The organism is Companilactobacillus mishanensis (assembly GCF_003946505.1).
Taxonomy (GTDB): domain Bacteria; phylum Bacillota; class Bacilli; order Lactobacillales; family Lactobacillaceae; genus Companilactobacillus; species Companilactobacillus mishanensis.
In genome coordinates this window covers 346,029-399,756 of sequence record NZ_RHON01000002.1, presented here as the reverse complement: position 1 = coordinate 399,756, position 53,728 = coordinate 346,029, and the positions used below count along the sequence as shown (strand labels likewise).

54 protein-coding genes, 1 other RNA gene and 1 other annotated feature (1 of these 56 running past the window's edge) are annotated in these 53,728 nt (G+C 35.9%); of the genes, 6 read left to right on the top strand and 49 right to left on the bottom strand.

Features of this window, described 5'->3' with window-relative positions:
• Positions 1-158: 158 nt before the first annotated feature.
• Both EKM63_RS04500 and EKM63_RS04495 read right to left on the bottom strand, forming a co-directional pair.
• Positions 159-1,499: a glucose-6-phosphate isomerase gene (locus tag EKM63_RS04500; RefSeq protein ID WP_125704130.1), complete on the bottom strand. Its 1,341-nt coding sequence runs from the start codon at positions 1,497-1,499 to the stop codon at positions 159-161.
• Between the two features lie 44 nt (positions 1,500-1,543).
• On the bottom strand, positions 1,544-2,182 hold the full coding sequence (locus tag EKM63_RS04495) for a VanZ family protein (protein ID WP_225418255.1): 639 nt from the start codon (positions 2,180-2,182) through the stop codon (positions 1,544-1,546).
• A gap of 105 nt (positions 2,183-2,287) precedes the next feature.
• Between EKM63_RS04495 and EKM63_RS04490 the strand changes: the two genes are divergently transcribed.
• The gene (locus tag EKM63_RS04490; protein WP_125704128.1) at positions 2,288-4,432 is read left to right on the top strand and encodes an LTA synthase family protein; all 2,145 of its coding nucleotides are present in this window, start codon (positions 2,288-2,290) and stop codon (positions 4,430-4,432) included.
• Between the two features lie 8 nt (positions 4,433-4,440).
• On the opposite strand, the gene EKM63_RS04485 is transcribed toward EKM63_RS04490, so the two are convergent.
• The 3 genes from EKM63_RS04485 to EKM63_RS04475 all read right to left on the bottom strand — a co-directional run bounded on the left by EKM63_RS04485 (position 4,441) and on the right by EKM63_RS04475 (position 8,197).
• Positions 4,441-5,829: a class II fumarate hydratase gene (locus EKM63_RS04485; RefSeq protein WP_125704126.1), complete on the bottom strand. Its 1,389-nt coding sequence runs from the start codon at positions 5,827-5,829 to the stop codon at positions 4,441-4,443.
• A gap of 125 nt (positions 5,830-5,954) precedes the next feature.
• A complete protein-coding gene (locus EKM63_RS04480; RefSeq protein ID WP_125704124.1) occupies positions 5,955-7,442 on the bottom strand; it encodes a sensor histidine kinase in 1,488 nt (495 codons plus the stop codon).
• A gap of 5 nt (positions 7,443-7,447) precedes the next feature.
• On the bottom strand, positions 7,448-8,197 hold the full coding sequence (locus EKM63_RS04475) for a response regulator transcription factor (protein ID WP_125704122.1): 750 nt from the start codon (positions 8,195-8,197) through the stop codon (positions 7,448-7,450).
• Positions 8,198-8,298: 101 nt separating this feature from the next.
• On the opposite strand from EKM63_RS04475, the gene EKM63_RS04470 reads away from it, so the two are divergent.
• Positions 8,299-9,075: a Cof-type HAD-IIB family hydrolase gene (locus tag EKM63_RS04470; RefSeq protein WP_125704120.1), complete on the top strand. Its 777-nt coding sequence runs from the start codon at positions 8,299-8,301 to the stop codon at positions 9,073-9,075.
• A 31-nt stretch (positions 9,076-9,106) separates the two neighbouring features.
• Here the strand turns inward: EKM63_RS04470 and EKM63_RS04465 are convergent, their stop codons facing one another.
• On the bottom strand, positions 9,107-10,102 hold the full coding sequence (locus tag EKM63_RS04465; protein WP_125704118.1) for a zinc-binding alcohol dehydrogenase family protein: 996 nt from the start codon (positions 10,100-10,102) through the stop codon (positions 9,107-9,109).
• A gap of 76 nt (positions 10,103-10,178) precedes the next feature.
• Positions 10,179-10,841: a hydrolase gene (locus EKM63_RS11425; RefSeq protein ID WP_202879144.1), complete on the bottom strand. Its 663-nt coding sequence runs from the start codon at positions 10,839-10,841 to the stop codon at positions 10,179-10,181.
• A gap of 401 nt (positions 10,842-11,242) precedes the next feature.
• Here EKM63_RS11425 and EKM63_RS04455 point away from each other — a divergent pair, with 401 nt between their 5' ends.
• Positions 11,243-11,791, top strand: coding sequence for an NADPH-dependent FMN reductase (locus EKM63_RS04455; RefSeq protein WP_125704116.1), 549 nt, complete (start codon positions 11,243-11,245; stop codon positions 11,789-11,791).
• Positions 11,792-11,836: 45 nt separating this feature from the next.
• Here EKM63_RS04455 and EKM63_RS04450 read toward each other — a convergent pair whose 3' ends face one another.
• The 4 genes from EKM63_RS04450 to EKM63_RS04435 form a co-directional block, all read right to left on the bottom strand.
• Complete coding sequence (locus tag EKM63_RS04450) at positions 11,837-14,542, bottom strand: glycoside hydrolase family 3 N-terminal domain-containing protein (RefSeq protein WP_125704114.1); 2,706 nt, start codon at positions 14,540-14,542, stop codon at positions 11,837-11,839.
• Positions 14,543-14,651: 109 nt separating this feature from the next.
• Positions 14,652-15,638 carry a 3-hydroxyacyl-CoA dehydrogenase gene (locus EKM63_RS04445; RefSeq protein WP_125704112.1) on the bottom strand — a complete coding sequence of 329 codons (987 nt, stop codon included), beginning with the start codon at positions 15,636-15,638 and terminating at the stop codon, positions 14,652-14,654.
• A 115-nt stretch (positions 15,639-15,753) separates the two neighbouring features.
• Positions 15,754-16,536 carry an ABC transporter permease gene (locus EKM63_RS04440; RefSeq protein ID WP_164504902.1) on the bottom strand — a complete coding sequence of 261 codons (783 nt, stop codon included), beginning with the start codon at positions 16,534-16,536 and terminating at the stop codon, positions 15,754-15,756.
• 10 nt (positions 16,537-16,546) lie between these two features.
• A complete protein-coding gene (locus EKM63_RS04435; protein ID WP_377768721.1) occupies positions 16,547-17,437 on the bottom strand; it encodes an ATP-binding cassette domain-containing protein in 891 nt (296 codons plus the stop codon).
• 347 nt (positions 17,438-17,784) lie between these two features.
• On the opposite strand from EKM63_RS04435, the gene coaBC reads away from it, so the two are divergent.
• Together coaBC and EKM63_RS04425 are read left to right on the top strand one after the other, a co-directional pair.
• Entirely contained in the window at positions 17,785-18,990 is a 1,206-nt protein-coding gene (coaBC, locus tag EKM63_RS04430) for a bifunctional phosphopantothenoylcysteine decarboxylase/phosphopantothenate--cysteine ligase CoaBC (protein WP_125704106.1), read from the top strand.
• A 41-nt stretch (positions 18,991-19,031) separates the two neighbouring features.
• Entirely contained in the window at positions 19,032-19,745 is a 714-nt protein-coding gene (locus EKM63_RS04425; RefSeq protein ID WP_125704104.1) for a DNA alkylation repair protein, read from the top strand.
• A 49-nt stretch (positions 19,746-19,794) separates the two neighbouring features.
• Here EKM63_RS04425 and EKM63_RS04420 read toward each other — a convergent pair whose 3' ends face one another.
• From EKM63_RS04420 to EKM63_RS04365, 12 genes are all read right to left on the bottom strand, one after another.
• A complete protein-coding gene (locus tag EKM63_RS04420; protein ID WP_125704102.1) occupies positions 19,795-19,986 on the bottom strand; it encodes a PspC domain-containing protein in 192 nt (63 codons plus the stop codon).
• 15 nt (positions 19,987-20,001) lie between these two features.
• Entirely contained in the window at positions 20,002-20,190 is a 189-nt protein-coding gene (locus tag EKM63_RS04415; RefSeq protein ID WP_125704100.1) for a PspC domain-containing protein, read from the bottom strand.
• Positions 20,191-20,284: 94 nt separating this feature from the next.
• Positions 20,285-20,959, bottom strand: coding sequence for a hypothetical protein (locus EKM63_RS04410; protein ID WP_125704098.1), 675 nt, complete (start codon positions 20,957-20,959; stop codon positions 20,285-20,287).
• 73 nt (positions 20,960-21,032) lie between these two features.
• Entirely contained in the window at positions 21,033-21,662 is a 630-nt protein-coding gene (locus EKM63_RS04405) for a TetR/AcrR family transcriptional regulator (RefSeq protein WP_125704096.1), read from the bottom strand.
• Positions 21,663-21,691: 29 nt separating this feature from the next.
• Positions 21,692-22,522, bottom strand: coding sequence for a MetQ/NlpA family ABC transporter substrate-binding protein (locus EKM63_RS04400; RefSeq protein WP_125704094.1), 831 nt, complete (start codon positions 22,520-22,522; stop codon positions 21,692-21,694).
• A 291-nt stretch (positions 22,523-22,813) separates the two neighbouring features.
• A complete protein-coding gene (locus EKM63_RS04395; protein WP_125704092.1) occupies positions 22,814-23,503 on the bottom strand; it encodes a methionine ABC transporter permease in 690 nt (229 codons plus the stop codon).
• Positions 23,504-23,505: 2 nt separating this feature from the next.
• The gene (locus EKM63_RS04390) at positions 23,506-24,567 is read right to left on the bottom strand and encodes a methionine ABC transporter ATP-binding protein (RefSeq protein WP_125704090.1); all 1,062 of its coding nucleotides are present in this window, start codon (positions 24,565-24,567) and stop codon (positions 23,506-23,508) included.
• A gap of 4 nt (positions 24,568-24,571) precedes the next feature.
• Positions 24,572-25,909, bottom strand: a complete 1,338-nt coding sequence (locus EKM63_RS04385) for a M20/M25/M40 family metallo-hydrolase (protein WP_125704088.1) — start codon at positions 25,907-25,909, stop codon at positions 24,572-24,574.
• Between the two features lie 22 nt (positions 25,910-25,931).
• Positions 25,932-26,756, bottom strand: a complete 825-nt coding sequence (locus EKM63_RS04380) for a MetQ/NlpA family ABC transporter substrate-binding protein (RefSeq protein ID WP_125704086.1) — start codon at positions 26,754-26,756, stop codon at positions 25,932-25,934.
• Between the two features lie 16 nt (positions 26,757-26,772).
• A complete protein-coding gene (locus EKM63_RS04375; RefSeq protein WP_125704084.1) occupies positions 26,773-27,597 on the bottom strand; it encodes a MetQ/NlpA family ABC transporter substrate-binding protein in 825 nt (274 codons plus the stop codon).
• 166 nt (positions 27,598-27,763) lie between these two features.
• Positions 27,764-28,004: a binding site (T-box leader), on the bottom strand.
• Between the two features lie 99 nt (positions 28,005-28,103).
• Positions 28,104-28,916 carry a MetQ/NlpA family ABC transporter substrate-binding protein gene (locus EKM63_RS04370; protein WP_125704082.1) on the bottom strand — a complete coding sequence of 271 codons (813 nt, stop codon included), beginning with the start codon at positions 28,914-28,916 and terminating at the stop codon, positions 28,104-28,106.
• Between the two features lie 779 nt (positions 28,917-29,695).
• Complete coding sequence (locus EKM63_RS04365) at positions 29,696-30,370, bottom strand: LysM peptidoglycan-binding domain-containing protein (RefSeq protein WP_125704080.1); 675 nt, start codon at positions 30,368-30,370, stop codon at positions 29,696-29,698.
• A gap of 232 nt (positions 30,371-30,602) precedes the next feature.
• Between EKM63_RS04365 and EKM63_RS04360 the strand changes: the two genes are divergently transcribed.
• Positions 30,603-31,202 carry a YitT family protein gene (locus tag EKM63_RS04360; protein WP_125704078.1) on the top strand — a complete coding sequence of 200 codons (600 nt, stop codon included), beginning with the start codon at positions 30,603-30,605 and terminating at the stop codon, positions 31,200-31,202.
• A gap of 45 nt (positions 31,203-31,247) precedes the next feature.
• Here the strand turns inward: EKM63_RS04360 and EKM63_RS04355 are convergent, their stop codons facing one another.
• The 26 genes from EKM63_RS04355 to EKM63_RS04230 form a co-directional block, all read right to left on the bottom strand.
• Positions 31,248-32,216 (bottom strand): LCP family protein, encoded by a 969-nt coding sequence (locus EKM63_RS04355; RefSeq protein ID WP_125704076.1) that lies wholly within the window; start codon positions 32,214-32,216, stop codon positions 31,248-31,250.
• A 3-nt stretch (positions 32,217-32,219) separates the two neighbouring features.
• A complete protein-coding gene (locus tag EKM63_RS04350; protein ID WP_125704074.1) occupies positions 32,220-33,650 on the bottom strand; it encodes an oligosaccharide flippase family protein in 1,431 nt (476 codons plus the stop codon).
• Positions 33,650-34,771 carry a UDP-galactopyranose mutase gene (glf, locus tag EKM63_RS04345; RefSeq protein ID WP_125704072.1) on the bottom strand — a complete coding sequence of 374 codons (1,122 nt, stop codon included), beginning with the start codon at positions 34,769-34,771 and terminating at the stop codon, positions 33,650-33,652. Before glf ends, EKM63_RS04350 begins: the two co-directional genes overlap by 1 nt.
• A 143-nt stretch (positions 34,772-34,914) precedes the next feature.
• On the bottom strand, positions 34,915-36,186 hold the full coding sequence (locus tag EKM63_RS04340; protein WP_125704070.1) for a hypothetical protein: 1,272 nt from the start codon (positions 36,184-36,186) through the stop codon (positions 34,915-34,917).
• 39 nt (positions 36,187-36,225) lie between these two features.
• Entirely contained in the window at positions 36,226-37,104 is an 879-nt protein-coding gene (locus EKM63_RS04335) for a glycosyltransferase family 2 protein (RefSeq protein ID WP_125704068.1), read from the bottom strand.
• Positions 37,105-37,126: 22 nt separating this feature from the next.
• On the bottom strand, positions 37,127-38,194 hold the full coding sequence (locus EKM63_RS04330; RefSeq protein WP_125704066.1) for a glycosyltransferase: 1,068 nt from the start codon (positions 38,192-38,194) through the stop codon (positions 37,127-37,129).
• A gap of 12 nt (positions 38,195-38,206) precedes the next feature.
• The gene (locus EKM63_RS04325) at positions 38,207-38,971 is read right to left on the bottom strand and encodes a DUF4422 domain-containing protein (RefSeq protein WP_225418254.1); all 765 of its coding nucleotides are present in this window, start codon (positions 38,969-38,971) and stop codon (positions 38,207-38,209) included.
• A gap of 23 nt (positions 38,972-38,994) precedes the next feature.
• Positions 38,995-39,657, bottom strand: coding sequence for a sugar transferase (locus EKM63_RS04320; protein ID WP_125704062.1), 663 nt, complete (start codon positions 39,655-39,657; stop codon positions 38,995-38,997).
• A 22-nt stretch (positions 39,658-39,679) separates the two neighbouring features.
• The gene (locus EKM63_RS04315) at positions 39,680-40,456 is read right to left on the bottom strand and encodes a tyrosine-protein phosphatase (RefSeq protein ID WP_125704060.1); all 777 of its coding nucleotides are present in this window, start codon (positions 40,454-40,456) and stop codon (positions 39,680-39,682) included.
• A complete protein-coding gene (locus tag EKM63_RS04310; RefSeq protein ID WP_125704058.1) occupies positions 40,453-41,193 on the bottom strand; it encodes a CpsD/CapB family tyrosine-protein kinase in 741 nt (246 codons plus the stop codon). The genes EKM63_RS04315 and EKM63_RS04310 overlap by 4 nt, the downstream gene beginning before the upstream one ends.
• A gap of 2 nt (positions 41,194-41,195) precedes the next feature.
• Positions 41,196-41,969 carry a YveK family protein gene (locus EKM63_RS04305; protein ID WP_225418253.1) on the bottom strand — a complete coding sequence of 258 codons (774 nt, stop codon included), beginning with the start codon at positions 41,967-41,969 and terminating at the stop codon, positions 41,196-41,198.
• Between the two features lie 848 nt (positions 41,970-42,817).
• Positions 42,818-43,185, bottom strand: a transfer-messenger RNA (tmRNA) gene (ssrA, locus tag EKM63_RS04300).
• A gap of 104 nt (positions 43,186-43,289) precedes the next feature.
• Positions 43,290-43,610, bottom strand: a complete 321-nt coding sequence (locus tag EKM63_RS04295) for a rhodanese-like domain-containing protein (protein ID WP_125704056.1) — start codon at positions 43,608-43,610, stop codon at positions 43,290-43,292.
• Positions 43,611-43,628: 18 nt separating this feature from the next.
• Complete coding sequence (locus EKM63_RS04290; protein ID WP_125704054.1) at positions 43,629-44,030, bottom strand: hypothetical protein; 402 nt, start codon at positions 44,028-44,030, stop codon at positions 43,629-43,631.
• A 15-nt stretch (positions 44,031-44,045) separates the two neighbouring features.
• Positions 44,046-44,903 carry a nucleoside hydrolase gene (locus tag EKM63_RS04285; RefSeq protein ID WP_125704052.1) on the bottom strand — a complete coding sequence of 286 codons (858 nt, stop codon included), beginning with the start codon at positions 44,901-44,903 and terminating at the stop codon, positions 44,046-44,048.
• Positions 44,900-45,535, bottom strand: a complete 636-nt coding sequence (locus tag EKM63_RS04280; protein WP_125704050.1) for a TIGR04282 family arsenosugar biosynthesis glycosyltransferase — start codon at positions 45,533-45,535, stop codon at positions 44,900-44,902. The genes EKM63_RS04285 and EKM63_RS04280 overlap by 4 nt, the downstream gene beginning before the upstream one ends.
• Positions 45,532-46,533, bottom strand: a complete 1,002-nt coding sequence (locus EKM63_RS04275; protein WP_125704049.1) for an aminoglycoside phosphotransferase family protein — start codon at positions 46,531-46,533, stop codon at positions 45,532-45,534. Before EKM63_RS04275 ends, EKM63_RS04280 begins: the two co-directional genes overlap by 4 nt.
• Positions 46,534-47,211: a TIGR04283 family arsenosugar biosynthesis glycosyltransferase gene (locus EKM63_RS04270; protein ID WP_125704047.1), complete on the bottom strand. Its 678-nt coding sequence runs from the start codon at positions 47,209-47,211 to the stop codon at positions 46,534-46,536.
• On the bottom strand, positions 47,212-48,201 hold the full coding sequence (locus EKM63_RS04265; protein WP_125704045.1) for an ABC transporter ATP-binding protein: 990 nt from the start codon (positions 48,199-48,201) through the stop codon (positions 47,212-47,214).
• The gene (locus tag EKM63_RS04260) at positions 48,198-48,992 is read right to left on the bottom strand and encodes an ABC transporter permease (protein ID WP_125704043.1); all 795 of its coding nucleotides are present in this window, start codon (positions 48,990-48,992) and stop codon (positions 48,198-48,200) included. The genes EKM63_RS04265 and EKM63_RS04260 overlap by 4 nt, the downstream gene beginning before the upstream one ends.
• Positions 48,989-49,867, bottom strand: a complete 879-nt coding sequence (locus EKM63_RS04255) for an ABC transporter permease (RefSeq protein WP_125704041.1) — start codon at positions 49,865-49,867, stop codon at positions 48,989-48,991. The genes EKM63_RS04260 and EKM63_RS04255 overlap by 4 nt, the downstream gene beginning before the upstream one ends.
• Complete coding sequence (locus EKM63_RS04250; protein ID WP_125704040.1) at positions 49,857-51,089, bottom strand: ABC transporter substrate-binding protein; 1,233 nt, start codon at positions 51,087-51,089, stop codon at positions 49,857-49,859. The genes EKM63_RS04255 and EKM63_RS04250 overlap by 11 nt, the downstream gene beginning before the upstream one ends.
• Positions 51,090-51,100: 11 nt before the next feature.
• Positions 51,101-51,754 carry a TVP38/TMEM64 family protein gene (locus tag EKM63_RS04245; RefSeq protein ID WP_125704038.1) on the bottom strand — a complete coding sequence of 218 codons (654 nt, stop codon included), beginning with the start codon at positions 51,752-51,754 and terminating at the stop codon, positions 51,101-51,103.
• Between the two features lie 15 nt (positions 51,755-51,769).
• Positions 51,770-52,912: a TVP38/TMEM64 family protein gene (locus EKM63_RS04240; RefSeq protein WP_225418252.1), complete on the bottom strand. Its 1,143-nt coding sequence runs from the start codon at positions 52,910-52,912 to the stop codon at positions 51,770-51,772.
• Positions 52,913-52,934: 22 nt separating this feature from the next.
• Entirely contained in the window at positions 52,935-53,576 is a 642-nt protein-coding gene (locus tag EKM63_RS04235; protein WP_125704036.1) for a YdjY domain-containing protein, read from the bottom strand.
• A gap of 18 nt (positions 53,577-53,594) precedes the next feature.
• Positions 53,595-53,728, bottom strand: the end of a protein-coding gene (locus tag EKM63_RS04230; RefSeq protein ID WP_164504901.1) for a sulfurtransferase. 916 nt of this gene lie beyond the right edge of the window; 134 of the gene's 1,050 nt are visible here — the last part of the coding sequence; the start codon falls outside the window, past its right edge; its stop codon occupies positions 53,595-53,597.

The following is a 53,728-nucleotide window of genomic DNA, read 5'->3' as shown; positions in this document are numbered from 1 at the left end:
GTAGTACTACCTTGTCCAGATTCATACATTGAAATTGCCTCTAATTTTTGGTCAATCGTATATTTGGCCATAGAAAAGCACCCTCCTAATTGTCTCCAATTAAGAGGGTGCACTTCAGAAACCAGAAGGTCTCCATCTTTTTATTATTAATAAAAATATTATAGTCTCTTGTTTAATTCTTTACCAAGTTCTTCAAATCCTGGTTTGCCAAGTAATCCGAACATGTTCTTCTTGTAAGCTTCAACACCTGGTTGGTTGAATGGGTTGATACCATTCAAGTAACCAGAAATTGCAACAGCTGCTTCGAAGAAGTAGATCAAGTATCCTAATGTAAATGCGTCTTGTTCTGGAATATGAACACTCATAACTGGAACGCCACCATCAGTATGTGCTAGAACAACACCTTCGTATGCACGCTTGTTAGCAAAGTCCATTGTCTTTCCTTCAAGATACTTCAAACCATCAAGGTCTTCAGCTTCCTTAGGGATTTCAATGTCGTGACGAGGTTTGTCGATCATAACTACAGTTTCCATCAAATTACGACGGCCTTCTTGAATGTATTGGCCAAGTGAGTGAAGGTCAGTTGAGAAGTTAGCAGATGAAGGATAAATACCTTTTTGGTCTTTTCCTTCTGATTCACCCATCAATTGCTTCCACCATTCTCCAAAGTATTGTAGGTTTGGTTCGTAGTTTTCAAGCAATTCTGTTGTATAGCCTTTACGGTACAAGATGTTTCTTAAAGCAGCATATTTGTATGCTTCATTTTTGTTTAAGTCAGATGATGAATAATCTGTACGTGCTGCTGCAGCACCTTCCATCAACTTGTCGATGTCGATTCCGGCAACGGCGATTGGCAATAGACCAACAGCTGAAAGTACTGAATAACGTCCACCGATATCATCAGGAACAACGAATTCTTCGTAGCCCTCTGCATCAGATTCGCTCTTCAAAGCACCCTTAGCACGGTCAGTTGTAGCAAAGATACGGTCTTTAGCACCATCTTTACCATACTTTTCAACCAATTTAGCTTTCAAAACTCTAAATGCGATTGAAGGTTCTGTTGTAGTACCTGATTTTGAAATTACATTGATACTAAAGTCACGATCTCCGATAACTTCAAGTAAATCAGACAAGTAATTAGGAGAAATTGAGTTACCACAGAAGTAAACTTCTGGAACATCTCTCTCATTTTTAATATTGTAGAATGATGAGCTCAAGAAGTCGATTGCTGCACGGGCACCAAGGTATGAACCACCAATACCGATACCAACAAATACTTCTGAGTTAGATTGAATTTTTTTAGCCGCTTTTTTGATACGAGCAAATTCATCTTTGTCGTAATCAACAGGTAAATCTACGAAACCACGAAAATCGTTACCAGCACCAGTACCGTTACGTAACTCATCGTCAGCAGCCGTAACCATTGCTTGCATTTCACCAAGTTCGTTGTCATGGACAAACTTACCTAATTTTGAATCATCAAATTTAATATGTGTCATTTCTTCTCCTCCATATCTCCAAAAACTAGATTAATCATTTTTAATCAAAATTTCAAACCTTTTATATGTTTTTTCACAATATGACAAATAAAATATAACATGAATCCGATTGCAGTACCAATCGTGTTGAAAATTACATCATCAATATCTGAAATTCCCGTGCGTAAAATAAATTGAAAAATCTCGATTGAGACTGATATTAAGGCACCTATCAAGACTACCCGCCAAAAGCCTCGATTTTTCTTTCCAAGAATTGGTATGAAAATTCCGATTGGAATAAACCAAACAATATTTCCGTACAAATTATAAATAAAATCGACGATCGATTGTCCTTGCGCCAACTTAAAAGTTTGGACTAACGGCTCCCAATTGACGTCTGCCAACGATCGATGCCAATAAAATTTGAACTGCCAGAGAAAATACCCATCCCTAAAGACAGTCAGTGAAAATAGCAAGAACAAATAGAAGGCAAATATTGCCAGCCAAAATTCATGATTTTTCGTAGTCTGCTGATGTCTGACCTTCAGCCAGATGATTCTAATAATTATAAAAAACAGCGTGTATAATATAGCTTTGTCAGCAGCATAAAATGAAAGTCGAATCAACGGAAAATGATTGATTCGATCCGCATACAGGTTCGCGATGTAATTATATAACGGTCCTAAAAATATCATTTTTTTCATTCTTTCCCATTTTTGACTTATTACGTATTATACTTACAACTAAGTATTTTACTTCTAATTATTTACACACATAAAGTAATTTTAAAATATATAAAGGATTTTTAAATGAATAACATAAAAAAGTTTTTAAACACACGGTTGGGTTTTATGACCATGTTGATCGTGTTCTTGTGGATAAAATCTATTATTGCTTATTATGTAGATTTCTCTTTAGGAATTGCCGATGTGATCCAGCATTTAATTTTAGTCATCAACCCTATCGCCACTTCCGTTTTTCTACTAGGAATAGCGCTCTATATCAATAAATCTAAAGTATCATATATCGTTATGGGTGTGATCTATTTCATTGAATCGATACTACTTTATGGAAACATTTTGTATTATCGTGAATTCACTGACTTCCTATCATTCAATACGATAACCGGTGTTGGTAAAGTTTCCAAAGGACTTGGAAGTAGTGCTACCAATTTGATTGCTCCACACGACTTTTTGTTCTGGATCGACCTAATAATAATTTTAGTATTGTTCCTGACTCATTTCATAAAGATGGACCCTCGTCCATTCAGAAAATTGAACGCCTTCGCGGTCTCAATGATCGGTCTCATGTTGTTCTCACTTAACTTAATGTTGGCGGAATGTAATCGACCACAACTTTTGGGGAGAACTTTCGATAAAGCCTATATCGTTAAATATCTTGGTTTGAATGCTTATCTTGGATATGACTCAATCAAAACTGCCCAAAATAGTCAGGTTCGTTCCACAGCTGTTGGTACTGATATGGATAACGTTCTACAGTACCAGTCGGACAATTACGCTGCACCGAATCCAAAATATTTTGGTAAAGCAAAAGGTAAGAATATCATCATCATTCATTTGGAAAGTTTTCAACAATTTCTGATCGGTATGAAGGTAAATGGACAGGAAGTCACACCATTCTTGAACAGCCTTTACAATGATAAAAACACGATGTCGTATGACAATTTCTACCATGAAGTTGGCCAAGGTAAAACAAGTGATGCTGAGACGATGTTGGAATCTGGTCTCTTTGGACTTCCTGAAGGATCATTTTTCTCAAGTCTGGGAACTGACAACACTTTCCAAGCGGCACCGGCAATCCTTGGTCAAAAAGAAGGTTACACGAGTGCTGTTTTCCATGGAAATATCGGAACATTCTGGAATCGTAATGATGTCTACAAGAACATGGGATACAATTATTTCTTCGATTCAAGTTACTTCAAGCAGACTAATGATTCGAGTTTGGAATACGGCTTGAAGGATAAATTGTTGATGTCCGAAAGTGTGAAATATCTCGAACAAATGCAACAACCGTTTTATGCAAAATTCATCACGGTCACTAACCACTATCCATTCCCTCTTCCTGACGAAGATAATGATGGATTTGTTCGTCCAGATACTAATAATGATGCAGTAAATAATTATTTCGCGACCGCACATTATCTGGACAGTGCTGTTCAAGAATTCTTCCAATATCTTAAAGATAGCGGCATTTATGACAATTCGATGGTAGTTCTCTACGGTGATCATTACGGGCTCTCTAACAGCCAAAATACGGCTCTGGCACCACTTCTGGGATACAACACTGACGATTGGAACAATTTTGATAATACACAGCTACAACGTGTTCCATTCATGATCCATATGAAGGGTCTCAAAGGTGGGATCAACCATACTTATGGTGGTGAAATCGATGTTCTTCCAACCCTGCTTCATCTAGCTGGTGTAAATTCTAAAGGTTATATTGAAGTAGGAACTGACCTACTTTCCAAAGCTCATGACCCTGTGATTGCCTTTAGAAATAAGAATTTCGTTACACCTAGCTATACTGTTATTAAGGGAAACGATGGCGACTATGTTGTTTATAAAAATAAAACTGGTGAACAAATGGATTTGAATACTGATCCAGCTTTGAAGAAGAAAGTCGAACGTTGGCAAAAACAAGTTAACAAGAAACTGCAGATTTCAGATACAGTCAACAATAAAAATTTGTTGAGATTCTATACTCCAACTGGATTCACTCCGGTTGATCCAAAGAATTATAGTTATCAGAATCAGATCAACCAACTTATCAATACACGTTCAGCACTTGGTCTGAAATCCACAAGTATTTATTCTAAAAATAACAATCAATCCACAACTTCAATGTACAGGACCGATGCACCAGAAATCGGAACAGATAGATCACCTATCGACAGTTGGGATTATGTCAAAAATTACAATACAAAAGACTAACCGCGAGGTTAGTCTTTTTGTTTGTTGATATTTGTCATGTTGATAGGTACTAGATACTTGTCAAAATCTTCTTCACTCAAATAACCTAATTTCATTGCTGCAGCTTTTAAAGTAGAGTTTTCTTTATCTGCCAATTGTGCTATTTCAGCCGCCTTATGATAACCAATATGTGGTGATAAGGCAGTAACTGTCATCAATGAATTATCAACTAATTCCGTCATTCGTCCTTGATTGACGGTCAATCCTTTGATCAATTTTTCAGTGAACATCTCTAACGTACCAGTCAGTACATCACAAGATTCCAAGAAAGTTTCAATGATTACAGGTTTGTAAACATTCATTTCAAAATTACCTTGGCTTGCTGCTGTCGAAACTGTCACATCATTACCCATTACCTTAACCGCAGCCATTGTTAAAGCTTCAGCTTGAGTTGGGTTAACTTTACCGGGCATGATTGATGATCCTGGTTCGTTAGCTGGTATATTCAATTCGTCGTACCCCGCGCGAGGACCACTAGCTAAGAATCTGATGTCATTGGCAATTTTCAAAAGATCACCGGCTAATGTTTTGATAGCAGAATGAGTAATAACCAGTCCTGAATGAGCACTTAAACCATAGAACTTGTTACCGACAACAAATTTTTGTTGATACTTATCGGACAATTCTGAAACCATTTTTTCATCAAATCCTTCAGGTGCATTTAAACCTGTCCCAACTGCTGTCCCACCAATCGGCAATTCTAACAAAGTGTCGGAAATAGTCTGCAAGTAATCTCGATCATGTTTCAGAATACTGATCCAGCCGCTGATCTCTTGCCCAAAGGTCAATGGAGTTGCGTCTTGTAAATGAGTCCGTCCAATCTTGACGACATCCCAATATTTATCTTGCTTAATTTCCAATTCACTGATGATGCTTTCAACTACCGGCAACATTTTTTCCACAGCTTGCACAGCTGCAACATTCATAGCAGTCGGAAAAACGTCATTTGAACTCTGTGAATGATTAACATCGTCATTTGGTGAAATTTCAATTTTCTTATCAATACGCATAGCAACATTACTGATAACTTCGTTAACGTTCATGTTAGTCTGCGTACCTGAGCCAGTTTGATAAACATGAAGTGGAAAATCGTTCATCAATTCGGGATCGTCCAGTTTTAAAATACTTGCAACTGACTCCTGGATCAATTCTGCCTTGTCTTTATCCAAGACTCCTAGATTCAAGTTAACTTTTGCTGCTGCACTCTTAATGGCCAACAAAGCACGTATGACTGAAGTTGGCATAATTGGTCCCGTGATAAAGTTATGGCGGCTACGCTCAGTCTGAGGGCCCCACAATGCCTTTACTGGTATCTTAACTGGACCCAAAGTATCTTCTTCAATACGATAATCACTCATATCAATATTCACCTCATATTTTTTTAGACGAGATTCAAAGAAACAATTCTCTCAAGTTGATTCAATTGTACAGAAATTGCCAACAATAAAAAAGAGTTTGGATTTTACTCCAAACTCCAGTAAGTCTATTCATGAACAACTTTATGCTCGTAACCTTCATCAAAGAACAAGACAGTAAAGGTCGTCCCCTGATCAAGTTTACTTTTGACTTTTATTTCTCCACCATGATTTTCGACCAATTGATGGACAATCGACAATCCCAATCCTGACTCACCGTATTTACGATTCTTACGTGATGGATCAGCCTTGTAATAACGGTCCCAAATATTTTTGACTTGGTCTTCAGACATCCCCACACCTGTATCTTGAACTTTAAAGACAGATGCATGGCGGTCTTCAGCACGATATCCATTGACTGTGATTTCACCATGATCAGTAAATTGGATCGAGTTTTGAATGATATTGAACATGACTTGAACGAATCTATCGTAGTCAGCAAAAGTATTCAAGTGCTCCTCTGGAGTCTCAAGATTCAACTTATCATCTGAATCTTCAGCTTTTTGTTGCAGTTGTGACACGATATCAGCCAATGGCGTATTGGCATCGAAGACACGCTTTGCCAAAGTGATCTGATTTGTTCTGATCTTTTCGTAATCCAAATTTTCATTAACCAAACGAATCAAACGATTGGTTTCATTTCGCATCAATTCAATACTTTGGCCTTTAGATTCTTCAGGAATGGCATCATAAGCCAATCCCTCTAAAAGTCCATTAATAGTCGTCAGAGGCGTTCTCATTTCATGCGAGGCATCTGCCATAAACTCTTTACGTCGTTGCTCTTGACGCTTGATTTCAGTGTCTGACGCTTCTAGTGACTTAACCATGCTATTGAAATCGTCGGCAAGGTCATCTAATTCGTCCCTATTCTTACTTTCGATATGAACAGAGAAATCATTATTAGCAACCTTTTTGGTAGCACTACGTAGTCGGTTGATACGGTTGACTTGATATCTCGACAACAAGAAACTCAAGATTATCGCTGCTAACAATGAAATAAGCAATGCAATATAAAGTCGATTATTTATTTGTCCAATATTAGTCTGGAGTTGACTGACATCTGATCCAGCCCAAACAACAGCGACCAACTTACCGTTTTGGAACCACGGCATCAGCACATAAACGTAACTGATATCAGATTTACCCTTTAAATTGGGATTGCCTTCAGTATTTCCAGTGCTCTGAATATTTCTAATAGTCTTACCATGTTTGAGTTTTTCCCAATAAGATTTCTTTAACCCCAATTGTTTGCCCGCAGGTGGAGCTGGATAAACTTGCTGGTTATTGGGACTAAAAATAGCAAATTGGACATTACGATTTGACAAGACCTGTTCCACAACTTGAATATTCTCACCAGTTATATTGTGCATCCTACCGGTAGTCGGATCAGTCTTTAGCGCAATTTTTTCTAGATTACTAGCGTAACCTTCCAAATCTTGATAAGTCCGATTATATTCCCAAGTCGTTGAGGTACTGGTAACTGAATACAAAATAATCCCCAGTGTCGTCAAAATAACGATCAGGAAACTTAACATATTCTGATAAATTAATTTCATTCGTCCTACTTAGCCTTTACTTCAGAGTCGTCAAACTTGTAACCAACACCCCAGACAGTCTCAATAACTTGTGGTCCGACTTTTTCTATCTTTTGACGTAACTTTTTGATGTGAGCATCAACAGTTCTTTCTTCACCAAAATAGTCGTAGTCCCAGACTTGTTCCAATAATTGTTCACGTGAGAAAACTCGTTTTGGCTTACTTGCTAGAGTTTTGAGCAAATCAAATTCCTTAGGTGTAAGGTCTGGGATCTCCTTGCCATCCAAATAGGCTTCACGCGTATCAGAATTCAATTTGAAGAAGCCTGTATCAATATCGAATTCGTTATCGTCGGCTGAATCGTCGGCGCCTGCTGGGACACCATTCTTACTTGCTTCTTCAGCAATATTTTCACTACGACGATGAATAGCTTTGATTCTGGCAATCAAAGTTATCGGACTGAATGGTTTTGTAACGTAATCGTCGGCACCAAATTCCAATCCCAAAACTTGATCACTTTCACTATCACGAGCAGTTAACATGATTATTGGAACAGTCTTTGAGACCTCACGGATCTCTTTGGCTACTTCCATACCATCTTTTCCAGGTAAATTAAGATCAAGTGTGATCATATCCCAGTCGTCTGGGCTTTCATTGAACAAGTCGACAGCTTCGTTACCGTCATATGCAAAGGTTGCATCCCAATTTTCTTTTTGGAAAAACATTCCCATCATTTCGGATACAGACTTGTTATCTTCTATCATTAGTATTTTCATTGACATTATCTCCGTTCGTCGATTGTGCTAATTGACTATACATTTTTGTATAACTTGTTAATATGTAATAAGTGACTATTTTAAATTAGGTTGGTGATCTTTTGAAAAATAACTATAAAGGAACCGTATTTTTCGATTTAGATGGAACTCTGATGAACAAAGAATCTCAAATCGACGATTCCGTTGCTGAAGCAATTGAACAACTTCGAGCAAATGGCTACTTACCAGTCATCAGCACTGGACGTGCAACTAATGAGCTGCAACATGTCCTTAAAGCAACTGGTATTGACTCATATATTACTTTAAATGGTGCTTATATCCAATCAGAAAACCAAATTATTTATGAAAGCAGTTTGGATGACGAAACAATTGAATCTGTTATGGCTGCAGCAAAAGACTTTGGTGACATCATTGCTATGCACTCTTCTCAAGTAACAAAACTACATTCAGACGCACCAATCGTTGAGGAATTCTATTCTTCAGTCCATTTGGCAAAACCTGAGCTAGATCCAGAATTTTACAAGAAGACAACTATTCCAATGATCATCGTTATCTCCCATAACGGTCCACAGAGATATCAAGAAATGTTCCCAGATTTGAATTTCTTTAAAACTGGTGATTACTCCATTGATACTGTAAAAAAAGACGTATCAAAGATGCATGGTATCAAACACATGTTAAAAGGATTGGATTTGGAAGACAAACCCGTTTATGCGTTCGGCGATGGAGCTAATGATGTTCCAATGATCAAATTTGCTGATCACAGCGTTGCCATGGGTAACGGTATTGACGAGGTCAAAGAAATAGCCGACTTCATAACAACTGACAATACTGATAACGGTATCGTCAACGGACTAAAACATTTTGATTTGATTTAAACCAAAGCTAAGGCAATTGCCTTAGCTTTTTTTATTTGATTACAACAACTTTGCCCATCATGTGGCCTGCCTCGACCATCTCAGTGGCCTTTTGAAGATTTGCGGCATTGAAGCCTTTGACACACTCAGTCATTGTTGACCTAATTGAGCCGTCATCTAGACCTTTTGATAATTTTTCCAAATATTGTCCTTGTTCTGACATTTCATCCATATTGAAGAATGCTTTAGTAAACATCCATTCCCACTTAAAGTTGACAGATTTTTGTTTCAAATCACCAATCTTGGATTCATTTAGATTAGTGATCGTCGCAAATGTTCCAAACGGCTTGATCAATTCAACGATTTCATTCCAGTGCGGATCGTTATCGCTTAGTCCAATTATGTCATCAACAAAATGGAATCCAAGTCCTCTGACTTGCTCAATCAAATTCTTATGATGATCCACTACATAATCTGCACCAAGACTCTTGACCCATTTTACTTTTTCATCAGTTGAAGCCGTGGCAATTACCTTGAGACCAGCTTGGTGTGCCAACTGGATGGCAATTGAACCAACACCTCCGGCACCATTAATTATCAAAGTTGTTCTATCACTATTATCTTCATTCGGATCTATATTTAATTTCTCATAAAGTAATTCACTCGCTGTCAAAGTTACAAGTGGCATAGCAACACTGTGTGCTATATCAACTTTTTTAGGTGCGAGAGCCACCAATCTTTCATCGATCAATTCATATTCTTGATAGCTACCGTCACGGCTGTAATCTCCAGCGAAAAAGACAATATCTCCTACTGAAAATTTAGTAGCCTTTGGACCAAGTTTAGAAACCCTACCATATCCGTCATAGCCCAAGATTTTGGGACCAGTTAGGACATCGTCTAGTTGTTTACGTGTGGCAATATCAACTGGGTTGATAGAAACACCTTGAACTTCAACTAAGATATCGCGATTCTCAGGTTCAGGTATTTCTTGATCAAATTCCGTTAAACTTTTCAAATCATTACTAGTCATTCCAAAAATTTTCATCGCAAATACTCCTTTGTACCTACATTCTACAACAAAAAAAGGAATCTAACTTTGTAGTTAGACTCCCTAATATAAATTATCCAATAATTTCTACTGTTGCACTTGTGATTCCGTATGAAGGAACCATGCTGTTTGGCATAGCAACGTCAATTTGTTGAGGATTTGCACTGGCAAATGTTCCTGTATCGTTAACAGTCTTATACCACACATCCCCTTGTGCAGTTGTAATTTTAATTCTTGTACCACGAGGTAACACGCTCAAGTTAGCTGCGACACCATCATAACCCATGCCTGATCCAAGTGAAGCTGGATCGTAGAAACTAACTTTGAATGTACCCATACTTTGAGTAGCAGGTTGTGCTGCTGCTTGTACTTGTGGTGTTGCAACTTGTTGTTGAACAGGTTGTGCAACAGGTTCTGGTTGAGCTACGGGTGCAGCTTCAACAACTGGTTCTTCTTTTGGTTCTTGAACGGCTTTAAAGTCGTTATCTTTTTCGCTACCTCTGATACCAGGAATAACTTCCTTGTTACCAGGTAATGAAATTTTCTTATTTAACTTGTTTTTTGTGGCCTTTGTGTTTTTTAGGTTTTCTACGTTTAATGTATCCCCTAAGTTAACGTTCTCGATTTTTGTATCATTATTATCAGTATCGGCATAAACATTTGCTGAATATCCCATAAAACTTACTAACATTAATCCTGAGAAAAATAAGGCTTCTAATTTAAATTGCTTTATCAACTAATCCCTCCGGTTTTGTTGTATCAACAGAGAGACACTATACAAGATTTATATTTCATTAATATTACAGCAACAATAAATAAAATTGCGCAAATGATGTTTTTGTAACATTCTCGTAATATTATTTAATCTGGTGATAATTATTTATAGTATTTTGAGTTATTTTATTTTTTATGAATTTTGTTATGACCTTGCTGTAAACTTCACAATTGAGTGTTTACTATTTTTACACGTCACATTTGACTGGCTGAAAGCTAATATATCGACAAAAGCACAAGCATTAATAGAAAATAAAGTTAACATATTAAAAAAATATTTGTTTTCCGAGAACAATCATTTGTTTCAAGATTTTTTTAATGCTAGATTGAAATAGTAGTAATCAAATAAATGGAGGTAAGTATATGTCAAAGAAAATTGCTGTTATCGTCGGAAGTTTAAGAAAGGGTGCATACACAAGACAAATTGCCAATAATTTGGTACCTTTGTTCCCCGAGGATTATGTTCCTGAATTCGTTGAAATTGGAGATCTACCACTTTACAACGAAGATATTGATGTTGAAGGTAAAACTCCTGAAGAATATACAAAGTTTAGAAATAAGATGAAAGAAATGAGCGGTGTCCTATTCGTAACTCCAGAATATAACCGTTCTATCCCTGGTGGACTAAAGAACGCTATTGATGTTGGCTCACGTCCATACGGAGAAAGCATTTGGGACAAGAAGCCTGCAGCTATCGTCAGTGTATCTCCTGGTGCTATTAGTGGATTTGGTGCAAACCACATCTTACGTCAATCACTTGTATTCTTAAACATGCCAGTTGTACAACAACCTGAGGCATACCTAGGTAACGTCACAAACATGCTTGACCAAGATGGTAAAGTTTCAGAAGGAACTACTACATTCTTCCAAAGCATTGTTGATTCATTCGTCGACCTATTGAACCGCTATTAATCAGTACTCAAAAAGTCGTTAGGAAAAATTTCCTAACGACTTTTTTTATTCGAAATATTTACTCAATTTCATACCTGCATTGTAAGGTTGTGGCGATTCACTGATCAATTCAGCAAAACGATCAGTTTTCATGACTACCTTTAAAATATGCATTGCAGATTTTTGTAGATCACCAATATATAAATTATTATTATCTTTCCAATTTCCAGTAATAATCAAATCGTTAGGAGTAACAATTTGAGCTTCGCCAGATAAAATCATGGCTTGCAAATCATCACTCATATTTTCTGCTTGCGCAATATGAATTTTAACGAAGTCTGTACCAGAAACATCTGGATCAAAGTCATTCCATAAATCAACTGTAGCTAGCTTCATACTAGCAATATCAAAAATATCTCGAGTCTTGATGCTTCCATCGTCATTGAATTCAGGTTCAAGATCTGAAATTGCAGCTAGTAATTTATCTTGGCTTACACCTGGCATTATCAAGTCATTTCCAGCATGCATACTGGCAACTGGGTCGGCTAAACTGAACCAGTCAGTCATAACCAATCCTTCAAAATGCCATTCATCACGCAGAATATTGGTTAACAATTCATAGTTTTCACCAGAGAAGGTCCCGTTGACCTTATTGTATGAACTCATAACTGCCATTGGTTGAGATGCTTCAATTGCAATTTGGAAATTCTTCAAATATATCTCTCGCAATGCTTGTTCACCTATGATACTGTTTCCAGTATTTCGGTCAGTCTCCTGATTATTACCAAGAAAATGTTTAACCGTGGCTCCAACGCCTGAGTTCGATTGAACTCCTGAGACCTCAGCTGCAGATATCATACCTGACAGAACTGGATCTTCGGAGTAATATTCAAAGTTTCTACCACCTAATGGATTGCGATGAATGTTCATTCCAGGTGCCAGCCACATGGTGACGCCAAATTCCTTCATCTCAATGCCGACTGCTTTACCTAATGAACTAACCAAGTTGGTATCCCAAGTTTGTGCCAACATAGTCCCTATTGGCCAGGCAGTTGCATACTGATCATGAACTTGACCACTCTCGTCTTTGTAATGCCTATCCAATCTCAATCCAGCTGGACCATCAGCATTGACAGTTGCCGGTATTCCACGACGTTCGTTGCTAAAAGTCTCACCGGCAGCACCATGAACTAACCCAGCAGCGTTACCAACGATACTTCCCATATCTTCAGGATGAAGAATTCCTTCATCTAAATTGACTAACTCTTCGTCAGTAAGAGTCGCAATAAACTCTGTCATTGCAATCCTATTTTTGAAAACATCAATCAACTTTCTTCCATTATAATTATTAGTTCTGAGAATTTTTTGCTTTTTACCGTTTCCTGGCAATTCTCTTTCAGCATTTATATAGGAAGAAACTTCATTCTCATTGTGATATTTTACCGTTTCAGTATCCTCAAAGTTAGCCGCTTTAAGTAGAAAGTAAGGAACTCCAACAGTACGTTCAAGTTTTACATTATTGCTTCTCAATATAGTAGGATCTTTTTCAGAAACGATTTTTGCGTAAAGCTGTTGAACAATTACTTCCTCATCAAGCCTGAATTCTCCAACAACTTTCGTATTACGAGAGCTGTTCCCCATTCTGATAATATATACGCCCGGAACCAGTACTAATGCAGATTTTTTCTCGTCATAACTAGCCAAGTTTTTAGTTGGAATAGTTATATTTAAATCTTGAGACTCATCGCTGTGTAAGACTTTAGTTTTCTTGAATCCTTGTAAACTTTGATAAGGAGTTGGAATGTCTGTTTGCGGATTGGAAACGTAAACCTGGACAACTTCACTACCTCGGTGATCATCCCCAATATTATGGACATTCACATCGACAGAAATTTGTGACTCGGAAACTTTGACTTTTGTAGCATTTAAATAGAATTTTGTATAACTCAATCCATAGCCAAATTCGTAACGTGGCTCAACATTGAAACTATCAAAATAACGATAGCCAACATATATACCCTCTTGATAATTAGGATTCTTCTGGCCAAAACTATTTGATGAATAGTAATCCTCAAAATTATATGCCCAAGTATCGGTCAGCTTTCCAGATGGAGTAACTGTCCCATCTAATACATTGGCGATAGCATTCCCTGCTTCCATTCCGGGTTGAGATACTAACACGACACTATCCAACAAAGGACAACTGTCAACGAACGAGGTATCGATTACACCGCCGACATTGAGCAAGACAATACTATATCGATAAAATTGACTCATGCTCTGAATATTGGCCAACTCATTTTCGGTAAGTTGATAATCTCCCTTTTCGTTCTTCCTATCTTGACCTTCACCAGAGCTTCGAGATACAACATATATTCCGATAGTTGCTCGACTGAAGTCACTGATTTCGGGATCGTCCATACTGAATGCTGGGGCAAGAACTGCCAATGGCGAACCAGCAAATTTTTGATAATATTGAGATTTATTTTTTAGATACGATTGTTTGAAACGATTTAGCCAACCTTTTGAAGAGACCTCAAATCCGTGTTTCTCCAAACCGTCCAAAATACTAACGACGGAACGTTGATTAACATCACCAGATCCAGTACCACCCTTATAAGTTTCGAATGCACCACTACCATATAAAGCGACCTTTTTATTGTGAAGTGGCAAAACATTATTCTTATTTTGGAGTAAAACTATTCCTTGTTCAGCAGCTTTTTGAGATAACTTAGCGTTATTTAATTCTCTACTAGACATTTCACTTTTCAACTAACTCTCTCCTTTGGGAAAATCTTCTTAATAACAAGTTTACACTTTATGAGCTCAAAAAAAGAGTGGTGAGGGAATTATCCTTCACCACTCGAAAATAATTTTGTAATTAACTTAGGAAGTCTGGTTGCTTGTATGCAGGGTTCGGATACTTGTAGAATCCTTCTCCTGTAGCAACTCCCATCTTACCTTTATCGATGTAATCATTCTTGATCATGTCGGCCAATTCCTTGTATTCAGGATCATTCTCGGCTGCATTGGCAGTAATGTCATAAGCAGTTTTGAGTCCAACAATATCAAGAATACCAAATGGACCAAATGGTGCCTTAGTTGCAAGCATCCAAGTCTTGTCGATGGTCTCAATATCAGCAACACCTTTGGCTAGCAACATTTGAGCTGCATCTAGCAAAGGAACCAGCAAAGTATTCAAAACATAACCTGGTTGCTCTTTTTTTAATTCAATTGGAATCATTCCGATTCCTTTGGCAAATTCAACGACTTCATTATAAATATCCTTGTCTGTCCATTGAGTTCCCATAACTTCGGCAGTATTATTCTTCCAAATTTCATTAGCAAAGTGAAGTGCTAAGAATTTGTTCTTTCTGCCAGTTAAATCTGCGAACTGACTTGGAAGCAAAGTTGAAGTATTTGTTGCAAAAATCGTTTTTTCTTCGGCAACTGATGACAGCTCTTTATAAAAGCTCTCTTTGATATCCATTCTTTCGGGAATAGCTTCAATAACTAAATCTGCGCCCTTTACTGCCTTTCCAAGATCAGTAAAGTAGCTGATACTCCCTGGAACTGCCTCGGCGTTCTTCCTAGAAGTCGTAAGGTCATTTATCAAGGTGTCTTTCAAATTAGGTAAAATTGTGCTTTCATAGACACCATTTTGCAAGAAAACCGTGAGATGTTCTGATTGATCCTGTACTTCCGCTTTGTAAGTATCAACCAAGCCATGCATCCTATCTTTTGCTTTGGCAATAACGTCATCATTAATATCGTAGATCGTAACATTGTAGCCTCGGAATGCAGTTTGGAAAGCTATTTGACTTCCTAATACACCACTACCAGCTATTGTGACATTCTTTATTGACATGATAAATCCTCCATATTGAAATTATTATATTAATGAAAGCGATTACAGTATAACTGGTATTTTGTGAAAAGGGCAAATAAAAAGCTCTCCAATAGGATGGAAAGCTCACAATGTCTTAAATATTTTTTCTTGATCTAAAGGCGTAATAACCAATTGCTAAGAAAATAATAATGTATACAAAACTTGCAATAATCATTGAATTTGTACTCAATTGGGTCATTTGATGCATTTCTGGAGATTGTACTTGTCGTCCCACATTTAGCATATTTAATGGGTTCCATTTTAACCAATCCCACTTTTGAATTGCCAATGTTTGAAACATTGATAATACTGATGCTCCAAAGTAGAATACTATACCCACTGATACTGAGACAGCTGAGTTTTTGAATAATGTCGAAATCATCAGAACTAAACTTAGAACGATCCATGTGACTAAGAAATTACCAAGTACATTCATTAACATTGCAGAAAACAATGAATGATTGTTGATAGTCATATCAAAAGTAACATCTGGGTAGAAAATGAATTTCAAAAAGACGGCAACAATAATAGTCATTACAAAATAACAAATATTCATTATTAATAATGTCATCCACTTGCTGATCAATATCTCGGTACGAGAATATTTACGATAAAGCAAATTCTTAATAGTTCCAAATTCAAACTCTTGAGTAATAATTGTACTTCCCGCAAAAATCATCAAGTATACGACCCAAGTTAGGCCAGAATAGAGATCAACAAAATACGCTGCACTATCTATCGCCGTATCCCCTGACTCTGAAACATTCTTGATCATGATCGCTGCGAGAAACATAAATACGATAGTTATGATTGGTAGTATGTATGTGGTTTTTCGTTTACTGATTTTATATAATTCTTGTTTTATTAGTGTTGTCAAAATATCCCCTCTACTTTTCGTCGTCCTTCAAAATTTGTAATAATGAATCCTCAAGTACCGCATTTTGATGCTTAACATCATTAATATCAATTCCAGATTCAACTAAAAGACGGAGAATTTTGGCTAATGTAACCTCTTTATTTTGTTGAATAATAACTTTATTTTCATCTGCGACTGCATAATTATTTTCTTTCAAAATTTGACGAGCTTTATTGTCATCAGAAGTTTCAAGAATAATCAATTTCTTGTCAGCATGAGTAATTTCATCGATTGGAGCATCGGCAATAATCTTACCTTGTTCGATCACAACGATATCATCAGCAATTTTGCCAAGTTCACTCAAAATATGACTAGAAATCAAGAACGTTGTGCCTGCCTTTGCTTGCTTAACGATAAGTTCGCGAAGAAGTTTATTGGCTTGAGGATCTAATCCATTCATAGGTTCATCCAAAATGACAAACTCTGGTTTGTTGACTAATGCCAAAGCAATTCCCAATTTTTGTTTCATACCAAGTGAGTATGACTTGGCTTTCATTTGAATGTATTTGGTCATTTCTAATTCTTCAACTATTTGGTCGATATTGCTCTCCGCATTAGCACCGGTCGCATATAGCTTTAAGTGTTCTCTACCAGTCATGTAAGGATAGATTCCAGGATATTCGATCAATGCTCCGACTTTTTCTAAAGCCGGGTGGTTATTGATGCTGATCAGTTCGTCCTCAACTTTGATCTGACCACTATCTGTTCCTATTAATCCCAAAACAGCTTTCATTATCGTCGACTTACCTGCTCCGTTTGGACCAACTAATCCAACAATATGACCCTTTTTAATGTTAAAACCAACATTATCTAGGGCAATTTTTTTACCAAAATGTTTATTTAATCCGCTAATTTCTAGAATGTTGTCCATATAATCCTCACTTTTGTTCGTTGTGTTACTTGCCTAGTATATCAATAACTAATAACTAAAACCGAGCTTTAACTAATTTAAATTTATTTATGTCTATTTTTTAGAATTACTTTAAACACTAATAAATTTAACAATACAATAATAAGTATTAAAAACAGTGCAATGACAATCTCACTCATCCAAAAGCCTACACCAAAATTATGCTCTAAAAATTTTAATAATGGATCATTTAATATAATGAACAATAATATTGTTATAATTATCTCAATGGTCGAAGTATTCATTTTTTAGACCCTCCAATTCAACAATTATAACAAAGAAACTTTTGAGGTGAAAACATGCTCGAATCAAAGCATATTGCAGTTTTCGTTACTGGCGGAATTGCTTCATACAAAGCACTAAATGTGGTAAGAGAATTGATTAAAAATCGTGCAGACGTTCAAGTTGTGATGACTGAATCAGCCACCAAATTCGTCACACCACTGACATTTGCGACACTGAGCAAACATCCAGTTTTAACCGACAACTTTGTCGCTCAATCAAGTGAAGATGATTTCATCCCCCACATCAAATTGGCTAGATGGGCTGACCTATCTGTCGTCATACCTGCAACCGCAGATGTTATCGGTAAAATGGCTAACGGTATTGCTGACGATTTGACTACGACAACTTTGATGGCAACGGATTCACCAAAACTTGTATTTCCTGCCATGAATACCAGCATGTGGAACTATCCTCCCGTCCAGAAAAATTTAGAAACACTGGTCAATATCGGCGTCAAAGTGGTTCAACCCGACAGTGGCTTCCTTGCTGAAGGAGAAACTGGCAAAGGACGTTTAGCAGATTTGCCTGAAATCATGAAGCATATCAACAATGCAATTGATTCAGATGATTCACTGGCAGGACAAGATATCATTGTCACTGCAGGTGGTACGAAAGAACCGATTGACCCTGTTCGCTACATTGGTAATCGTTCTTCTGGAAAAATGGGAATTGCTCTGGCAAAATCCGCAGCTAACAAAGGTGGGAATGTCACGCTTATTACAACAGTCAAAAATGCCGAGCTTTCGTCGAACATTAAGGTAGTACAAGTTGATTCAGCTGAAGAAATGTTGACTGAATTGCAAGCTAGATTTGCCAAGACCAATGTACTGGTAATGGCTGCTGCAATTTCCGACTTCAAACCTGTCCACGTTTCTGACCAAAAAATCAAAAAGAATGACAATCAAGAGACTTACACAATTGAACTGACCAAGAACCCTGATATTTTGAAAACGGTTGCTAAAGATAAGAAAGAACAATTCGTAGTCGGATTCGCCGCGGAAACTCAGAACTTACTGGCTAATGCGGAAAAGAAATTAATTTCTAAGAATGCTGATGTCATCTTGGCTAATGATGTCTCTCAAAGTGACGCCGGATTCAATGTTGATACTAATCGCATTACACTTTTGTCCAAGAGTTCAGATCCCCAGAAGTGGGAATTAATGACCAAACAACAAGTGGCAGATAAATTCTGGGATTACTACGTTGCTTTAAAGAAATAAAGTGATCACCATCAATTTCAACAATTAGGAGCTAAATATTTATGCTATTTAACTTGAGCGAATCGAACTGGTCAACGCAAGATTACAATTTATTTTTAACAGAATTAGAAAGTTTAGGAGATGCCAAATTTCGTAAACGTGCAGAAACCATCGTCCGTACCGGTTACCAAGTTTTGGGAATATCGATGAGTGAATTGAAAAGTATCGGTAAAGAAATCAGTAAGGGAAACCCTGATGCTTTCTTGAAAATTGCTGGTACCGAAAACTATGAATCTGTAATTATCCAAGCATATGTGCTAAGTAATATGAAACTAAATTTGGATGAATTTACTAAACTTTGTGATGAGTATCTAAGTAAATCAAACTCATGGGCAACTTGCGATATGGTGATCCATTTTAAACAAGTCACAAAATTCCGAGATGAATATTACCAGACTATAAAGAATTATCTTCATAGTAGTAATCCCTGGCTTCAACGAAGCGGACTAGTATTTCTTCTAAAATTCTATAATCTGCCTGAATACAACGATAACAATTTGAAACTTTCAACCGAAATTAATAGCGACGATTATTACGTTCAGATGGCGCAGGCATGGCTTTACGCTGTCATCTTCCCTAATAATCAAGAAAAAATTTATCAGATAATTAAATCTGACCCAACATCTAAAATGGCAAAATTGACTGTTCGAAAGATCAAATCATTGCGTCACACAACAAATGAAGAAAAAGAACAACTAACAGCTTTAATAAATTAAAAAATGACGCCTAAACTAGTGTTTTCACCAGGACAGGCGTCATTTTTATTTATTCAGGTTTTCCCATCAACAACCATAATACTAGGTAAACTGGAATTCCGGCAAACCATGATGTCAATGTTAATACGACGTATAACAGACGTCCGACGGTTGGGTTCCAGCCCCATTTTTCACATAGGCCGGCAATGACCCCACCGAAAACTACGTTTGTACGTGATCTTTTAATTGGAATAATATTCATTCAAATTGCCTCCTCTTAGTCTGGATCTTCCATTAATAACCAAAATATTAGATATGCGATGATACCTGGTACTGCTGGGGTGATTGCTAGTAAAACCCAGATGACACGTGCTAGAGCAACGTTCCATCCAAAGTGTTCTGAAACACCGGCAACGACTCCGGCAAATATTTTATTATTTTTAGATCTTTTAATTGGAATATGCATTTTGATTTCCCCTTTTTCTTTATATATACATATTAAAATATTGAGTAAAATTAGTACATTTAAATTGCTTACGATGACCTTACAATATTGTCACTTATTTCGTTGTGACAGATACTTGACCAGATCCACTATTAATTACAAATTGAGCATCTTTATTATCATTGTAGTCGTTGGATTTCTTAGTTCCATTAAGTTTAAATGTTCCAGTTTTCACTGATGCCTTGAGACCAGGACTACTAAATTTGGTGAACGACGTTTTACCATTCTTTTTAACTAATTTACCTGAATCTCTCACGTTTAAATCATTACTCAATGTCGTCCCATTAACATGATTGATTAGCAAGTTATCAGTAGTTAAATTATTTAGTTTCAGCGTACCATTCAATTGGTCAACTTGTAACTTCTTAATATCCGTACTATTTTTCAGAACAATAGTAATTGCAGCTGACTTGCCCACTTCCAAATGATGTTTAGCATAATCATGCTGAATTAGATTGAGTTTTCCAGACTTAACTTGTACTTCAAATTGATCAGGGACAATATTTTGAAATTCAATTTTATTTTGAGTCCCCTTTTTAATATTGACTGATGCTGTTCTAACTTTCAGATTGACTGCTTTAACATCCCCACTTACTTGAGTTGTTTTGTTCTCAAGTTTTGAAACTGAAAAACTATTAACATCTATTCTATTACCACTTGCACTTATCAAAACCACTGCAAGTGTTAAAACTACAACAACGATAATTACCCCTAAAATTATTTTCTTCATTTGATTTCTCCTCGTTTGAATGAATATATTTTAAATTCATTCATCATCTTTTAAAAAAAATAACTTTCTCAAGTTATTTTAAAATCACGCTTAGTATTCCTTCAATTAAATCGTTTAATAATTGATAGTAATCTTTAGTTTGAATCTCACTTTGATGAAAGTCGATCACAGTCAATGCATCAAACAAGCTGACCATTCTTTCCTTACTCATGCCATCCTTGATCAAATCTTCTTCGATCCAACGGTCAATCAACTTCATTAAGGTTGAGTAGATCAAGCTATCTTCGACAGCTGAAGAATTCTGCTCAGCTATGATTTGATTCAACTTCTGATTATTGAACCACTCTTGCAAGATTGCATTGTTACTCGATAACTTGAATATCTGGTCAATAACTTCTCGGATAAGTTTGATTGGATCATCATCTAAATTAACTTTCTCCATGATTTGTCTCTTAATATTTTCATTTTCGAAATTATAGACATCAACAAAAATGTCCTCTTTTGATTGAAAATATAAATAGAAAGAACCAACTGCTACATCGGCTAATGCTGCAATATCAGCAATACTAGTCTTCTTGAATCCTCGTTCTAAAAACAATACGTGAGCTGCATCAAATAATCTCTGCTTCTTATCATCCATCAAATCACCACCATTTTTATTACTGAATGAATTATAGATTGATTCATTCACAAAGTCAAACAAAAAGAGCTAGGTCTCCCTAGCTCTCAATATTATTGCAATACTTTATAATTCCAAGCTGCTTTTTCATGACCCTTGTAATACTTGTCAACTAGCTTAGCAATATCATCAGAGTGATAAGCTTCAATAATTTTCTTGTATGTTGGATTGTTCTGATCTTTCTTATTTACGGAAATGATATTCACGTAAGGTTTTGATTTGGCAGTAATTTGTTCACTATAAACAGCTTTATTAGCATCCAATTTTGCGTCACTAGCTACACCACTGTTAACAACAGCTGCAGTTTCATCCCCAAGTGTACGTGCTGTCTGTGTAGCTTCTATTTCTGAAATCTTTAACTTCAATTTATTGTCTTTAATATCTTTAACCGTTGGTAATTTAACATCCTTCAAGGTAATTAGACCGGCGCTTTGTAATAGTGTCAACGCACGTCCCTCATTAGTTGCATCATTGGGAACAACGATTTTATCACCTTTTTTAAGTTCACTTAAATTACTGATTTTCTTTGAATATAATCTCATTGGAGCAATGATAGTTTCACCAATTGAAACGATATTTGTATGATGAGTCTTGTTCCAGTCATCTTGGAAAATGTATGTTTGGAAGGAATTCAAATCGATTTCTCCCTGATCCAAGGCTGTATTTGGTTGATTGTAATCTGAAAATTGAACAACTTTTATCTTGATTCCATCCTTGGCAACTTTTTTACCGACAGCTTTTAATATTCGATCGTCCGAGCCTGTAATTCCGATTTTGACAGTCTTAGTTTTATCCGCAGAAGCTTGACTACCACAACCTACTAAAATAAATATTGATAATGCGGCTATTAGAATAGCACCAAACTTTTTAATTGTATTCTTCATTGATATATTCTCCCCAGAAATTTTTTATAAAAAAAGTCGCTCCTATACAAAATATAGAAGCGACAGTCGCGGTACCATTCTACCCTAGGAAAAGCTTACACTTTCCCCCTCATTAACGTACGAAATCATACGTGTGTACTGTAAAGGGTACCGACCATTACTTCTTTATCACATCGACTCAGAGTACCAATCACAGGTCATTTTCATTTGATTCGTCTACCACATCTCAGCAAATTGTGGCTTTCTTGATCGGAAATCAAATTACTTCCCCTGCTCATTTTGTTTAATGTATTAATGTTCCAATTTCTTAACGGCAAAATCACCGATACCTTGAATAATGAAGACCAATATCAAGATGAAAATCATGGAAACAAATGTTACGTCGTTCTCAAATCGTTGGTAACCAACACTGATGGCCATGTTACCAAGACCACCACCACCAACGGCACCAGCCATGGCAGTTAAACCAATCAAACTAATCGTTGTTAGAGTTCCTGAACGAATCAACTCAGGAAGTCCTTCTTTCAAATAAACTCTAAAGATAATTTGCATTGGTGAAAGCCCCATTGCTTCAGCAGCTTCGATAACACCTTTATCTACTTCAACCAAAGCCAATTGAACTTGTCTGGCAAAGAATGGTGCAGTACCGATGATCAATGGTACTAGCGCACCCTTAGGTCCGATAGTTTGACCAACAACTAATTTAGTAAATGGTCCGATAACAGCTAGCAAAATTACGAATGGGATAGAACGGAATAAGTTAACTAGTTTATCCAATGTTTCGTAGAAAGCTTTGTGAGGTGTAATACCATCCTGTGCTGTCGTAACTAATAAGATTCCTAAAATAATACCGATAACACCGGCAAATATTGCGGAAATAACCGTCATATAAAGTGTTTGCCAGATTGATGTAACAAATCCATTATCACCGTACCAATTGGCAACCACGTTAGGAAAATACGTATTGAAAAAATGTGACATAATTATTCTCCCTCGCTTTCTTCAAGATTTACTTCTTTAACATTTACGTTGAGATCATTCAGATATTTGATTGCTTCAACAACTTTGTCATCGTCACCCTTTAGAGCAAGTATCATGATTCCAACAGTTGTCCCTTGTAAACGTTCGATATTACTGAATAGAATATTAGCTTCAACATTGAAACGTTTGTAGATACCAACAACCAGCGGCTCGTTAGTAACATTACCAATATAGTTAAGTTCAACCACTCGTCCAGAAATTGAATTAATAAGTCCACTCTCTTTGATTTCGTCAAGAACCTGTTTGACTTGGGTAGATGTATTAACGAAATCCTTAGTAAGCTTTTGTTTAGGACTACCGAAAATTGTCAGGAGGTCACCCTCTTCAATCAACTTTCCGCTTTCCATAACAGCAACACGATTACATACTTGTTTGATAGCATCCATTTCGTGAGTGATGATCACCACTGTGATGCCAAGCTCTTTATTTAAGCGACCCAACAATGTCAAAATCTCAGTTGTTGTTTTAGGATCCAGGGCACTTGTAGCCTCATCTGAAATAAGTATTTCAGGATCATTAGCTAAAGCACGAGCGATACCAACACGTTGTTTTTGACCACCGGACAATTGTGAAGGATAGTTATTTGCACGGTCTGACAATCCAACTAGATCCAATAAATGCTCAACTTTTTCCTTACGTTCTTTTTTAGAAAGTTTTGAATCACGTAGAGGAAAGTCCACGTTACCGAAAACTGTCAATGAATTCATCAAATTAAAGTGTTGGAAAATCATTCCGATATTCTTACGAGCAACACGAAGTTCCTTTGCACTCAATTTAGTCAAATTCTGATTATTAACAATAACCGTTCCTGAAGTAGGTTTTTGAAGCAAATTGATAACACGTACTAACGTACTTTTACCAGCTCCTGAATAACCAATAACTCCAAAAATATCACCTTTGTTGATATTTAATGAAATATCTTTAACTGCTTCAACCGTCTTACCTTCGCTATGAAAAGTAACGTCGATATTTTCTAGTTGAATAATTCCGTTTTTCTCTACCATTAAATTACTCCTTCACTAATTTTCCTAAAAATTCATCAAAGAAATCAATAAAATCAAGATAATCTTGAATTCTAATATTCTCATTTGGTGCGTGTGCACCGGCTTTTGCATAACTGACACCAGTAGAAACAATCGGTGCTTTCGCATATTTATTTACTAAATACATTGGACCAGTGCCCGGGCTAGAAGGTAAAGCTTCAACTTTATCTTTCCCGCTGTAAAATTCTTCCGCAGTTTGAATCAAAGTATTAACAATGGGACTATTCAAATCCCAACGATATCCTTTTTCACCTAATAGATAAGTAACTTTGATATCTTTAAATCCTTGTTTTTCCAAATACTTAGTTAATTTGTCGAATAAGTCATGTGGATCTTGATCAGGTACTAATCTGAACTCCAGCTTGGCTTTTGCAGCCTTGGGCTCAACAGTTTTCACACCTGAACCCTCCCAGCCTGAACTCAATCCTTCTATATTAATAGTTGGACTGAAGGTCAGATTATAGTTAACTGACTTATTTGCTAACAATGGAACTGTAAGTCCCCATTTGGTCTCAAAGTCAGGAGTTATCGCATCATCAACTAACTTCTTTTCAACTTCAGTGGGTTCTCTGACATCATCATAAAATCCTGGAATCTTGATTGTTCCATCTTGGTCACGAAGTGAATTTAAAGCCTGTGTCAATCTCCATGTAGCACTATCGACGACAGCGGCGAATGATGAATGTAAGTCAATATCCGCAGATGTGGCTTCCAATTCGAAACACAAAACACCTTTATTACCACCTGTAAAACTGAATTGTTCATGTTCATTCTTACTTCCAGATTCCCAAATGACCAAGTCAGAAGACAACTTATCTTGATACTTCTCTAAGTATTTTTCTAAATGTTCACTGGCTACTTCTTCTTCACCTTCAACTAAGAATTTCACGTTGCAAGGTAAATCGCCATGTTCATCACGATAAATATTTAGAGCGGTAATCCGACTGATCAAATCCGCCTTACAGTCAGAAGCTCCCCGGCCAATAAATTTATCATCAGTGATTTTTAATTTGAATGGATCAGAATTCCACAATTCAAGTGGTTCTTCTGGTTGAACATCGTAATGATTATAAATGAGAATCGTTGTATCGCTAGGCTTTTTGGACTTTATTTCGGCAAATACTACAGGATGATCAAAATCATTCCAAACTGTAGCTTCAGCACCAAAATCTGATAACAACTTTCTCAGAAATTCAGCTGTTTCTGGAATAGATTGTTGCTTAGCAGAAACAGATGGAAGAGCAATATAGTCCTTCAATTGTGTGATTGATTTTTGAATTAATGGATCTGATAATTTCGACATTCAAATTCCCCCTCAAAACAGATTAGAACTTATAATTCCAGGCTGGTAATGTTGAACCCTTGTAAATTTCTTTTAGCTTGTTTTCAATGAATTTCGTTTGATATGCTTTGACAACTTTCTTGTATGTTGCATTGTTCTTCTTATCTTTAGTAGTAGCAATAAAGTTAACGTATGGTTTTGATGCCTTTGTTATCTTCTCGACATAGATAGCTGAACTTGGTTTCAAACCTGAATCTTCAGCAATATCGTTATTTACCACTGCCATTGAAACATCTGATAATGAATGTGCGGTTTGGGCAGCATCCAAAGGAGTGATTTTTAAATTCTTTTTATTTTCAATAATATCCTTAGTGGTATGTAATGAAGCCTTTTTTAGTTTGATCAAACCAGCTTGCTCAAGAACTCTTAATCCACGATCTTCATTAGTTGAATCACTTGGAATAGCAACCTTGGCTCCATCTTTTAGTTCTTTAACACTCTTGATCGATTTTGAATAAATTCTTTGAGGTGCAATATAAGTATCCCCGATTGAAACGATATTTCCTTTATTTGCTTTGTTCCAATCATTCATAAAATGATAATTCTGGAAAGCATTGATATCGACTTCACCTTGAGTTAATGCCTTATTAGGTGTGTTGTAATCTGTAAACTCAACCAATTTCAAATCTATTCCTTGCTTCTTTAACTTTTTAGCAAGTGGTTTCCAGATTCTATCGTCTGATGCCATAATCCCAATTTTGACAGTTTTATCACTTGAGCTTTGATTTCCACATCCCGCAAGCACGAATAATGCAAGTGCTGCACTGAACAGTAGTAACAGTTTAATAACTTTCCCGAATCTTTTCATTTATGATTCCCCCGAATTATTTCAAATTCAAATTCCAGGCCGGAATTGCGTTGCCACCGTATACTTTCTTAATAACTTTTGCGGTAGCTTTAGACTGAAACGCCTTAACGACCTTCTTCAAATTCTTATTATTTTTATCTTTGCTATCCGCTGCGATCACATTGATCCATGGTTTGGATTTTTGAGTGATCTTCTCACAGAAAACTGCCTTCTTTGGATTCAATTTGGCATCACTAGCGACATTTCCATTAACGACAGCTGCATCAACATCGTCCAACGAACGAGCAGTTTGTGCAGCATCCAATGTCGTGAATTTCAAATGCAATCGATTAGAAGTTATATCTTTAGTAGAAGGTAACTTTTTATCTTTCAGTGTGATCAATCCAGCTGATGCTAATAATTGGAGTGCACGAGCTTCATTAGATGTATCATTTGGAATCGTGATCTTGGCATTCTTTTTCAATTGACTTACTTTAGTTACCTTATGAGAATACAAGGCTAAAGGTTCAATGATAGTATCACCGATCGGTACGATATGAGTGTGGTGTGACTTGTTCCAAGCATCTAAGAAATATCTATGCTGATAGGCATTTATATCCAAGCCACCCTGTGCTAAAGCTGTATTTGGTTGATTATAATCAGAAAAATCAGTGATTTTTATGGTTATACCTTCCTTTTTAACTTGCTTTTGAACTTCTTTCCAAATTGGTTCATCTGAAGCGTTTATACCAACTCTGACAGTGTTACTTGAGTTGTGAGTTCCACAACCTGTCAAAACTAAGATAAACAATGCAACAATTACTAATAGTGGAGTTTTCCACATCTGATAAGACTTTTTCATTACTTTCCCCTTAAATCTGAACTAAATTTTCTGTTTGAATATCGGCCAATATTCTCGGATCTTAACTAAATTTGGTATAAATAGTCGCCCCCTTGAGGATATTATCAACAAGCAAAATTATAATCTAACAAAAAAAGTCGCTCCCACATAGATTCATATGAATCTAGTTAGAAGCGACTTATCGCGGTACCATTCTAATTTGAAGTAGACTTACACCTACCTCCTTAACAACATACATCGAAATATATGCGTGTATTATAATGGATACCACCCATTGCATCTTAATCCCTTTGGACTCAGCGCACCAATCACAGGTCATTTTCTCTTGAATCATCTGTTCTCTCTCAGCAAACGAGAACTTTCTGTAAGTCAGAATCCAAATTACTTCCCCTGATCAATTTGTTTAGTTAATAATTTGTTACTTATCGTTGAGTTGATAATACAATTTGAAAATTAAATTGTCAAATTTAAATATTAATTTTCAGAAAAAGTATATTAATTTTCTCTTAGAATTTCATATTCCATGCTGGTAACGTTGTATCTTTGTATATTTTCTTAAGATTCTTAGCGTTTGATTCTGTCTGATATGCTTTCACGATCTTCTTGTAAGTTGCATTATCTTTATTCTTTTTAGTAGTAGCAATCACATTGACCCAACGTTCAGATTTTTTGGTGATCTTTTCAGTATAAATGTCTTCTTTAGCTGGTAATTTGGCATCTGCAGCAATTGTATTGTTAACAATAGCAGCAGTAGCATCATCCAATGAATGAGCTGTCTGAGCGGCATCTAGTGGTGTTACCTTGATTTTCGTATTGTATTTAGTGATGTCTTTTACAGTTGGTAGACTGGCCTTATCGAGCTCGATAAGGCCTGCTGACTCTAATAACTCCAAGGCACGGCCTTCGTTAGTAGCATCATTTGGCAAGGTAACCTTATCGCCATCTTTTAAATCTTTGATAGACGAAATTTTTGTTGAATAAACACGCAATGGAGCGATAAATGTTTTCCCAATTGGAACTAAGTCTGCATTATGCGCCTTGTTCCAGTTATTTAGGAAGTATATGTGTTGGAACGCATTGATATCTAATTCACCTTGTTCCAAAGCTTGATTTGGTTGATTGTAATCATTGAATGTTACAAGTTTAAGATCAATATTTTGTTTCTTAAGTTTCTTTTGAATAGGTTTCCAAATTGGTTCATCCGATGCCATGATTCCTACTTTGACAGTCTTTTCTGACGATTGACTGCCACATCCTGCTAATACAAAGATTGAAAATGCTGCTATAACAATGAATAAAACTCCACGTAACTTTTTCATGTTTGATTCCCCCTATTGATTATCTTTTTAAAACTAAAAAAACCGCTCCAAAACAAAAATTAATTTGTTTTAGAAGCGGTTTCCCACGGTACCATTCTAATTTGGAACAACCTTACAGTTGTCCCCTTAACAACGTACATAAATACGCGTGTACTGTAATGGGTACCGACCATTGCCACTTTATCCTGAGGATTCAGCGCACCAATCACAGGTCATTTTCGTTTGGTTTATCGACCCTCTCTCAGCAAATGAAGGCTTTCTGTACTTCAAAACTTAAACTACTTCCCCTGATCAAATTGTTTGGTAATTAGTTTTAACTTTTAAGATGAGTCAAATATTAAACACATCCAATAAGATTGTCAACAGTTTTATTAGAATAAATTTTAATTTACTAATCAAATTTCTAATAATTGAATATTAATTTCATTTTGACATTCCGTGCAGTATCCTGATCCAAAAGGATTTCGGCCGTTACGTCAGCGTTATGAATCTCAATATTTTAAAATATATATTATTTATAAGAATCGTTTTTCACCCTAAAAATTAAATAAAATGATACTCTATAGGTGTATTAAAGATTTGATTTGCGAAAATTTTAGGAGGTTCACTTGATGAGCAAAAATTTTTACCGATTTTTTCTCAAGTATTTCCAAAATATTCAAAATCCTTTAACACCGGATTATATTTCGAACCATGTAAAAATTCTTCGCTATTCTAATAGAGCATTCAAAAAGGAGCCTCCCTAAGGGAAGCTCCTTTATTATTTATTCACTTGAATATTAACGAACTACTTCAACAGTAGCTGATGTAATTCCGTATGAAGGAATTTGGTTGTTAGGCATTGCAACGTCTAATTGATAAGGATTGCTGTAAGCAAAGTATCCTGTATCATTAACTGTTCTGTACATTACTTGGCCATTTGCCAATGTGATCTTCAATTGTGTTCCACGAGGGAAGATTGAAAGGTTAGCGGCTACACCACCATAACCCATGCTTGATCCAAGAACTGCTGGGTCATAGAAACTGATCTTAAATTGACCTCTTGAAGTTGTTGTACTTGGTGCTGAGTATGTAGATGAGCTTTGTGTTGTTGATTGTTGTGCTTGTGTGTTTTGAACTGGTGCTTGAGTTTGTGCAGGTGCTTGAACTTCTTCTTGTGGTGCAGGAGCTGGAGTTTGTGCTTGCACGTTTTGTTGTACTGCAGTTGTTGTTGGCAATGTAACGATATCTCCAGGGAAGATAAGGTCAAAGCCACCAACTACACGGCCATTTGCTTGTTCTAATTCTGCAATTGTTACACCGTTGGCAGCAGCGATACTCTTATAAGTATCACCTGCTACGACTGATACGTGACTGCTATCTATTGTAGTAGCAGCTTCTGAAGTACTTGTTTTGATTCCTAAAGCTGTTAGTGCCATAGCACTTACGAACGCGATTGATAATACTTTTTTCATGAATTATATACATCCTTACTTTTTCTAAATTTCTTTAGCTATCTTTAAGCTATGAGAGTTATAATAGCAGGCCAATGTTACATAACATCGCAAAGCAAGTTACAGTTTAACTTGTTTTATGTAACCTTAGTAATGTCAGTGAAACAATTCATGAAAATGGCTCTGCAAACGTTGGTATATCAACCATCTTTTCAGTTGCTCATTTTACAATTTTAGTGATATATTAGTATTTATGAAGAAAAAAATACTGAAAATGACTGGAAAAGTAGTTTTAATGCTGATTGCATTGGAACTTATTGCCTTAAGTATCAACATGTTTTATGAACCAAGCAAGGTTGCTGCAGGTGGAGCAACTGGTATTGCCATCCTATTATATGAAGCGGTCGATGTCCCAACATCATTCTCCGTATTTGGGATCAACATTGTAATGCTAGTAATCTCCTACTTCTATTTAGAGAGAATGACAACCGTTAAACTCATCTTTGGAAGTTTCGTTTTACCTTTGTTCCTATTAATAACGCCTGTGATCAATTTGATACCACATCCCTTCACTTCCGTAATAATAGGAAGTATTATATTCGGGATCGGTCTGGCTATCCTTTATACGCTAGATATGTCTAGTGGTGGCACCACTGTTCCACCGATGATCATCCATCGACATTTTGAAATCGATAAATACATTAGCTTGTTTGTCATAGATGGTATCGTTTGTATCGGAAATATTTTCGTTACAGGTTGGGTATCGTTTGGATTGGCTGTCATGTCAGTAGCAATATCGAGTGTCGTTATCAAGCTTTGTACAATGTTTGAAGATAAGTATATTAACTTTTAAATTGTATGCAAAAAGGTCGAAAACCAAATGGTTTTCGACCTTTCTTTATTTTGGATCGTACTGAATGTTTCCAGTAGTTTCATGATCCAAATCTAAATTCTTACGAATGAAATCAGTCGCACGTTGCAATTCATCCTTTTTGACTACTTCCATACTTTGTTTATTGATCTGTACACCTTGACCTTGTAAATGAGTTTCTTCAGTTTGGTCTCGAACAGAACGATAGTCTTTGGCCAAAGTCGTTAATTCATCAAAAGTTAAATCAGTTTGTGTATGATTCGAAAGTGATTTAATAAACTGCTGATTCAACAAACTTTGGATAGAACTGCTTTTTTTAAGTAAGGCAGTGAACACTTGTCTTTGACGTTTCTGACGACCGTAATCGCCATCAGGATCGTCGTAACGCATTCGAGAGTATGCCAATGCTTCCTTACCGTCCATGTGTTCATTCATCCCACCAGCGAAACGATAGCCTTCATATTCAAAAGTAAAGGTAGGAGTAACATCCACCCCACCAGCTTGATTGATAACCTTTTCCATACCACCCATGTTGATAAGAACATAGAAGTCGATTGGAATATTCAACAACTTCTGAACAGTAGTAATAGCAGTCTTAGTTTGACCAACCGAATAAGCAGCATTGATTTTGGCTGGTGATTCTTCAGGATATCCAGGAATTTTAACTGCAGTGTCACGAGGAATACTGGTAATAGTTGTTTTATTAGTATTAGGATTCAACGTTAAAATCATCATACTGTCAGTTCTACCCTGGTAATCACGTCCTAAAGCTCCAGTATCAGTACCCATAAGCAAGATTGAGATAGGTTTTTTCTTTTTAAGTTGAGAGTTAACATCTCTGTCCTTTTTAACTCCAACAGGTTTAAATGAACTGTTCACCGAATTCTTGATGCCACGATATGTAGTTGTACCATATGCGACGCCACCAATGAACATCATCAAAAACAAAGCAATGAAGGAGTTTCTAAGTAAGTGCTTCTTTTTCTTTTTATGCATAAATTAAGATTTTTTCCTTGTTGTTTTTAAAAGTATTTTTGCTTGAATTATGATTTTTGCTCTTAATAAAACTAATAATCCAACGTAAAATAGTGAGCCAATGATTATCTCCATGAAAAGTGACAACCAAGTTTGTTTCAATAGTTGGTTCAAGAAAACGATTAATACAAACATCGCAATTCCGGCTATGAAATATTTATATCCGTCTGTAAAGAGCTTTTTAAATTCTATTTGCTTTCTGACGTAGAATAGTTGATAGCCAGTAACAGCAATCTCGGATAATACAGTGGCGATTGCCGCACCCAGTGCACCCAATAATAGAATCAAAGGTATGTTAGCAATTAAGTTAACTACTGCACCAACAACCACAGATACAGTGAAAGATTTTGTCTGTTTAGTAGGTAAGAGATATTGAGTACCAATTGCGTTGCTCCACGCAATCAAGACAATTACAATCGATTCAACCAGCATAATTGGAATTACTTCGTTGAACTTCGGAGATAAAAATAGTGGCACAAGTTTTGAAGTAATTGCAGCTAATCCGAGGGACATGGGAATAGATATAGCCGTGACGAAAGAAAAACTATCATACAAATACTGTTTGGTCCGAACGTGATCACCTTTTGCAAAAGTATTGGCAACGCGAGGAAGCATAACGGTACCCGTCGCAGTTACAACTGCAAGTACTACTTTGATTATTTTGTCTGATTGATCAAAGTATCCTGCAGATTGTACAGATACTAATGAACCCAACATAGTTTTGTTTAATACCAAATAAACTTGAGTCGCAATTTGAGGAACAAATAGAATTAAAGATGGCCAAACATGACGAAGTGGATTTAATTGTTTGAATTTTGGCCATTCAATAATGTTCATCAAATTAGGAAATAATAGTAGATTTCCTATTAACGTAGATATCGAAAGGATCAAAACATAGTTAATAAGATCATTGGAAGTTTTTACAAATAAAAATATGCAAATCACTGTAATGATTTTAACAACAATATTACGCATTACAGTTATTGAGAATTTTTCCAATCCCATAAAGAACCAGGAAATATCAAAAGCCACCGCCAAAACAGTTATTGACTGTACCAAGTAATAGGTTTTATATTGCTTAACCAAACAGAGAAAAACCATAAATAGTATTAATGAAATTAGCATTGTCAGAATCCGAACAATGAAAATCTCAAAAAATGTCTTTGATAATTCTTCTTTACACTCTCGAATAAATGCAATTTGCCGGTTGGCATACAGTCCTATTCCGAGACTGCCAAGCAAGATAAAATACTGAACAATTGAACTTGTGTAGGCATTGACTCCGACACCCTTAGGACCAAGAACTCTCGCTAGATAAGGTGTTGTGATCAATGGGACAATCAAGACAAAAATTTGATAAAACGCATTATAGAAATAATTCTTAACTAATTTCATTAATTAATCGTTTCGAACTCACGTTTAACAACTTGGAGCGCTGCCATAATCGTTTGATCCATATTGTAGTATCGATACTGACCTAATCTACCACCAAAAATAACATTGGGACTTTCTTCCCTGGCCAATTTAACATACGAAGAATATAGTTTTTTATTTCGCTCATTGTTGATTGGATAATATGGATCATCCCCTCGATTCCATTTCTTGGGATATTCACGAGTAATTACGGTTTTTCCTTTCTGACCTTTTCCAAATTCAAAATGCTTGTGCTCAATAATTCTGGTATATGGAGTTTCCGCATCGGTGTAATTAACCACGGCATTTCCTTGATAGTTATCGGTATCGATAACTTCATTCTCGAATCGTAAACTTCGATATTCTAAATCACCTAAGCGATAATCAAAAAATTGGTCAATCATTCCAGTGAAAATAATTTTGTAATCCGAGTTCAAGTACTCTGATCTTTTATCAAAAAAGTTACTGTTCAGTTCGACATCAATTTTGTCATGACTCAACATTTTTTCAATAATTTGAGTATATCCACCGACCGGAATACCCTGATACGGATCATCAAAATAGTTATTGTCGTAAGTAAATCTAACCGGCAATCTTCGAATGATGAAGGCAGGCAACTCTGTGGCTGATTGTCCCCACTGCTTTTCTGTATAACCCTTAACCAACTTCTCATAAACATCAGGACCAATTAAAGAAATAGCCTGTTCCTCAAGATTTTTTGGATTTTTTTCTAAAACATAATCGTGTTTTTGAGATTCAATTTTTTCTCTCGCTTCAGCAGGTGTTATCACACCCCAAAGCTTATTAAATGTGTTCATATTGAATGGCAAATTGTAAATTTCACCATTATAATTGGCTACCGGAGAATTAATATAGTTGTTAAACTCAGCAAATTGCTGGACATATTCCCAAATGTTTTCCATTTTTGTGTGGAAAATATGAGCTCCATATTGGTGAACTTGAATCCCTTCAATTTCTTTGGTGTAAACGTTGCCACCAATATGATTGGACTTTTCAATCACTTTCACTTCATGATTTCTTTTTGCTGCCTCATGAGCAAACACCGATCCAAACAATCCGGATCCAACTACTAGATATCTCATATTTGTTCCTCTTTATTGATGTACTTTCTCTATTTTAGGATTGAAGGCAAAGCCACTGACCATGCCTTTAATAATGGTTTTAGATCTCATCAATTTATTAGTGCTTTTTGAAAAACAAATCTGACCAACTTCTTTAAAATCTTTTAAAGTGGTTTTCCCCAATTGGATTTTTGTTGAGTACATTCTGGTTGTAACAATGGTGTTTCGGTATTTGTAGAAGTATCTTCCCATTCTTCAAAATCATCACCAAAATCTTTTATTTCAGATTTCGAAAAACAAGAGTTGGGCAAATTATTTCTATTGAAAAATGCGGAAGCCAAAATAATTAAAAAAGGATTGTAGGCAAATTCTAGCAAATGATTTTCAATTGCAGCGGCAACAAAAATCGTTAATAGTACAGCCAACAAATATTTATCCTGAACTTTTTTTACCATGAAATATAAGACAATCAATACTAATATCAAACTGACAATCCCATACATCAATAAAAATCGTAAATACATTGAATCGATGAAAACATATTTGGTTAAGAACGGGTTGAAGTTTAATCCTGACGGACCTCCAAGACCATTTTGAACAATATTTGCCCCGAATAAATGCAATCCATACTGAGATACAACTTCATGCACGATTGATAATCTACCTGATAATGCTTGATTTAAATTATTCAAAAAATCATTTCCAGGATTATAAATTGTCGTTAAGAAAATCATCGTTACAGCACCAGCAGTCGGCATCATTCGTGTAAAGTTATTTAATAAATTTTTCTTGTCACATCTTACTAAGTACATGGCTAAAGCTAAAAGAATCCCGCAGATAAAATTTAACCTAGCATTTGTTTGGGTATAAACTAAATAGCTAATTCCGATGACTAATACAAAATCAATAATTCCAAATTTTTTCCCACGTAAGTATGAAAAACTACACAACAAGTAAAAAATATGTGAAGCAAAATCGGTTGGATAGATAATTCCCAAGGAAGCTCTACTCAATCCATCTCGATAAAACACATAATTGGGAATTATTCCTTTTAATGCACCAAAGACGATTGCAATAATTAACACCAACGAAATTACGAAATATATTTTATTGACTAATTTTGGATCCACATTTCGACTTGATGCCATGAAGATGAACATTGTAATTAATGACCAACTACCAGACTGTCGATAAGATACAAAGAATACAATTAGCAAAACTAAATACAAGAAGAATTCTTTAATTTGATATTCGTTAATTAGTATTTTTGCAGTATAAAGAATGATTGAAAATGCAATTACCATTTTGCTAAAAAATTCGATTGGTAAAGAATATGAAATAGATGAAGTACTTAAAATTCCAAGTATCAAAACAGGAACGTATCCACAAACAAACAGGATTCCATCTAATTTATTAAGTTGAATTCGATTTAACATATAAACTTGTTCCCCTGTTCTGCTGTAAAAATAGACATACTACTTTTCAATGGGTGGATTAAAGAATAAACCCGCTAAAGTACCCTTAATCAATACTTTAATTTTTAGCATTTTATAATTATTACTTTTCACTAAAATATTGCCTAATCCCACGACTCTTCCACACAGTGATCGACAAACTCTATATAACCCATTCTTGCGACTCAAATATAAGCGATTCCGATAATTGTAAAAATAGCGTTCTATCCGAGCCTTATTGGCGTTTTCATTTAAAATATCGATACCAACATTCTCATTCATTTTGTGAATAATTCTGGCATTTTTTACCTGAATTCCCAGCAAACCATTCTTATTGACGCGTTGAGTATATTCAACGTCATCTCCCCAAATAAAGAAATCAGTAATTGGATAACCAATTTTCTCAATTGCAGTTCTAGAAAATAGAATTGCGACAAATGATGCTTCCGCTACATAATTATATTCAGAATTAGTATGTGAATTCCTTGAAAACACGGGAATATTCATTTGAGCTAAAGTTCCGTCAATCCAATAAACCTGACCAGTAGCAAATCCAACTTTGCCTCTCTCGCTTTCTATTCCTTGTACTAACAGTTCTAAGGAGTCTGATTCTGGAATCGTATCATCATCCATGATCCATGCATAATCACTGGTACTTTCTTGTATGAATTTTTTCAATCCATAATTGAATCCACCTGCTCCACCGAGATTCTTTTTTAAATTAAATGCTGTCACGTTTTCCACTCGGTTTGCCAGATCATGGACATACTCACTAGTGCCATCACTGCTAGCGTTGTCAATTACATAAATATTTTCCAAATTGAATTCAGCCAGCTTATTTAGACATTCCTTGAGTTTTTCAATTCGATTGTACGTTACTACAACTGCATCAACTGTCATTCACAGTCCTCCGAAATTTGTTTTATTCCTGTATTGCTTTAATAAATGTTAAAAAGTAATTGTCACTATAAAATTTACTGATGGAATTCTTAATTTCAGATGTATCTTGGAAACAAATTTCCCGATTTGTAAACTTTTGAAGTCCTTTCACAAAGGATGCCTCATCCTTATCTGGCACCAAAACACCATTTTTGTCATTGATAATATCTGAGGGCCCTGTTGAACAGTTAAAAGACATTACAGGAATTCCTACTGAAATTGCCTCATTTAAGACCATGGGTAATCCCTCAAACCTCGAAGTCATTAGCAAGCAATCCATTGTATCCATATTTGACCAAACATCCACTTGAAAACCTTGAAAATGAACTTTATTGCTGATGCCTAATTTTTCAGCATAGTTCTTAACCTCAGCATTATTACCACTACCAAAAACATCTAATGTCCAATTACTTTCAATTTGAGAAAGGCAATTCAAAATACTACGCATATTTTTTTGTCCATCGAGCATAATTCGACCTACATATGCAAACTTACATGGTTGCGCATTTTCTGTACGCCTGACGGTAATTTCTTTTCGCATAATTGGGTTAAATATTACCTTTACCTTGTCAGGGCTAATCCCTAAATTAATAATTTGTCTGGAAATACCAGTGCTGATGGCCAAATGACCATCAATGGGTTTGATCAAAAATTTACGTATCTTTTTGATGCTTAATGAGAAATGATACCAACTCATCACCTTATAATTTGAACGAGTGATTTTTTTTATAACATACAATAAAAACCAAATAAATGGTTCTGTTGAAATTACGACATCCGGTTTATCTTTTTTAACTTCGTTAAATAAAATAAATGGAAGTAAAAGGAGATATTGGAGGAACCTCACTTTAGGAATATTTGTCAGCCAAATAATATGCTTGTTATCAACTTTCTTTAACCAATTTCCATTTTTGTATCCACCAATGGAAGTTACTTTTAATTGATAATCCTTTTGCTCAATTTTTTTGTATTCAGAATACAGATTACTAATAACTGTTTCTGTTCCACCAAATCCTGTCATATACGGAATAAAAAGTTGTATTTTCTTCAATCGATCACTCCTTTAAAAGTGAGTTCTTTTACTTAAACCAAACTTTCGTAAAATCAAATGCATCGCTTTGGTTAACTTCTTTTCACCGTTTACTTGCATCCAATCATGTTCACAATAGTTAATATTATTTTTTTTGATCCAAACATCCATCAAAACCTCCGAGACATATCCAAAAACACGTGATTCTTGTTCAGAATAATCTTCGACATAAATATTTTCTTCAAGCTTTTTTAAAATATCAAAAAGCCATTCACAATAACTATTAAAAATTTTCGGTTTCATAATGAACATATTAAACATATGTGCACTGGTTGAATTCATTACAGTGTCAAACGAAGACAAATACGAATTGTGATATTTTTCAATAATTCGCCTAGTCATCATCAAAGGTTCTTCATTATGTGCATGTATATAATGAAGGTAATTTGTCTCAACATAATATTTCCGTAATTTTGGCAAAATCACATCATAAGTTTCGAAACTTTTCTCGATGTCTTCTTGTGATAATAGTTCAGTTTTATTTTTCACAAAAAGCCGTCGATAATGAACCAAACCTACTGCTTCTGCATTTCCCATGTTTTTCCATGCCCAATAGATGGCTGTCAACTCATTATAATTAGGATTCTTTTCGGAAATATTTTCACCAACGTCATCCCTTTGATAATTAATATCCTCTTGGTAATTTTTATAGGATCCTACTAAAATCGGCATATATAATTCATTTGATGGCATTTCCGCCTTTTTATGTGATGCAACCAAAACTTTGACGTTATCCAAGTATGTTTCCCTTTTCTTTAAGATTAGTAAGCCCCGCGGCATTTAAAAACGCTAATTAGATTACCAATCATGATTTTAAAATCCAATTTTGCACAGGCCTTATCGATATATTCCATCTCGATATTTGCCCTTTCTGGGTATCCTACGTTGCAACGGCCTGATGCTTGCCATAGACCCATGGCACCAGGTTTAACTGATAGTAATTTTTCACGATCATATTCTTTAAGTTCTGCCTCAATCACAGGTCTTGGGCCAATCAAACTCATATGACCCTTCAAGATATTTATGAATTGAGGTAATTCATCAACCGATGTTTTTCTGAGCAAACGACCTAAACAAGTAATTCTTGGATCGTGTTCAGGTTTTAACTTGTAGTTATTTGCCACATATTTTTTATATAATTCTTTATCTTCTAGTAATCTTGTCTCAGCATTAACAATCATCGAACGGAATTTATACATACCAAACTTTTTCCCGTTTAATCCAATTCTGACTTGCTTATACAATAGCGGTCCACGATTCCCTTTACAGCAAATGTTTGCTATCAAAATGATCAGAAAAATCGGGCTGATTCCCACTAATGCAATGATGGATACGGTAATATCAATAACTCGTTTAAAGAAAAGATATAATGTTGGTTTTTTTGTAATGTAACTATTAACTTCCTCTGTATTAAAATATTCCATATTTTTACCTATTAAATTTGGTCTAAAATAACCAAAATTTCTTTTTTGTCATCTCTTTTATTTGTTTGAAATTAACTGGTCCAACATTTTCACCATTGATAATGTCTTTAGCATTCTGTTTAAAAACTTCAGTTTTTTCAGGGTACTCTTGGTTAAGTTTGTCAAAAGCATCCTTCATCAGAAAGCGACGTCCCTGAAAATTATGGGCATCAGAAGAAAAGACAGTTCCTAAATTTGCCTGGATAATTTTTCCGGTTAATCTTTCAACTTCTTGGCCAAAAATTCCTAAGTAACTACCAGCTGTAATTTGAGTTAGACATCCCTGAGAAACTAATTCATATAATTTTTCAGGATTCTTCTGAATTATCACGTTTCGCTCCGGATGTGCAATTACCGGGATAATTTGTCTGGAGACTAATTCAAAAATTAAATTAGATGCGTAAGTTGGAATGTCACTGTGAGGCAATTCCAATAATAAATACCGATTTGCTTCATCCATAAATAGAACATCATCCGTCTCTATCGCATGAATTAGTTCGCCATTAATATGAACTTCTTGGCCACAAAAAACTGTTAACGGAATCTGTGCTTCATCAATACATGTTTGAAATCTAGCAACTTTGTTTAACAGTTCTTGTTTATGATTCAAATATTGCCTATCCATATGATGTGGCGTTAATAATATATGACCGACACCTTGATCAACCGCCGCTTTTGCAAGTTCTAAGGCAGTTGATAAATCCGCTGCTCCATCATCTACGCCTGGCAAAATGTGACAATGTAGGTCAATCAAGCTCATTTCGTAACTCCATAATATCCACCGTATTTAGTGCCATAATAGCTTTCCATTTTTTCTTGAGAAACTCGATTCATAATTGCACCGAGTATATTTGCATGGACCATATTTAAGGCATTCTTCGCGTGGATCACTCCACTTTTTTCAGCTAAGCCTTGCGGAACAACTAAAACAACCCCATCCACTTTGCTTGCTAACACCTGCGCATCCGTAACTGAGTTAACAGGTGGCGCATCAAATATTAATAAATCAAACTGATCTTGTAATTCCAAAAATAGTTTCTCGACACGCTTACTTCCCAATAGTTCCGATGGATTGGGTGGAATTGGCCCACTTGGAATAACATACAGATTTGGAACCATCGTTTTTTTAATGATTTCTTCTAAACTTGTATTTCCTAATAAGTAATTTGAAATACCATTTTGATTATTGATATCGAATGTTTTGTGTATCGTTGGTCGTCGAAGATCTGCATCAATTAAAACAACCTTTTCTTCCTGCTTTGCCCAACTTACAGCGACATTATTGCTTACAGTTGATTTACCTTCAGAAGGTGCAGATGAAGTGAATAGGATTGATTTTAATTGTTTATCAATAGACGAAAATTGGATATTGGTTCTGATGGTATTAAACTGTTCCGAAATCATGTTATTCGGCTCATTATAGGTAACCAGTCCAACTCCATGCTTCAAACTAAATTCGTCTAATCGTTTACGCTTCTTTTTGAATGGAAATACCATTTCTAGACCCTCCTAGTATTTCGATTTTGGTTTGTTCCGATAACTAACTTTGCTTTTTTTCGTTTCACATTTTTAACAATGTCTCGTTGTTTTATTTCGCTCACAAAACCAAGATTACGCAATCCTAAGTCATCAGTTATAAATCTTTCTGATCTTACAGTTCGATCATTTAGTTCTATTAGAAATGCCACAACGATACCCAAAAGTATGCCTATTACAATCCCTGCAATGATATTAATTGTTTTCCTTGGACTAACAGGCTTATTCGTTATATCTGCTTCCGAAACGATTGAAACATTATTAATACTCATGATTTTTCCAATTTTGTTTTTAAAGACCTTAGCAATTTCATTGGAAGTCTTAGCAGCGGTTTTGGCATTACTCAACTTAGTAGTAACCGAAAACACTTGAGAATTCTGTGAACTGTCAATCTTAATAACTTTCTTTAACTTAGAGACTGTACCTGGATAACCTGGCTTATCCTTCATCACTTTATTTACTTCACGTAACACTGTAGGACTTGTGATGATATCCTTATACGTACTGATCATTTGGACGTCAGCTTGGGCTTGTTGAAATTGTGCTCCCTGCATTTGTGAGGACAACTTCCTATTTACAAGGATCTCAGTTGTTGCACTGTACTTAGGAGTTATTAGATAAAATGATGCAAAGGCGGACATTAATCCCACAATTATGGTTGAGAATAAAATGGCCTTTATGTGTTTACGAAGTATGCGCAGAATTTGGAGCATACTAATGGTTTGTTCAGATTTCACTGAATACCTCCGAAAATATATATAGTTGAAATGTACCTAAAAAGTTAATTACTCTACTTGTTTCCCTAAATTTAATCCGTTTCAATTCGAACGTCCATTCGAATTTGACATAAACGCTCATGAAATCACAAGGTAGATTTATAAATATTATTTCCCTTTTAACTCAGTGATATAGACCAATCTACCAGTGTTTGTGAGTGTACTAAATCTAAGTGAACACAAAAAAAGCCCAACCTTATAGGCTGAGCTTGAAGACTCTATTATTCTTTTCACATAAAACTGTTCGCATACTAACAACAATTTTAATATATCAGTAAATTAACTGCTTTGTTCCATCATATATAATGCATTCCAAATAATTTCGGAAATTTATCAAAAAGAAAATCTTCCCAAAAGTATATTTTTTATTTTTCATTTGGCTAAAGTTCAACTGAACTTTATGTACTATTCATTTTCTCATTGTTACCAAAAAAGGACAAGAACTATTTGGAGAATACTTACTAATAATTCTTGCCCTATTACAATAAAGCACATTGGAACTACATAAATTGTGCTTGTTTCGGATATTGTATTATTCAATAACTAAACTGTTGGGCTTAAAAACATAAATAGATTTATCGAATTGACTGAAAAAACTAGTAATTAATTAAAAATATCTGTATGCTATTCAGTGCAGGTAGCCTACCTGTGATTCAAAAGTGGCAGCTAGCACATTCCAAGATCCGTTGCATAGCTGTCCGAGGTCCCACATCAGGATGATGTGGGGCCTTTTCTTTTTGTCAGCAACCGACGTTAAATAACTAGACAAAAAAATACAGTAATCAGAAAAACTGATTACTGTATTTTTAATATGGAGATGAGGGGAATCGAACCCCTGTCCAAGCATAACGCTATGTAAACTTCTACACTCATAGTTGTACAATTTAAAGTTTCGCCACTATGAACGCCGCACAACCTGGCTAGCCACAGCGGCTAACCCTGATTAATCTCTTTTTAACTTGTTCAGGCGGGACAAATCAAACGTAGCTCAATTAATTTGAGACCCGGCTCTGACCCTTGAGCAAAGTCAGACGGATCACGATTAGACTGTTTTTAGGCAGCTAATGCGTAAGAGTTATTATTTTTTGCAGTTATAATAAACTGGATGTTTTTACGGAACATGAAAACCGAAGTGCAGCCTACATGCTATTACACATGTCGAATCCAGAACATCCCCGTGATATTCCTTATTAATACTAACTGATATTTATTACTTAATCAATCAGCAACGCTTATCTTATAACTTGCAAGCTCGCATTACAAGGAATATATAAAATTAATCTACTCTGGGTCTTTACCAAAAACTCGATCACCTGTCCAAGTGATCATTCCACCTTCAACATTGACACAATCAAAGCCTCTAGCTGTCAAATTACGGCTGGCTTTTTTACTATCAACACCCGAGTGACAAATGATATAGACTTTGCCAGTTGGTGAATAGTCACCAATTTCTACTCTAGGAATATTTACTGCACCAGCAATGTGTCCTTCATTGATATATCTTTCTGGACGACGAACATCGATAATTGTTGGATCGGTAGGCATAACATCCTTAATAAAATCATCTAATGGCATACTCTTGATTCTTGTAAATATTGACATATCTCTTCCTCCAAATTATTATTTTGAAATTCCGATAATCACATAATTTAATAAAACTACTATATTGAAACTGGTCAAATTATATAGATACAATGGTGAAACTTGATTTGTCGGTACGATTGCAAAAGCAATGACCCACAAGAGTACCAGAAACATCCAGATATAACTTAACCAACTGTTCCATTTTTTGTGCTGGACAAATTTCATGATCCATCTGATCAACAACACAAGCGCGATAAATATCAGGATCCAGAAGACTATCTCTGTAATGTATACAGGATAGTTTTCATTCATAAAAAGTATTTGTCTCATAAATCCCAATCTTGTGTTGTAAAGTGTGTCGAGCTCGCGAGGAGCCCACAAAAATACCAGCTGCAACAAAAACAAAACTACCATGATAATACGTCTTGCTATTTTCATTTATTCCCCTTTTAGCTACAAATATGAGTTTAACGCCGACACTAGTTCCAGATTGATTTGTGTCAATCCAGGAACATCGGTCACTAAATTGATTTGTCTATCACCACTAGGATCCATCACTATCAGGCCTGTTGAAAAGTCAGCCCGTTCGTTATTCGTTGTGACAGTTTCAGTCTTGAAATAATCTGGTTTAGTTATCGCAAAGGCTGTCAACGTATCCCAATTGATGAACCCATCCAGTTGCCAAATTTTTTGATTAAACACCATCCAATTTGAAAGTGTCTCGTGTAACCATGTGTTTTTATCATCATCACTGGACTTTAAGAACCTAAAATCAGAACGCAGAGTTGGCTTATCTGAAATGTATTGTCCACTGACAATTGTCAATTTAGTGGATCCTTTAAAGACGCTCTCAAATCCTGCGGGACAAATGGAAAAATTTAATTCATCCACATGGATATTGTTAATGAATAAATCATCAAATCGGCCACCCATGATTACTATTTGCGCAACCTTGTCATAGAAATTCGAATCAATGTCTTGTGCATCTTTCATATTTCTTAAACTACCAGTAGCTAAAATAGTTATTTCTCCAGGATATTTATTGACCTGTTCGACTAAATATTCCGCCGCTGGTGAAGTCCCCTCAGTGTCCTTCTCATTACCTAAATAGTATGGTATTTCGAGTGAAAACATATCGATCATTTGACTAGTCTGTCGTTCAACTTGCTTAACAGTTCCATTACCAAACGTCAAAGTTAATCCCAAAATATCAATATCAGACTGTTTGTTCAAATATAGAAGTGCCAATCCATCATCGACATCTTTCTCTTTGAGTCCCATGGTATTATCACAATCGTAAATTAATTTCATAGCAACTCCTGTACGGTTTTATTATCAAGCTGTTTCAAATCTCTCTTAAAATCAACATCAAGCAATGCATCAGTTAGAAAGCAACTCTTATGGGCCTGTTTGAATAAAGTAATGGTAGTTTCCAAGACACTGTTAGTACTCCAAGAAATGTCTGCATCTAGAAATTCGTCCGAATCATGATCGTTAGTCCCAAAGAGATAATAGCCGCCATCAAAGGTTGGTCCGAGAGTCACATCATGGTCAGTTAAGCCATCAAAGGCTGATCTAACAACATCCGCAGTTAAACCAGGAATATCACTTCCCGTTAAAACAACTTTGTCATAACCCATTCTTTGAACCGTCTTGATGGCTGTACTCATCTTATTACCTAAAATCTCGCCAACTTGTGGAAAGGTCTGGATATCGGTGGGAACTTTTGATAAAAACTCGTTCTTAATTCGTTCATCATGTGCTTGGTATACCAGGAATACATCGGCTAAATCTTCTAAGCTTTCGCTCAATTCGATAATATGCGTCAACATCCGTGATTGTATTCTCGAAGAATCCTCTGGTGTTAGATCTGGCTGCATTCTAGTTTTAACAAAGCCTGCCTCCGGTATTTTGGAAAAAATTATATAAGCGTTCTTACTCAAACTGTCACCCCATATTTTTTAAGTAAAGGTATTGCAAAATCAGGTTCTAAAAATGATTGTGAAACATGTAAAATATCCTCGTTTTGAATTGGTTTTTCATCATACGTTGCTACTAACATACCACACCACGATAACGCCCTCAGCAGCATGAATGGCATGTACAACTTTAGACTCTGCTTAACTTCATCAATTGATTTTTTGGTCAAATTACAATAACGATTCAAAAATAAATCAACTTGTTCCTTAGACAAAGTTTCTGTTGTCCTGAACAGCGTTGTAGTCTCGACCATAAATTGAGATAAATCTTGGACATAACTGCTGATGACTGGTTTTTCCCAATCAATCAACCATCCGTAGTCATCTGTTATCAAAAAATTTCCTGAGTTAACTTCTGTATTGACTAAGCAAAGCGGCTGTGACTTGAAGTATTCGTCGGCATTATTTTTCTCACACCAATTCTTCAAATCGAACAGTATTTTAATTTCTTCAGGTTCCAACTTGTCAGTGTTGGCGACAGGTTGTAATAACTGTTCAGCTTCTTTGATTCGATCTGAACAAATACTCTGTTCTATCTTTAATTTTGAAATATCATTTTGCGACATATCCAAATTATGAATTGAGGCAAAAATTTCAGCTGCCATCTTCAAATCTCTCTGGTAATCCAATGGCCTACCTGGCAAATATTGCTCGATCAAGATGTCCATGGGAAAATCTTGTTGGGAATCATCCAAGTAATATGCAACCGGAGTATGTTCACTCGGTTCCAAAATTTTCAAAGCATCATACTCGTAACGTGCTTGTTTTTGGACGTTTATTTGTGATCCATAATTGATCCGGAAAACTAGCTTTTCCCCGGATGTATCTTCAATCAAATAGTTTCGGTTGTACTCACCTTGAGCTAGAAAGGAAACAGATTTTAAATCGGCGAAACCGATTGATTCTAATATTTGTTTGTCATTTAAATAGTCTGAAATATTATCGATCATTGATTCAGTCATTTATTTTTCCTTTCTATAATAAACTTTACTCAATTTTTCAGGACTAGTACCACTCCAATACAGCATTTTGAAAAATTGCATTTTAAAGAATGATGTTAGTTTTCCCTCGGAACGATATTTTCTTCCACTAGTCTGAATCTGGTCACTAAACTGGGTAAATGGTACGCCAGTCTTCCCCAGCTTCATGCTAAGTTCCATATCTTCCATCAATGGTTGGGCTGGGTAACCACCAACAAACTGATACAGCTTCTTATTGATAAACAGTCCTTGATCACCAAAGATTTGCTTTCCAACTCTTGCTCGAAGATTTGATCCAAATTCCATTATTTTGTAAAAACTGGTATCTCGGTCAAACTTCAAAGTAAAGAAACCGATCATTGCCGATGTATTTTTCAAAGTAGAAAGCGGAGAGCCTGATACGAACACAGAATCAGCATGAATGAATAATAGATTTTCACCCATAGATGAATCTGCACCATATCGTAATTGTACGCCACGGTTAGCTTCAGGTGAGGACAAATATTTTACAAAACTAGGTAAAAATCTGGGGCTGTTACGCGACTCACCATCCACAATAATGACTTCGGTATCCGTTAAATCCCAATTCTCAACTTGGCTCAACAGTTTTGTTAAGCCCTCGTCATCCCTAAATGTGGGAATTATAATCGACAACCACATCTAAAACACCTTCGGAATCTTTTTAAAATAAAATGGATAATTGTGATCAACTTCAACGCTATCAGTAGGCAAATTCAGAAAAATCGTCTCACCATTTACCTCAATAATCACTTGTTCATTTTCACCAAACCAAGCTTTATTTAAAACTTTTCCAACAAATGCTGGATAGCTAGTCTCATCTATTTTTACTAAACCAGAATATGGCAGATATAACTGACCTTGTTCAGTCTGCTCAGTCTCAACTGGTCCAGAATAAACATTCGATTGGAATCGATCATTGTCAATTTCTCCAGAAATCAAATTCGATTGTCCTAAGAATTTAGCAACCTCGATACTGTTAGGAGATTGTTCCAAGTCACGTGGAGAATCGACTTGTTTGATGACGCCATCTAATAAAATACCAACTCGATTTGATAACAAATATGCTTCAGTCTTGTAATGAGTTACAAAAATTATCGTCAAATGGAATTTCTGCTGCAACTGTTTTACAAAGTTCAGCATTTCTTTACGTAATCCTTCATCCAAACTAGAAAATGGTTCATCCATCAGGAGTAATTTAGGATTCAAAATCAAGGCTCTCGCCAAAGCAACACGTTGCTGTTGACCACCTGAAAGCTCATCCGGATAACGTTTTGACAACTCAGAAATATTAGTGACTTCCAAAATCTCTTGAGCACGTTTTTTGATTTCCTTTTTGTTGACTTTATTCATTCTCAATCCAAAAGTAACATTTTGGAAAACTGTCATATGTGGAAACAATCGATAATCTTGAAATACCATAATTCCTTTAGGATCATTGTCATCATCCGCAATAAATTCACCAGAACTAGGCTGATCTAACTGTGCCAAGATATTCAGAAGTGTCGTCTTACCACTTCCCGAAGGTCCGAGAATCGCAAAAATACTATCTTCAGGAATCTCTAAATTAATGTTATCTAGTATCTTTTGTTTACTTTTAACTTGTGACAAATTTTTCAGATAATAGGTCATTCTGCACGGACCTCCTTTCTTCTTGGCGTGATCAATACATCAATTATGTACAGTGGAATCAAAGTGACCAACATAAACATAATCGCGTAGATAGCGGCAATCTGATATTTTCCCGATTGTGTGAATGGAAACATTCTGACTGACAACGTGAGAAAATTTCCATTACCGATCAACAACGTCCCCAAATACTGAGTCATTGAAATTATGTAACTCATCATGACAGCACCCTGTAAACCTAATCGGCTCAACGGTAACGTCACATGAATAAATGTTTGTCTTGAAGAAGCCCCCAAATTCAAACTAGCTAACTCATATTTATTCTTCAGAACGCTTAGATTGTCGACCAGCAACTTGATGGCGTATGGCAATGCAAATAATGTATGAACCGCTACCACACCAAAATAACTGCCTTCCAGTCCAAACTTGATCATGACGAAATCCATATTGGTCAACACAGCGATACTCGGAATTATTAAAGGCAAATAAATCAGCACATTCAAAAATGATTTTCCTTTGAAATCATAATAAGAGAGCGCAATTGCTGTTGGGTACGCAATAACCAAAGTTAAAATAACTGTCCCAATGGCTAATGTGATACTCGATGAAAGTGAAGACAGTAATTCATGATTGGAAAACAACATTTTGAAAACATAATTCATATTAAAAGTCTGAGGCCATAAATCTGGATAATGCCAATTGGTCCCGGCCGACAAAACAATGATCACCATCAGTGGCATCAAAATAACCAATAATGAAATCATAAATATAAGGTATCGATTAAGTCGTCTCATCTGACACCTCCGTTATGACCACCTGGAAGTTTTCTTGAAATCAAAATTGCTACAGCCGCAATTATGATTGAAGCCAATGAAAGCACTAAATTCAAGCTCATGACGTGTGGTATCTGGGTAATGTCGCCTTGAACGTACAAATCATAGACATAAACTGGCAAAAGCTCCTTCTGCTGGTTTCCCAACAAGAAAGGAACTTCATATGAACCAAAATTAAATGAAAAGTTGATGATAAATGCGTTCACCAACGCTGGCTGAACTAATGGTAAAGTCACATGCCAAAAAGTCTGCCATTTTGAAGCGCCTAAATTAAGGCTGACGGCTTGGTACTTTGAACCAATCTGTCTCAAAACCAATATCAAAGTGACAATCACGTATGGCGTTTCTTTCCACAAATAAGTCAGGAAAATTCCAATTTGCTTCTGGTCATTTAGGATCAACGGAAAATCAGAATATGACTTTATCAATCCTAGATGAACTAACAAACTTGGTATTAATCCTGTTTGGCTCAATAACTGCAAAAGTGCCAGCACAATAAATATGTGTGGCAACATTACAGGTAATTGGGACACTTTATAGAAGAATCCACTTACTCTACTATTTTTCTGATTGAAATAATTTGCTATTATCAAACCCAATGCACAGGCAAATAAAGCACTGATAATTGCGAAAACCATCGTGCGAAGACAAATTGTCAGAAACATTTTGTCATGAAAAACATCCAGGTAATTATTCAAACTTATTTTTGTTTGATCAAGGATCGGATAATAACCCAGACTGGTAATAAAGGATCTGATGATCGCACTGACGAAAAATAAGATAAAGAACAAATAAAATGGACTAAGCAACAAAACTAATTTCTTTTTAGTCAGCATTCAAAACATGTTCCTTCCAGAGTTGCTCAATAATTGGAATCTTCTTACCAGAAACCTCAGGTAAACGTTTCTTAGCAAGATCATTTACTGGAACAGTATTATTGGTATCGTCTGAATTATTCAACTTGTCTGTCATAGCTGAAGGCATTTTATCTGCTGAATAAGGTGAAACAACCGCCCCATACTTCAAACTAAGTCTAGCAGTTTGAGCTTTTTCACTGAGCATCGTATTGATAAGAACGATGGCTGCAGCCTTTTGTTTAGAAGTCTTTGGAATTGCTAGATAGTTGAAGTTACCAACTGTTCCCTTATCAAAGACAAATGATTGGGCATCGTCAGTAAATTGGCCATCTTGTTTTTGAGTTGCGGCGTACATTTGATTATATGAAAAGTCCATGGCAACTTGATGATCAGCGAACATCTTATCTAACTGAGCAGTTGTTTTAGGATAAGTTTTACCTTGTTGCCATAAGTAAGGCTTGATTTCATTCAAATAGTCCAAACTTGGCTTGATAACTTTATAAACTCCCTCTTTTGTAGCAGGAGCATCATTAAGTTTTTTATAGCCAACTGTTTCATAAATAATATTACGGATGAAGGCACTACCAGTGAAATCTGGAGGAGCAACGTAAGTTAATTTACCAGGGTTGGCTTTTGCCCAAGTCATCAACTTATCAGCGCTAGTTGGGTAGTCGCCCTTAAACATTGACTTGCTACCGATCATAACTAGCTGTGCATTTCCGTAAGGAATTTCCAAATGATCAACCGGTGTCGACATATCTTTTGTTACGTCGGGATCATTAGGATCCATATATTTTTGCATATTAGGAATCAAACTAGACTTCACTGGTCCAGCAAGTAATCCTAACTTTTTAGCATTGTAAAAATTCTCACCGTTGATCCAAACAACGTCCATGTTACCGGAAGTCTTGCCGGCTTCTTTTTCAGTTGTCAATTTGTTAAGAATAGTATCAATATCCATTGGAACACGTTTTAAAGTGATTCCCTTATCTTTCATCATTGGTGTAACAACTTTATCGATCCACAAATTCTGTGTATCTGAACCACCAAATCCATAATAAGTAACAGTTTCCCCTTTTGCTTCTTTCAAAGCAGACTTGTAGCTGTTAGGTAGTTTTTGAGTCTCACTGTCTTTATTGCTGGAACATCCAGCTAAAATAAAAATTGGCATTAGAAATGCCAATAATTTCTTCCCTCTCACAAGAATCCCCCTTAAATCATTTTTTTATGCTGTGCAATTTTCTTTGGTACATATGTTAATAGGAACAATACAATTCCTAATATTGTAAATTTAATTGCTAATTCGAACGACAAACCTTGGGTCAAAATATCCGATGCCATGTATGCGTAAATGAAGCAAGCTGGCAACATTGTTATCCCAGAAATAAGTGAAAATTTCCAGAATCCCATTGGAGTCAGTGCATACGCATAACTTTGTATCGCATAAGGAAAAATGGGAACTAAACGTGTCAGAATTAAAAATGCCACGCCGTTCTCATTTACTCCGTTCATTATTTTGTTAAATGTAGGCTTATCACCGTACTTCTTAACGACTGCATCTTTTAATAATGTCCTACCCAGAATAAACGAAATACTGGCACCGACAGTACTACCGATAACTGTCAACAATCCACCAATAAAACCTCCAAAAGCGATCCCGGCGACTACCGCCAGCATCCCTCCTGGTAACATAAATACTGCAGTTACGACACTCAATAAAATAAATGCAAAGTACCCAATAAAGCCCTGATTCTGAAACCAAGTTTGCATAGCAGAAACGTTGTGTAGTTCGTCGATCAGGCCTGTTTTATAGAAAATAAACACACCGATAGCAATTATTGCTACAAAAGATAAAACTTTTTTCATCTCATAACCTCACAATTACTTAGTGACATCTACACTCCGTTTTGCTTGTTTATTCAACATTACTTTTCTAACTACCAATGAAATGACAACTAGAAGAATAAATGCAATCAATGCAATAAACATCATCATTTTGCTTCCATCCAAACTTCCACCAACTAATGAATAAACAATTGTAGCTGGTAGTTGTCCAATTCCGGTAGCAATCATGAATTTTCCAACTTTCATATCTGTGAAACCAGCACCATAGCTAACCTCATCAAACGATATGAAAGGTAATAGACGTAAGATAATTATCGTATAGTCCCCATATTCATCAAAGAACCCGTCCATTTTTCCAAGTGCATTCTTAGTAATAATTTTTTCAGCAAATGGTCTACCGATACCTCTTGCAATGTAGAAGCACAACAATGCTCCCAACATAGCACTTGCCCAAGATAAGGCTGCACCGAAGTACCAGCCATATAAGTAAGCATTGGCGAAGGTCAATACAAACGCTGGCAATGGTGCGAGGACAGATTGAAAGACCATCAACAATGTAGAAATCAATGGACCCCAAACACCAAAACTATTGATATAGTCTCGAAGACCTTTGATATCAAGTTTGGCCAACATAATACTCATCTTGTTGATGAAATCGTGATAGCCAGGAATTACATAATAAAGTCCAACTAGTAGTACTAAGAAAACAATTGTTACAACTAAGCTGATCTTACTCTGTAAAGTTAGCTTTTTGATTTTATCACCAGAAACAATTTTTGCGACCGGATGAAGACGACTATCAATAAATAGTGCTATCAACCAAACCAACAAAATTATTCCGATAACTGCAGCAGTCCAAGGTAACGACCATTGAGCCTTAAACAGCTCTCTGATAGTAGCACCTAATACCGTCACGAATCCTTGCCAACCAAAAACCATCAATAATAGTATAAATGAGACAATCGTTATTCCCAACGTTTCTGGAAATCTAAAAATCGCCCAATTCTGTTGTAATTTTTTACCGTAGTACATGTAACATAAGTAAACTATGATCGCCACGATAGGTATGATCCAACCTAAAGACATTCTCATTTGAAGCCAAGTTGACTTCCATGCTAATAAAGCACAAAGAATACCAATGACGACTCCATTATAAATAACTCTTAGTCTCGTCATCATTTTTTACTCTCTTCCGAAAACATTATTTAACTTGCATTACGACTTTAAGGTTTGAACCATCCTTAGGAAGAACACTTGATTTACCAGTGAAATGTTCACCATATTTGTATCCGTATTTAGCACCTGAAACGATACCTACAGGACAACTGTCAAAGCAGAGTACACAACCAGTCTTAGCTTTGTTATTAGTCTTCATGTTTCCACCAAACTTGAAATCAAGTTTCTTGAGATTCTTGTTGTTTACTTGAACAGCCTTTTCAGCTTTAACACGTTTGCCATTGATAACAAAGAATACTTTGATACTTGAACCCTTTACTTTTGAACCTGCTTTAGACTTCATATCTAAGTTGTCACCAGGTTTAGCACCAACTTTTTTCAAATCGTTATAGATTTGTTTTGGAGTAGCATTTGTCTTTAGTAATGATTTGTTTCCATTTGAACCATCAACATTAACAATTACGTGTCTTGTTGGTTGTGTGAAGTATGTACCATTAACAGTAGTTAACAATGTAACTTCTTTTTTCTTCTTGTTGTATTGAACAGGATGACTCGATGTAAGTGAGTTACTCTTGGCTGCTTGAACATTAGCAGTTGTTCCTAATGCAATCCCGAAAACTAATAATAAACTGGCAATAAAGCCAATGATTAAACTATTTTTCTTCAAAATATTTATCCCCCGATTTTATTTAAGAATTTTGAAATCTTTAGAACCTGGATTACCTACTTGTACTTGATACTTAGAAGCATCTTTTTGATGTGCTTTATCCCAAGCATACCAACCACCATCAAAGACATGGACGTTCTTCCAGCCAGCCT

What these genes read in the sequence shown, in the direction of transcription:
- EKM63_RS04490 (WP_125704128.1), top strand. Translation starts at nt 2,288, where the DNA reads ATGAATAACATAAAAAAGTTTTTAAACACACGGTTGGGTTTTATGACC.
- glf (WP_125704072.1), bottom strand. Translation starts at nt 34,771, where the DNA reads ATGAGATATCTAGTAGTTGGATCCGGATTGTTTGGATCGGTGTTTGCT.
- EKM63_RS04290 (WP_125704054.1), bottom strand. Translation starts at nt 44,030, where the DNA reads ATGAAAATAGCAAGACGTATTATCATGGTAGTTTTGTTTTTGTTGCAG.
- EKM63_RS04360 (WP_125704078.1), top strand. Translation starts at nt 30,603, where the DNA reads ATGAAGAAAAAAATACTGAAAATGACTGGAAAAGTAGTTTTAATGCTG.
- EKM63_RS04350 (WP_125704074.1), bottom strand. Translation starts at nt 33,650, where the DNA reads ATGAAATTAGTTAAGAATTATTTCTATAATGCGTTTTATCAAATTTTT.
- EKM63_RS04480 (WP_125704124.1), bottom strand. Translation starts at nt 7,442, where the DNA reads ATGAAATTAATTTATCAGAATATGTTAAGTTTCCTGATCGTTATTTTG.
- EKM63_RS04340 (WP_125704070.1), bottom strand. Translation starts at nt 36,186, where the DNA reads ATGTTAAATCGAATTCAACTTAATAAATTAGATGGAATCCTGTTTGTT.
- EKM63_RS04265 (WP_125704045.1), bottom strand. Translation starts at nt 48,201, where the DNA reads ATGACCTATTATCTGAAAAATTTGTCACAAGTTAAAAGTAAACAAAAG.
- EKM63_RS04320 (WP_125704062.1), bottom strand. Translation starts at nt 39,657, where the DNA reads ATGGAATATTTTAATACAGAGGAAGTTAATAGTTACATTACAAAAAAA.
- EKM63_RS04365 (WP_125704080.1), bottom strand. Translation starts at nt 30,370, where the DNA reads ATGAAAAAAGTATTATCAATCGCGTTCGTAAGTGCTATGGCACTAACA.
- EKM63_RS04395 (WP_125704092.1), bottom strand. Translation starts at nt 23,503, where the DNA reads ATGTCACATTTTTTCAATACGTATTTTCCTAACGTGGTTGCCAATTGG.
- EKM63_RS04370 (WP_125704082.1), bottom strand. Translation starts at nt 28,916, where the DNA reads ATGAAAAAGTTACGTGGAGTTTTATTCATTGTTATAGCAGCATTTTCA.
- EKM63_RS04275 (WP_125704049.1), bottom strand. Translation starts at nt 46,533, where the DNA reads ATGACTGAATCAATGATCGATAATATTTCAGACTATTTAAATGACAAA.
- EKM63_RS04475 (WP_125704122.1), bottom strand. Translation starts at nt 8,197, where the DNA reads ATGAAAATACTAATGATAGAAGATAACAAGTCTGTATCCGAAATGATG.
- coaBC (WP_125704106.1), top strand. Translation starts at nt 17,785, where the DNA reads ATGCTCGAATCAAAGCATATTGCAGTTTTCGTTACTGGCGGAATTGCT.
- EKM63_RS04485 (WP_125704126.1), bottom strand. Translation starts at nt 5,829, where the DNA reads ATGAGTGATTATCGTATTGAAGAAGATACTTTGGGTCCAGTTAAGATA.
- EKM63_RS04445 (WP_125704112.1), bottom strand. Translation starts at nt 15,638, where the DNA reads ATGTCAATAAAGAATGTCACAATAGCTGGTAGTGGTGTATTAGGAAGT.
- EKM63_RS04270 (WP_125704047.1), bottom strand. Translation starts at nt 47,211, where the DNA reads ATGTGGTTGTCGATTATAATTCCCACATTTAGGGATGACGAGGGCTTA.
- EKM63_RS04335 (WP_125704068.1), bottom strand. Translation starts at nt 37,104, where the DNA reads ATGACAGTTGATGCAGTTGTAGTAACGTACAATCGAATTGAAAAACTC.
- EKM63_RS04410 (WP_125704098.1), bottom strand. Translation starts at nt 20,959, where the DNA reads ATGAAGAAAATAATTTTAGGGGTAATTATCGTTGTTGTAGTTTTAACA.
- EKM63_RS04310 (WP_125704058.1), bottom strand. Translation starts at nt 41,193, where the DNA reads ATGGTATTTCCATTCAAAAAGAAGCGTAAACGATTAGACGAATTTAGT.
- EKM63_RS04375 (WP_125704084.1), bottom strand. Translation starts at nt 27,597, where the DNA reads ATGAAAAAGTCTTATCAGATGTGGAAAACTCCACTATTAGTAATTGTT.
- EKM63_RS04415 (WP_125704100.1), bottom strand. Translation starts at nt 20,190, where the DNA reads ATGCATATTCCAATTAAAAGATCTAAAAATAATAAAATATTTGCCGGA.
- EKM63_RS04240 (WP_225418252.1), bottom strand. Translation starts at nt 52,912, where the DNA reads ATGATGACGAGACTAAGAGTTATTTATAATGGAGTCGTCATTGGTATT.
- EKM63_RS04455 (WP_125704116.1), top strand. Translation starts at nt 11,243, where the DNA reads ATGTCAAAGAAAATTGCTGTTATCGTCGGAAGTTTAAGAAAGGGTGCA.
- EKM63_RS04385 (WP_125704088.1), bottom strand. Translation starts at nt 25,909, where the DNA reads ATGTCGAAATTATCAGATCCATTAATTCAAAAATCAATCACACAATTG.
- EKM63_RS04355 (WP_125704076.1), bottom strand. Translation starts at nt 32,216, where the DNA reads ATGCATAAAAAGAAAAAGAAGCACTTACTTAGAAACTCCTTCATTGCT.
- EKM63_RS04315 (WP_125704060.1), bottom strand. Translation starts at nt 40,456, where the DNA reads ATGAGCTTGATTGACCTACATTGTCACATTTTGCCAGGCGTAGATGAT.
- EKM63_RS04255 (WP_125704041.1), bottom strand. Translation starts at nt 49,867, where the DNA reads ATGCTGACTAAAAAGAAATTAGTTTTGTTGCTTAGTCCATTTTATTTG.
- EKM63_RS04425 (WP_125704104.1), top strand. Translation starts at nt 19,032, where the DNA reads ATGCTATTTAACTTGAGCGAATCGAACTGGTCAACGCAAGATTACAAT.
- EKM63_RS04260 (WP_125704043.1), bottom strand. Translation starts at nt 48,992, where the DNA reads ATGAGACGACTTAATCGATACCTTATATTTATGATTTCATTATTGGTT.
- EKM63_RS04420 (WP_125704102.1), bottom strand. Translation starts at nt 19,986, where the DNA reads ATGAATATTATTCCAATTAAAAGATCACGTACAAACGTAGTTTTCGGT.
- EKM63_RS04245 (WP_125704038.1), bottom strand. Translation starts at nt 51,754, where the DNA reads ATGAAAAAAGTTTTATCTTTTGTAGCAATAATTGCTATCGGTGTGTTT.
- EKM63_RS04500 (WP_125704130.1), bottom strand. Translation starts at nt 1,499, where the DNA reads ATGACACATATTAAATTTGATGATTCAAAATTAGGTAAGTTTGTCCAT.
- EKM63_RS04390 (WP_125704090.1), bottom strand. Translation starts at nt 24,567, where the DNA reads ATGGTAGAGAAAAACGGAATTATTCAACTAGAAAATATCGACGTTACT.
- EKM63_RS04400 (WP_125704094.1), bottom strand. Translation starts at nt 22,522, where the DNA reads ATGAAGAATACAATTAAAAAGTTTGGTGCTATTCTAATAGCCGCATTA.
- EKM63_RS04380 (WP_125704086.1), bottom strand. Translation starts at nt 26,756, where the DNA reads ATGAAAAGATTCGGGAAAGTTATTAAACTGTTACTACTGTTCAGTGCA.
- EKM63_RS04295 (WP_125704056.1), bottom strand. Translation starts at nt 43,610, where the DNA reads ATGTCAATATTTACAAGAATCAAGAGTATGCCATTAGATGATTTTATT.
- EKM63_RS04285 (WP_125704052.1), bottom strand. Translation starts at nt 44,903, where the DNA reads ATGAAATTAATTTACGATTGTGATAATACCATGGGACTCAAAGAGAAA.
- EKM63_RS04495 (WP_225418255.1), bottom strand. Translation starts at nt 2,182, where the DNA reads ATGAAAAAAATGATATTTTTAGGACCGTTATATAATTACATCGCGAAC.
- EKM63_RS04465 (WP_125704118.1), bottom strand. Translation starts at nt 10,102, where the DNA reads ATGAAAATTTTTGGAATGACTAGTAATGATTTGAAAAGTTTAACGGAA.